At 45.0% G+C, this 56888-nt stretch carries 54 protein-coding genes, 1 pseudogene and 1 riboswitch; of the genes and pseudogenes, 11 read left to right on the top strand and 44 right to left on the bottom strand.

The window, feature by feature from the left end:
- Window positions 1-22 precede the first annotated feature (22 nt).
- The 7 genes from WKT17_RS13265 to WKT17_RS13235 form a co-directional block, all read right to left on the bottom strand.
- Window positions 23-724, bottom strand: coding sequence for a ClpP family protease (locus WKT17_RS13265; RefSeq protein ID WP_173749578.1), 702 nt, complete (start codon window positions 722-724; stop codon window positions 23-25).
- A gap of 54 nt (window positions 725-778) precedes the next feature.
- A complete protein-coding gene (locus WKT17_RS13260) occupies window positions 779-1507 on the bottom strand; it encodes a YebC/PmpR family DNA-binding transcriptional regulator (RefSeq protein WP_173749579.1) in 729 nt (242 codons plus the stop codon).
- Window positions 1477-2868, bottom strand: coding sequence for a hemolysin family protein (locus WKT17_RS13255; protein WP_173749580.1), 1392 nt, complete (start codon window positions 2866-2868; stop codon window positions 1477-1479). The genes WKT17_RS13260 and WKT17_RS13255 overlap by 31 nt, the downstream gene beginning before the upstream one ends.
- 123 nt (window positions 2869-2991) lie before the next feature.
- On the bottom strand, window positions 2992-3381 hold the full coding sequence (locus WKT17_RS13250) for a type II toxin-antitoxin system PemK/MazF family toxin (RefSeq protein ID WP_180211134.1): 390 nt from the start codon (window positions 3379-3381) through the stop codon (window positions 2992-2994).
- Between the two features lie 41 nt (window positions 3382-3422).
- Window positions 3423-4571: an alanine racemase gene (alr, locus tag WKT17_RS13245; RefSeq protein ID WP_173749581.1), complete on the bottom strand. Its 1149-nt coding sequence runs from the start codon at window positions 4569-4571 to the stop codon at window positions 3423-3425.
- Window positions 4572-4589: 18 nt separating this feature from the next.
- A complete protein-coding gene (locus WKT17_RS13240; RefSeq protein ID WP_291683245.1) occupies window positions 4590-6068 on the bottom strand; it encodes an NAD(P)H-hydrate dehydratase in 1479 nt (492 codons plus the stop codon).
- 83 nt (window positions 6069-6151) lie between these two features.
- On the bottom strand, window positions 6152-6799 hold the full coding sequence (locus tag WKT17_RS13235; RefSeq protein WP_173749583.1) for a redox-sensing transcriptional repressor Rex: 648 nt from the start codon (window positions 6797-6799) through the stop codon (window positions 6152-6154).
- A 164-nt stretch (window positions 6800-6963) separates the two neighbouring features.
- On the opposite strand from WKT17_RS13235, the gene abc-f reads away from it, so the two are divergent.
- Complete coding sequence (abc-f, locus tag WKT17_RS13230) at window positions 6964-8874, top strand: ribosomal protection-like ABC-F family protein (protein WP_173749584.1); 1911 nt, start codon at window positions 6964-6966, stop codon at window positions 8872-8874.
- Window positions 8875-8917: 43 nt separating this feature from the next.
- Here the strand turns inward: abc-f and WKT17_RS13225 are convergent, their stop codons facing one another.
- The 4 genes from WKT17_RS13225 to WKT17_RS13210 form a co-directional block, all read right to left on the bottom strand.
- Entirely contained in the window at window positions 8918-10126 is a 1209-nt protein-coding gene (locus WKT17_RS13225) for an NADP-dependent isocitrate dehydrogenase (RefSeq protein ID WP_173749585.1), read from the bottom strand.
- Window positions 10127-10147: 21 nt separating this feature from the next.
- Window positions 10148-10813, bottom strand: a complete 666-nt coding sequence (locus WKT17_RS13220) for a GntR family transcriptional regulator (protein WP_173749586.1) — start codon at window positions 10811-10813, stop codon at window positions 10148-10150.
- Window positions 10814-10832: 19 nt separating this feature from the next.
- Window positions 10833-12221: a 2-isopropylmalate synthase gene (locus tag WKT17_RS13215; RefSeq protein ID WP_291683244.1), complete on the bottom strand. Its 1389-nt coding sequence runs from the start codon at window positions 12219-12221 to the stop codon at window positions 10833-10835.
- A 94-nt stretch (window positions 12222-12315) separates the two neighbouring features.
- Entirely contained in the window at window positions 12316-13152 is an 837-nt protein-coding gene (locus tag WKT17_RS13210; RefSeq protein WP_173749588.1) for a S8 family peptidase, read from the bottom strand.
- A gap of 133 nt (window positions 13153-13285) precedes the next feature.
- On the opposite strand from WKT17_RS13210, the gene WKT17_RS13205 reads away from it, so the two are divergent.
- Window positions 13286-14980, top strand: a complete 1695-nt coding sequence (locus WKT17_RS13205; RefSeq protein ID WP_291683243.1) for a S8 family peptidase — start codon at window positions 13286-13288, stop codon at window positions 14978-14980.
- A 76-nt stretch (window positions 14981-15056) separates the two neighbouring features.
- Entirely contained in the window at window positions 15057-15290 is a 234-nt protein-coding gene (locus WKT17_RS13200; RefSeq protein WP_173749590.1) for a chorion class high-cysteine HCB protein 13, read from the top strand.
- Between the two features lie 327 nt (window positions 15291-15617).
- Here the strand turns inward: WKT17_RS13200 and WKT17_RS13195 are convergent, their stop codons facing one another.
- The 7 genes from WKT17_RS13195 to hemA are packed head-to-tail and all read right to left on the bottom strand — an operon-like array spanning window position 15618 to window position 23758.
- Window positions 15618-17330 carry a MutS-related protein gene (locus WKT17_RS13195; RefSeq protein ID WP_291683242.1) on the bottom strand — a complete coding sequence of 571 codons (1713 nt, stop codon included), beginning with the start codon at window positions 17328-17330 and terminating at the stop codon, window positions 15618-15620.
- Window positions 17331-17348: 18 nt separating this feature from the next.
- Window positions 17349-18623, bottom strand: coding sequence for a glutamate-1-semialdehyde 2,1-aminomutase (gene hemL / locus WKT17_RS13190; RefSeq protein ID WP_173749592.1), 1275 nt, complete (start codon window positions 18621-18623; stop codon window positions 17349-17351).
- Entirely contained in the window at window positions 18623-19609 is a 987-nt protein-coding gene (hemB, locus tag WKT17_RS13185; protein ID WP_291683241.1) for a porphobilinogen synthase, read from the bottom strand. The genes hemL and hemB overlap by 1 nt, the downstream gene beginning before the upstream one ends.
- 20 nt (window positions 19610-19629) lie before the next feature.
- Window positions 19630-21147 carry a uroporphyrinogen-III C-methyltransferase gene (gene cobA / locus WKT17_RS13180; protein WP_291683240.1) on the bottom strand — a complete coding sequence of 506 codons (1518 nt, stop codon included), beginning with the start codon at window positions 21145-21147 and terminating at the stop codon, window positions 19630-19632.
- Between the two features lie 13 nt (window positions 21148-21160).
- Window positions 21161-22051, bottom strand: coding sequence for a hydroxymethylbilane synthase (gene hemC / locus WKT17_RS13175; RefSeq protein WP_173749595.1), 891 nt, complete (start codon window positions 22049-22051; stop codon window positions 21161-21163).
- Window positions 22039-22539: a precorrin-2 dehydrogenase/sirohydrochlorin ferrochelatase family protein gene (locus WKT17_RS13170; RefSeq protein ID WP_291683239.1), complete on the bottom strand. Its 501-nt coding sequence runs from the start codon at window positions 22537-22539 to the stop codon at window positions 22039-22041. Before WKT17_RS13170 ends, hemC begins: the two co-directional genes overlap by 13 nt.
- The gene (gene hemA / locus WKT17_RS13165) at window positions 22529-23758 is read right to left on the bottom strand and encodes a glutamyl-tRNA reductase (RefSeq protein ID WP_173749597.1); all 1230 of its coding nucleotides are present in this window, start codon (window positions 23756-23758) and stop codon (window positions 22529-22531) included. Before hemA ends, WKT17_RS13170 begins: the two co-directional genes overlap by 11 nt.
- Before the next feature lie 156 nt (window positions 23759-23914).
- Window positions 23915-24095: riboswitch (cobalamin riboswitch) on the top strand.
- Window positions 24096-24245: 150 nt separating this feature from the next.
- Here hemA and WKT17_RS13160 point away from each other — a divergent pair.
- The 5 genes and pseudogenes from WKT17_RS13160 (at window position 24246) to WKT17_RS13140 (ending at window position 27755) form a co-directional block, all read left to right on the top strand.
- Entirely contained in the window at window positions 24246-24992 is a 747-nt protein-coding gene (locus WKT17_RS13160) for an energy-coupling factor ABC transporter permease (protein ID WP_173749598.1), read from the top strand.
- A 1-nt stretch (window position 24993) separates the two neighbouring features.
- Window positions 24994-25296 (top strand): energy-coupling factor ABC transporter substrate-binding protein, encoded by a 303-nt coding sequence (locus WKT17_RS13155; RefSeq protein WP_173749599.1) that lies wholly within the window; start codon window positions 24994-24996, stop codon window positions 25294-25296.
- A 24-nt stretch (window positions 25297-25320) separates the two neighbouring features.
- Entirely contained in the window at window positions 25321-26097 is a 777-nt protein-coding gene (gene cbiQ / locus WKT17_RS13150) for a cobalt ECF transporter T component CbiQ (RefSeq protein WP_173749600.1), read from the top strand.
- Window positions 26076-26696, top strand: a pseudogene (locus tag WKT17_RS13145) (energy-coupling factor ABC transporter ATP-binding protein); the annotation flags it as partial. The gene cbiQ and the pseudogene WKT17_RS13145, both read left to right, overlap by 22 nt.
- 270 nt (window positions 26697-26966) lie before the next feature.
- Window positions 26967-27755 carry a sirohydrochlorin cobaltochelatase gene (locus tag WKT17_RS13140; protein WP_291683247.1) on the top strand — a complete coding sequence of 263 codons (789 nt, stop codon included), beginning with the start codon at window positions 26967-26969 and terminating at the stop codon, window positions 27753-27755.
- A 63-nt stretch (window positions 27756-27818) separates the two neighbouring features.
- On the opposite strand, the gene WKT17_RS13135 is transcribed toward WKT17_RS13140, so the two are convergent.
- The 4 genes from WKT17_RS13135 to WKT17_RS13120 form a co-directional block, all read right to left on the bottom strand.
- Window positions 27819-28220, bottom strand: coding sequence for a DUF3221 domain-containing protein (locus tag WKT17_RS13135; RefSeq protein ID WP_291683238.1), 402 nt, complete (start codon window positions 28218-28220; stop codon window positions 27819-27821).
- Window positions 28221-28250: 30 nt separating this feature from the next.
- Window positions 28251-28934: an HAD family hydrolase gene (locus tag WKT17_RS13130; protein ID WP_291683237.1), complete on the bottom strand. Its 684-nt coding sequence runs from the start codon at window positions 28932-28934 to the stop codon at window positions 28251-28253.
- 208 nt (window positions 28935-29142) lie between these two features.
- Window positions 29143-31239 (bottom strand): immunoglobulin-like domain-containing protein, encoded by a 2097-nt coding sequence (locus tag WKT17_RS13125; RefSeq protein ID WP_291683236.1) that lies wholly within the window; start codon window positions 31237-31239, stop codon window positions 29143-29145.
- 162 nt (window positions 31240-31401) lie between these two features.
- Complete coding sequence (locus tag WKT17_RS13120) at window positions 31402-32226, bottom strand: MerR family transcriptional regulator (RefSeq protein ID WP_291683235.1); 825 nt, start codon at window positions 32224-32226, stop codon at window positions 31402-31404.
- Between the two features lie 89 nt (window positions 32227-32315).
- On the opposite strand from WKT17_RS13120, the gene WKT17_RS13115 reads away from it, so the two are divergent.
- Complete coding sequence (locus WKT17_RS13115) at window positions 32316-32960, top strand: GNAT family N-acetyltransferase (protein WP_173749607.1); 645 nt, start codon at window positions 32316-32318, stop codon at window positions 32958-32960.
- Window positions 32961-33029: 69 nt separating this feature from the next.
- On the opposite strand, the gene WKT17_RS13110 is transcribed toward WKT17_RS13115, so the two are convergent.
- The 19 genes from WKT17_RS13110 to spoIVA form a co-directional block, all read right to left on the bottom strand.
- Entirely contained in the window at window positions 33030-34433 is a 1404-nt protein-coding gene (locus WKT17_RS13110) for an NADase-type glycan-binding domain-containing protein (protein WP_291683234.1), read from the bottom strand.
- A 21-nt stretch (window positions 34434-34454) separates the two neighbouring features.
- Complete coding sequence (locus WKT17_RS13105) at window positions 34455-35105, bottom strand: precorrin-8X methylmutase (RefSeq protein WP_173749609.1); 651 nt, start codon at window positions 35103-35105, stop codon at window positions 34455-34457.
- A gap of 13 nt (window positions 35106-35118) precedes the next feature.
- A complete protein-coding gene (locus tag WKT17_RS13100) occupies window positions 35119-36627 on the bottom strand; it encodes a cobyric acid synthase (RefSeq protein WP_173749610.1) in 1509 nt (502 codons plus the stop codon).
- Complete coding sequence (locus tag WKT17_RS13095; protein ID WP_291683233.1) at window positions 36609-37691, bottom strand: pyridoxal phosphate-dependent aminotransferase; 1083 nt, start codon at window positions 37689-37691, stop codon at window positions 36609-36611. The genes WKT17_RS13100 and WKT17_RS13095 overlap by 19 nt, the downstream gene beginning before the upstream one ends.
- An 11-nt stretch (window positions 37692-37702) precedes the next feature.
- Window positions 37703-38683, bottom strand: a complete 981-nt coding sequence (gene cbiB, locus WKT17_RS13090; RefSeq protein ID WP_173749612.1) for an adenosylcobinamide-phosphate synthase CbiB — start codon at window positions 38681-38683, stop codon at window positions 37703-37705.
- A complete protein-coding gene (locus WKT17_RS13085; RefSeq protein WP_173749613.1) occupies window positions 38676-39281 on the bottom strand; it encodes a histidine phosphatase family protein in 606 nt (201 codons plus the stop codon). Before WKT17_RS13085 ends, cbiB begins: the two co-directional genes overlap by 8 nt.
- Window positions 39274-39660 carry a bifunctional adenosylcobinamide kinase/adenosylcobinamide-phosphate guanylyltransferase gene (locus tag WKT17_RS13080; protein ID WP_173749614.1) on the bottom strand — a complete coding sequence of 129 codons (387 nt, stop codon included), beginning with the start codon at window positions 39658-39660 and terminating at the stop codon, window positions 39274-39276. The genes WKT17_RS13085 and WKT17_RS13080 overlap by 8 nt, the downstream gene beginning before the upstream one ends.
- 22 nt (window positions 39661-39682) lie before the next feature.
- Window positions 39683-40456, bottom strand: a complete 774-nt coding sequence (locus WKT17_RS13075) for an adenosylcobinamide-GDP ribazoletransferase (protein WP_173749615.1) — start codon at window positions 40454-40456, stop codon at window positions 39683-39685.
- Complete coding sequence (locus WKT17_RS13070; protein WP_291683232.1) at window positions 40457-41005, bottom strand: bifunctional adenosylcobinamide kinase/adenosylcobinamide-phosphate guanylyltransferase; 549 nt, start codon at window positions 41003-41005, stop codon at window positions 40457-40459. It abuts the gene before it with no gap.
- A 13-nt stretch (window positions 41006-41018) separates the two neighbouring features.
- Window positions 41019-42068 (bottom strand): nicotinate-nucleotide--dimethylbenzimidazole phosphoribosyltransferase, encoded by a 1050-nt coding sequence (gene cobT / locus WKT17_RS13065; RefSeq protein ID WP_291683231.1) that lies wholly within the window; start codon window positions 42066-42068, stop codon window positions 41019-41021.
- Window position 42069: 1 nt separating this feature from the next.
- Window positions 42070-43467: a cobyrinate a,c-diamide synthase gene (locus WKT17_RS13060; RefSeq protein ID WP_291683230.1), complete on the bottom strand. Its 1398-nt coding sequence runs from the start codon at window positions 43465-43467 to the stop codon at window positions 42070-42072.
- 14 nt (window positions 43468-43481) lie between these two features.
- Window positions 43482-45461, bottom strand: coding sequence for a precorrin-6A reductase (gene cobK / locus WKT17_RS13055; RefSeq protein ID WP_291683229.1), 1980 nt, complete (start codon window positions 45459-45461; stop codon window positions 43482-43484).
- Complete coding sequence (cobJ, locus tag WKT17_RS13050) at window positions 45454-46185, bottom strand: precorrin-3B C(17)-methyltransferase (protein WP_173749620.1); 732 nt, start codon at window positions 46183-46185, stop codon at window positions 45454-45456. Before cobJ ends, cobK begins: the two co-directional genes overlap by 8 nt.
- Window positions 46178-47296, bottom strand: a complete 1119-nt coding sequence (locus tag WKT17_RS13045; RefSeq protein WP_173749621.1) for a cobalt-precorrin 5A hydrolase — start codon at window positions 47294-47296, stop codon at window positions 46178-46180. The genes cobJ and WKT17_RS13045 overlap by 8 nt, the downstream gene beginning before the upstream one ends.
- Window positions 47297-47333: 37 nt before the next feature.
- Entirely contained in the window at window positions 47334-48098 is a 765-nt protein-coding gene (gene cobM, locus WKT17_RS13040; protein WP_173749622.1) for a precorrin-4 C(11)-methyltransferase, read from the bottom strand.
- 4 nt (window positions 48099-48102) lie between these two features.
- Window positions 48103-48798, bottom strand: a complete 696-nt coding sequence (gene cobI, locus WKT17_RS13035; protein ID WP_173749623.1) for a precorrin-2 C(20)-methyltransferase — start codon at window positions 48796-48798, stop codon at window positions 48103-48105.
- Complete coding sequence (cbiD, locus tag WKT17_RS13030) at window positions 48795-49991, bottom strand: cobalt-precorrin-5B (C(1))-methyltransferase CbiD (RefSeq protein WP_173749624.1); 1197 nt, start codon at window positions 49989-49991, stop codon at window positions 48795-48797. The genes cobI and cbiD overlap by 4 nt, the downstream gene beginning before the upstream one ends.
- A 250-nt stretch (window positions 49992-50241) precedes the next feature.
- Window positions 50242-50874 (bottom strand): DUF3786 domain-containing protein, encoded by a 633-nt coding sequence (locus WKT17_RS13025; protein ID WP_173749625.1) that lies wholly within the window; start codon window positions 50872-50874, stop codon window positions 50242-50244.
- A gap of 138 nt (window positions 50875-51012) precedes the next feature.
- Window positions 51013-52482: a stage IV sporulation protein A gene (spoIVA, locus tag WKT17_RS13020; protein WP_291683227.1), complete on the bottom strand. Its 1470-nt coding sequence runs from the start codon at window positions 52480-52482 to the stop codon at window positions 51013-51015.
- Window positions 52483-52646: 164 nt separating this feature from the next.
- Here spoIVA and WKT17_RS13015 point away from each other — a divergent pair, with 164 nt between their 5' ends.
- Together WKT17_RS13015 and WKT17_RS13010 are read left to right on the top strand one after the other, a co-directional pair.
- Window positions 52647-54152, top strand: coding sequence for a putative DNA modification/repair radical SAM protein (locus WKT17_RS13015; RefSeq protein ID WP_291683226.1), 1506 nt, complete (start codon window positions 52647-52649; stop codon window positions 54150-54152).
- A gap of 17 nt (window positions 54153-54169) precedes the next feature.
- Window positions 54170-54931, top strand: a complete 762-nt coding sequence (locus WKT17_RS13010) for a TIGR03915 family putative DNA repair protein (protein ID WP_173750316.1) — start codon at window positions 54170-54172, stop codon at window positions 54929-54931.
- A 97-nt stretch (window positions 54932-55028) separates the two neighbouring features.
- Here the strand turns inward: WKT17_RS13010 and WKT17_RS13005 are convergent, their stop codons facing one another.
- The 3 genes from WKT17_RS13005 to WKT17_RS12995 form a co-directional block, all read right to left on the bottom strand.
- Window positions 55029-55880: a bifunctional 5,10-methylenetetrahydrofolate dehydrogenase/5,10-methenyltetrahydrofolate cyclohydrolase gene (locus tag WKT17_RS13005; RefSeq protein WP_173750315.1), complete on the bottom strand. Its 852-nt coding sequence runs from the start codon at window positions 55878-55880 to the stop codon at window positions 55029-55031.
- Window positions 55881-55914: 34 nt separating this feature from the next.
- A complete protein-coding gene (locus WKT17_RS13000; protein ID WP_111919864.1) occupies window positions 55915-56544 on the bottom strand; it encodes a cyclodeaminase/cyclohydrolase family protein in 630 nt (209 codons plus the stop codon).
- Window positions 56545-56579: 35 nt separating this feature from the next.
- On the bottom strand, window positions 56580-56888 hold a 309-nt coding region (locus tag WKT17_RS12995; RefSeq protein ID WP_340273158.1), incomplete at its 5' end, for a formate--tetrahydrofolate ligase.

The following is a 56888-nucleotide window of genomic DNA, read 5'->3' as shown; positions in this document are numbered from 1 at the left end:
TAAAATCTTCGGAGTTTTCTGATTAAGAAATTTGTCTTTTACGTTCAATCATTTCATACAGCTTTTTCAAGGCCTCCCGAATCCCTCCGGTCTCATCAATCAATCCTTCTTTCACTGCATCTTCTCCCTCCAGCATGGTTCCCACATCTTTCACAAGCTGGGACGTATTCAGCATTAGTTCTTCTATACGCTCCTGCTTCATTTTTGAGTGGGCCGCAATAAATCCTGTGATACGGTCCTGTATCTTTTCCATGTTCCGGTAAGTCTGCATTACACCGATAAACATACCGCTGCTGCGCACCGGATGAATCACCATGGTGGCGCTTGGCACAATAAAGGAATAGTCCGCAGAAACAGCCATGGGAACCCCGATGGAATGGCCGCCTCCCAGAACCAGGGAAACCGTAGGTTTGCTTAAGGAAGCAATCATCTCCGCAATGGCAAGTCCTGCTTCCACATCTCCGCCTACCGTGTTCAAAAGGATTAAGAGGCCGTCTGTTTCCTGACTGTCCTCTATCATGGCCAGTTTTGGCAAAACGTGCTCATACTTTGTGGTTTTGCTGTTATTAGGGAGACATTCATGCCCTTCCACCTCTCCGATAATGGACAAAAGCTGAATATGATACTGCTTCTGATTCTCATCCAGAAGGACTTCTCCCAGGTTTTCTATCTGCTCATTTTGCTTTTCTGCGGTTTCCAGCTTTTCTTTTTTCTCCTCAGACATTAAGAATACCTCCAGTTTTCTTTTCTGGAGGTATTATGTGTATCTTGTTAAATTTTATTCTTCCCAGTTGTGCCACACGTCGGTCACATCGTCATCGTCATCAAGCAAATCCAGGGTTTTCTGCAGATTCTTTACATCCTGTTCGTCAGACAGTGTGACATAATTCTGAGGAATCATGGCAACCTGTGCTTCCAGCATAGGAATTCCTTCTTTTTCCAGGGCTTCTCTTACTGTGCTGAATTCATCCGGGTCTGTCAGCACTTCAAAGCTGTCTTCCTCTTCTGCAAAATCTTCCGCACCGGCGTCCAGAGCAATCATCATCAGGTCGTCTGCGTCCATTTCGCATTCTTCTTTATCAATGATAATCTGACCTTTTTTGTCAAACATAAAAGATACAGAGCCGGGGGTTCCGATATTTCCGCTGCCCTTTGTGAAAGCGCTTCTTACATTTCCGGCTGTACGGTTTTTATTGTCAGTCAGTGTCTGTACAATAATAGCCACACCGCTTGGGCCGTAACCTTCGTATGTAAGCACTTCAAAGTTATCCGCATTAGCGTCTCCGGCTGCCTTTTTAATTCCTCGTTCAATGGTATCGTTTGGCATATTGTTGGCTTTTGCCTTTGCGATAACATCACGCAGCTTGCTGTTGTTGGCCGGGTCCGGGCCGCCCTCTTTTACGGCAACCACGATTTCTCTTCCGATAACAGTAAAGATTTTACCCTTTTTGGCATCATTTTTTTCTTTCTTATGCTTTATGTTTGCAAATTTTGAATGTCCTGACATTTCTTTTCTCCTTTTTCTTCTTCGGGCAGCTTTTCCACCCGAACTTTTTGTATTGTATTATTTTCTACCCCAAGGATAGTAAATAAATATCCGTTTGTTCTGATTTCCTTGTCCTCGGCCATATTGGGTACGTGTCCCAGCACAGAGGTCAGAAAGCCGTTTAAGGTATCAAACTCTTCCTCATCAAAATCGGAATCCAGCACCTCATCTACCTGTTCCAAGGGTGTGCGTCCCTCCATAACGAGAGAATCATCGGTCTGCACCTGGATAAAATGTTCTTCTTCATCATATTCATCCAGAATGTTTCCCACGATTTCCTCCAGAATGTCTTCCATGGTAACAATACCGGAGGTTTGTCCATATTCATCCACAACTATCACCATGTGCATTTTTTTTGCCTGCATACGCTGGAATAAATCACTGATATTTCTGGTTTCCGGAATATACGCAGCCTCCCGAATGAGATTGGGGATGGTACAGATTGGCATAGACTCACAATGCCCCAGAGTCACCTGCTTCATAGCGTCCTTTAAATGCAGGATTCCCACAATATCGTCAATGTCCTCCCGGTATACGGGATACCGGGAATTGCTGTTTTCCAGCATATAAAGCAGAGCGTCTTTTAACAGAACATTCTCCTCTATGGCATGGATATTCTTTCGATGGGTCATAATATCCTGAGCCTCCGTTTCAGAAAACTCCATGATATTCTGAATCATTTCCGCTTCGCTCTCTTCGATGATGCCCTGTTCGTGGGCGTCATCTACCATGGAAATAATCTCTTCCTCGGTCACATCATCCTCCTGCTTATGCGGATCCACACCGAAAAGGCGCACAATCACGTTGGACAATTTCATAATCAGAAAAGTCACAGGTTTAAAAAGCGTCACCAGAAATTTTACAATTCCGGCTGTTCGGTATACCCAGGCGTCGGGATTGCTGTTAAATACTTTCTTGGCAGAAATCACACCAAAAGACAACAGCACAATCAGAGAAAAAATCACAACCAGAATCAGCGCCGTATCTTTCAAAATCCAGTTCGGCACACCCGCTCCCCAAAAAGCCTCCAGTTCCGTAAGCCATCGAAACACATAAGGGGTAATAGAATGGATAGCTGTATATCCCGTCATAATACTGAGCAGCGTTGCAATGGTGAGTATGGTATGGATAATCGGGCTGGGATTTTCCATAATTTTTAAAATCCACTGTGCTTTTTTGTCTCCCTCTTCTTTGGTCCGCTTTTCCAATTCATTTTCACTGATTTTCTGTACTGCCGCACCAAAGCCGTACAGGATTCCGTTTATCATAATAAATAAAATAAAAACTGTAAGAGCCCATATAGGGCTGCCCCCATCGTCCATAAATCTCTTTCATTCCTTCTTTCTTCTTCCGTTTTCTCACGGATGTTTTAACCGTGCCATGAATAAAATACCATTTTCCCTTTCGTTAGTCAAGATTTCCGCACATAAAAACCAGGGGTCCGGCTATGTAGGAAGCTCCAGGCTGATACAGAGAGCATGATTTACTTTCTGCAAAATCTCCGCATCCAGGTGGCATACCTTATCTTTTAACCGCCTTTTGTCAATGGTTCTAAGCTGCTCCAGCAGGATAACGGAATCTTTGACAATGGCATAGGAAGCTGCGTCAATTTCAATATGCGTAGGCAGCTTGGCCTTGTTCATTCTGGAAGTAATCGCCGCACATATAACCGTGGGGCTGTGTTTATTTCCGATATCATTCTGTATAATCAGAACCGGTCTGATTCCGCCCTGTTCGCTGCCTACTACAGGCCGCAGGTCGGCATAATAAATATCTCCGCGTTTGATAACCACACATTTCACACTCCGATTTGTTTTCTCATATCTGCTTATCATTCTTCCCAGTTTCTTTGTGTGTATTCATGTATTATCTAAACTTATTCCTGTACCTGTCCGTTTTTATAATAAACTCTCGGAACACGTTTGCTGATACAGCAGGCAAATTCATAGTTGAATCTGCCGGAAAGGTTCCCCAGTTCTTCCATGGTAATACAATCCTCTCCGTCTTTTCCCAGAAGGGTTACCTCATCCAGTTCTTCTGCCTCCGGAATATGGGTTACATCCACCATAAACTGGTCCATACAGACTCTGCCCAAAATAGGCGCCCGTCTGCCCCGGATAAGGACACTGCCTTTGTTTGACAGGCCTCTGGAATATCCGTCTGCATATCCTACGGGAATGGTTGCCACTTTTGTGGGCTCTGTTGTGGTAAAAGTACCGCCATAACTGATTTCTACTCCCGGTTCTACGGTTTTTATGTATGCAATATGGCTTTTTAACTCCATGACCGCTTTTAAAGGCACCGGCTCTTTCTCTACTTCCTCAGAAGGATACAGGCCATAGAGGATGACTCCGGCCCGGACCGCGTCCAGATTTGCGTCCGGCATCCGGATAATGCCTGCACTGTTGGAACAGTGGCGCAGAGGAAACGTGACTCCGGCCTTTTCAAGTCCTGTCAGAAATGCCAGAAACTTTTCCAACTGGCGGGCTGCCGGAGAAACGTCGTTTTCATCTGCCCTGGCAAAATGAGTAAAAATTCCCTCTGCTTCAAGTCCGGGAAGTTTGGAAATCTTTACAATCTCCGGAATGTCCTCCTGCGGACTGCGATACCCGATACGAGTCATGCCGGTATCAATTTTAATATGTATTTTCAAAGTTTTTCCGGCTTTTTTTGCAGCCTGTGACAGTTTTTCGGCCATAGACAGCTTAAATACTGTGGGACGGAAGTCCTCCTGTACAATCCGGTCGTAATCTTCTTCGTAAGTATAGCCTAAAATAAGAATGGGCTTTTGAATCCCTGCCCGGCGCAGCTCCATACCCTCGTCCACAGTCGCAACCGCAATTCCCCAGATATAGGGATAAGATTCGATTTCTTTTGCCAGGGGTATGGCACCGTGCCCATAGCCATCCGCTTTCAGCACAGCTATAATCTGTGTGTCTTTTTGCAGGTTTTTCTTTATGTTTTCCAGATTATATGCAATGGCGTCCAGGTTGATGTTTGCCTGGATTCTTTTCTGTATCTTCATAATTGTCCTTCTTTCCTGTTAAAGTTCCTTCAGAATCTCTCCTGCAGCTTCTAAAATATCACCCGCCAGCATAGCGGCTCTGCCCTTTTTCTCTGCTGCCAAATCTCCTGCCTTTCCATGGAGATAAACACCTGTGCAGGCTGCCTCCCATGGAGAAAGTCCCTGAGCCAGAAGCCCCAGAATCAGTCCGGTGAGCACATCTCCGCTTCCGGCTGTCGCCATACCGTCATTGCCGCACAGATTGATACAGGTTTCCTCTGTTCCCCGGCTGATAATCGTTCTGGCATCTTTGCACACCAGCAGGACACCCAGTTTCTTTGCCGTTTCTTTGGTAATCGTCAGAGGATTTTTCTTCCATTCTTTTACAGAGATTCCCGTCATGCGGGCAAATTCTCCCAGATGAGGGGTCAGTATCACCGGAGCTTTACAGCTTTTTAAAAGCTTTTCCTTACCCTTTAGCAGATTCAGGCCATCTGCGTCAATAACCAGCGGTTTGTCTGCGTATTTCAAAAGAGTCTCTAAAAGTCTTTCCGCCTGAGGAGAAGTACCAAGACCGGGACCAATGCCGGCCACATCAGCCCAGCATAGGTTTTCTCTCACCAGGTTTTCCATATCCGCAGCGTCCTCATAAAGTGCCAGCATGGCTTCAGGGAAGCAAGTAAACAACCCCCTGTTTTCTTTTGGCGTACAGAGTTTCAGCATACCTGCGCCGCTTCGCAGAGCAGCCTGTCCGCTAAGATACGCTGCGCCGAAAATTTCCCGGCTGCCTGCGGCCAGAAAGACCTTGCCGAAGCTGCCCTTATTGCCGTCCGGTTTTCTGGTGAGTTTTTTAAGTTCCCTGTCCGTACAGGCAAAAAGCTCTGGAGACCTTTTGTCTTTGCGGTAAATGCCCACATCTGCCGTAAGCAGTTTTCCGGCATAGGCTGCACCGGGATACAGGCAGAGCCCTGCTTTCTTATAGGCAAAGGTAACGGTAAGGTCTGCCCTGACGGCACAGCCCCATACCGCTCCTGTATCTGCGTCAATACCGGAAGGGATGTCCACGGCTGCGATTTTCCCTGAAAAATCCTGTAGTTTTTCTATGGTTTCCCGGTAAAGACCCGAAACTTCCCTGGAAAGCCCTACACCCAAAAGAGCATCCACGATAGTAGTATATTCATGTACACAGAAAGTCTTGACAAAGGAAATTCCATAATTTCTGCCAATTTCTATCTGCGTTTTCATTTCTTTTGTAAAATGTTCCGGATTTCCCAAAATACAGACATGTACCTGATATCCTGCCAGAAACAAAAGCCGGGCAATGACCACACCGTCCGCCCCGTTATTTCCGGAACCGCACAGCACCAGCACTTTTGAAAGGGGAAGCCCCTCTTTTTTCATACTCTCAAAGACCTGCAGTCCCGCCCGCTCCATAAGTACCAGAGAAGGTACTCCCATGGTTTCTATGGTGTAGGCATCCAGTTCCTTCATCTGCTTTCCGGTTACAATCTCCTCCATGTTTCACCCGTCCTTTTTCCTTGCGTAAAGCGAAAAGGCTGCCGCAAAATCTCTTTTACATTTTACAGCAGCTTTTTACGTTGTTATTTTTTTGGATGTTCGTTTTCATAACAATTCAGATTATAAGACAGACGCATTAAACTTTCGGAAAGATGTACATTTTCTACGATAACATCCTCTGGTACATCCAAATCCAGATGTGCAAAATTCCAGATAGCCCGAATTCCGTTTTTTACCAGTAAATCAGCTGTCTCTGCCGCGTTGTTTTTCGGCAGGGTCAGCGTGGCTATATCCACATTCTGCTCTTTTAAAAACTCTGGAAGCTCGTCCATCATACGGATTTCATTTCCTCTGATGGAAATTCCTTTCAGTACCGGATTCACATCAAAGATACCTACAATTTTAAAGCCTCTTTTTTCAAATTTTACATAGTTGGCAAGTGCCTGTCCAAGATTACCGGCACCAATGATAATCATGTGGTACGTCTTGTCCAGTCCCAAAATTTTTCCGATTTCATCATATAAATAGGGAACATTATATCCATAGCCCTGTTGCCCGAAGCCGCCGAAATTATTCAAATCCTGACGAATCTGAGACGCGGTTACCCGCATCTTTTCGCTTAACTCATTGGAGGATATTCGTTCTACGCCTTCTTCTATAAGCTCACCTAAGTATCTGTAATATCGGGGTAGTCTTTTAATTACTGCCTTTGAAATGGATTTTCCCTCCATAACAACCCTCCTGTATTCAAAATACATATTTCTACGCTCCATTATAGTGTATTGTTAAATTAAAGTCAATTAATTTTCGTTTCTCTGTTGTCAAACCTGTATTTTTCGATATAATAAATAGGACAGCTTTCGTAGCTGTACGGAGTTTAAAGGAGATAATTATCATGATACTTGCATGTCAGAATATAGAAAAATCTTTTGATGGCGTTACCCTGCTGGCAGACGCCAGCTTCCATATTGAAGAGCGGGAAAAAGCCGCTTTGGTGGGCATTAACGGGGCAGGAAAATCCACGCTTTTTAAAATCATTGTGGGGGAACTTCCCCCGGACAGCGGGCAGGTTATTTTAGCCAAAGGGAAAACCATGGGCTATCTGGCTCAGCACCAGGAGCTGACCAGCGACTTGTCTATTTATGACGCTCTTTTGCAGGTAAAGCAGCACATTCTGGATATGGAGGTGCGTATGCGTCAGCTGGAGAAAGAGATGAAATACACCCAGGGAGAAGAATTGAACAAGATTATGGAGGCCTATTCCCGTCTGACCCATGAGTTTGAACTGGAAAACGGGTATGCCTACAAAAGTGAACTGACCGGAGTCTTAAAGGGACTTGGCTTTGCAGAGGAAGATTTCGGCAAAATGATTTCCACACTTTCCGGGGGACAGAAAACCCGTGTGGCCCTTGGCCGTCTTCTTTTATCCAAGCCGGATATCATCCTTCTGGACGAGCCTACCAACCATTTGGACATGGATTCCATTGCGTGGCTGGAAACCTATCTTTTGAACTATCCGGGGGCTGTCTTTATTGTATCCCATGACCGCTATTTCCTGGATAAGGTCGCCACGAAAATTGTGGAAATTGACAATACAAAAGTTACGTCTTTTACAGGAAACTACAGCGCCTACAGTGAAAAAAAGGCTATGCTTCGAAGAGCCGCGTATCAGGCTTACTTAAACCAGCAGCAGGAAATCAAACACCAGGAAGCCGTCATTGCCAAATTAAAGTCTTTTAACCGGGAAAAATCCATACGGCGGGCAGAAAGCCGGGAAAAAATGCTGGATAAAATAGAAGTATTGGAAAAGCCTGTGGAAGTGGACGATTCCATGCGGATTACTTTAAAGCCTCGGGTGATAAGCGGCAACGATGTGCTGACTGTAGAACACCTTACCAAGTCCTTTCCCTCTCTCCCGCTTTTTGAGGATTTAAACTTTCAGATTAAGCGGGGTGAGCGGGTGGCTATTATCGGAAGCAACGGGACGGGAAAAACCACGATTTTAAAAATTTTAAATCAGGTGATTCCTGCGGACAACGGCAGCTTCCGCCTGGGCAGCAAAGTACATATCGGATACTACGACCAGGAACACCATGTACTCCACATGGAGAAAACCATTTTTGAGGAAATTTCCGATGATTATCCAAAGCTGACGAATACGGAAATCCGCAACCTGCTGGCCGCCTTTCTCTTTACCGGAGATGATGTGTTTAAGCCGATTTCTGCTTTAAGCGGCGGGGAACGGGGGCGTGTGTCTTTAGCCAAACTTATGCTTTCCCAGGCCAACTTCCTGATTCTGGATGAGCCTACCAACCATCTGGATATTACTTCCAAAGAAATCCTGGAGGAAGCCTTAAATAACTATGAAGGTACCGTGCTCTATGTGTCCCATGACCGTTATTTTATCAATAAAACAGCCACCAGGATTCTGGACTTGACCAATCACAAACTGGTAAACTATATCGGCAATTACGATTATTATCTGGAAAAAAAGGAAGAACTGACTGACATCTATGCCCCCGAAGTCCGGGAAGAAGTTTACACAGAAACCGTATCTGCCACGAAAATGGATTGGAAGCAGCAAAAAGAGGAGCAGGCCCGTCTTCGGAAACGGGAAAATGATTTAAAGAAAACGGAAAAGGCCATTGAAGAACTGGAGCAAAGAGACAGTGAAATTGATGAGGAAATGGCAAATCCGGAGGTGGCCACTAATGTGGCAGAATGTGTCCGCCTTTCCAAAGAAAAGGCAGAAATTGCCGAAAAACTGGAAAAGCTGTATGAAAAATGGGAAGAGCTGGCTGAATAAGCGGCTCTTCCCATTTTTCAAAATTTTTCGTAAAGAGGCAGATTTAAAGTGCAGCTTCCAGCTCTTTTCGGATTTCACAGATAAAGTCCCGGCTGTTCAAAACCGTAGGGGCAGGAATACTGGTAATCAGCGCCAAATCTTTGGTCATTCTTCCGCTTTCAATGACGTTTACTGTAGCTGCTTCCAGTTTGTCTGCAAAATGCTGCAGTTTCGTGTTGTCATCCAGTTCTCCTCTTTTTCTAAGAGCTCCGCTCCAGGCAAAAATCGTTGCCACCGAGTTGGTAGAGGTTTCTTCCCCTTTTAAGTGTCTGTAATAATGGCGCTGTACTGTGCCGTGCGCTGCCTCATATTCAAAATATCCCTTGGGCGATACCAGCACAGAAGTCATCATAGCCAGAGAACCAAAGGCAGAGGAAACCATGTCACTCATAACATCTCCGTCATAATTTTTGCAGGCCCAGATAAAACCGCCTTCTGCTTTCATCACTCTGGCTACTGCGTCGTCTATGAGGGTATAGAAATAAGTCAGTCCTGTTTTTTCAAAGGCTTCTTTATATTCAGTATCATAGATTTCCTGGAAAATATCTTTAAAGGTGTGGTCATACTGTTTGGAAATGGTATCCTTAGTGGCAAACCACAAATCCTGCTGAGTATCCAGGGCATAAGAGAAACAACTTCTGGCAAAACTTTCGATAGACTCGTCCAGATTGTGCATACCCTGCAGCACACCTGCGCCCTTAAATTCGTGAATCATCTGCCGGGTTTCGGTGCCGTCCTGAGCAGTAAAGACCAGTTCTGCCTTGCCGGGGCCCGGTATCCGCATTTCTGTATTCTTGTACACATCCCCATAGGCATGTCTGGCCAGGGTAATAGGCTTCTTCCAGTTTTTCACACAGGGTTCAATGCCTTTTACAACGATGGGCGCGCGGAACACAGTGCCGTCCAGCATAGAACGAATGGTTCCGTTGGGACTTTTGTACATTTCTTTTAAGTGATATTCTTCCATACGGGCTGCATTAGGGGTAATCGTCGCGCATTTTACCCCAACCTTGTATTTTTTCACTGCGTTTGCTGCGTCTACTGTTACCGCGTCATTGGTTTCATTGCGGTATGTAAGGCCCAAGTCATAATACTCGGTTTTCAAATCCACAAAAGGCTCCAGTAATTCCTCTTTGATGATTTTCCAGAGGATTCGGGTCATTTCATCTCCATCCATTTCTACCAAAGGTGTGGTCATTGCTATTTTTCCCATAGTGGTTACGCTCCTTTTCTCTTATTTGATTTCTTCCCTTAAAACTTTTTCCATATCAAAATTCTTCAGGTTTTCCATGGTGTTGCGGATATGCAGATAAGCAGCCTCCTCGGCCCTTTTTGTATCTTTTGTCCGAATGGCTTCTAAAATGGTTTTGTGTTCGCTGTTTGAAGGGCGGGCGCGCATACGGAACTTCACAGAAGCCATTCGGACTCTCTGCAGATATTCGTGAAAATCGGAAAGGGTATGCGCCAGAATCCGGCTTCCTGATGCCTGATATAAAAGCTGATGAAACCTGCCGTCCTGCTGGCAGACCTGTTCGTAATTGCCCTTGTCTGCGTGGAAATCTGATAGATATACCGCCTCTTCCATTTCTTCCAACTGTTCTTTGGTAATGTTCTCTGCCGCCATGGCTGCACACAGTCCTTCCAGCTTTGCCCGGATTTGATACATATCCATAACGTCTTTTGAGGAAATTCCGGTGACAAAGGCTCCTTTATTTGGTATCAGCTGTACCAGTCCTTCCAGTTCCAGCTGGCGGATAGCCTCCCGGACAGGCGTACGGCTGACCCCCAGTTCCTTTCCAATGGTACATTCCACCAGCTCGTCGCCCTTTTTATACCTGCCTTTTAAAATATCCTCCCGGATTTTGTCAAATACTTTTCCTCTTAAAGATATTGCTGCCATATTGCTTTACACCTTCTTATCACAGTTCCATCTGCAGACAGTTGCAGCTTTCGGCGATCACTGCCAGAAGTTCTTCGTCTGTAAGAACTGTGACTCTTCCTTCTTCATATTGTTTATCCACCCAGGCCTTTACCATCACAGCCAGTTCACTGTTTTTGTCAATCTGCTTTTCTCCGGTCAGGTGGAAATGGTTGTTTATCCAGTGGGCAATGCCAGCCAGGCCGGAAGTATTGGAAACAGCTACCTGAGGTGCTTTCTTTAAAAATTTCTCTGTATCAAAGATATTATAAATCTCTTCATTTTTCAAGAGGCCATCTGCATGAATTCCGGCTCTCGTCACATTAAAGGAAGAACCTACAAAAGGTGTCTGAGGCGGAATGTGGTATCCCAATTCCTTTTCGTAATATTCAGCCAGTTCGGTAATGACGGTGGTGTCCATGCCGTCTAAAGTACCTTTTAACTGGGCATACTCAAAAACCATGGCCTCAAGCGGCGTATTTCCTGTCCGCTCCCCGATGCCAAAAAGAGAACAGTTTACTCCGCTGGCGCCGTACAGCCAGGCTGTAGTGGAATTGCTCACGGCTTTGTAAAAGTCATTGTGCCCATGAAACTCAATGAGTTCCGAAGGAAAACCGGCATGCGTCATAATTCCGTAAATGATACCGGGAATAGAACGCGGTATCACAGCGCCGGGATAATTGACCCCGTAGCCCATGGTATCACAGCAGCGAACCTTAATGGGAATGGAATATTCTTCCATAAGTCTCGTCAGCTCCATGCAGAAAGGAATTACATAGCCGTAGATATCAGCCCTCGTAATATCTTCCAGGTGGCATCTGGGGCTGATACCGATTTCCAGACAGTCCCGGATAACACTGAGGTAATGTTCCATGGCCTCTCGCCGTGTCATTTTCATTTTGTAAAAAATATGGTAGTCTGAACAGCTCACCAGAATTCCACATTCCTTTAATCCCAGTTCTTTTACCAGTTCAAAATCCTTTTTACTGGCCCGAATCCAGCCGGTAATTTCCGGGAATGAATACCCTTTTTCCATACATTTATCTACCGCGTCCCGGTCTTTTTTACTGTAAAGAAAAAATTCACTCTGGCGGATTTTTCCGTTCGGACCGCCCAGACGATGAAGATACTCGTAAATGCGCACAATCTGCTCTGCGGTATAGGGAGCTCTGGACTGCTGACCGTCCCGGAAGGTCGTATCTGTAATCCAGATATCATCCGGCATATGATGGGGAACAATACGGTCATTGAACGCAATTTTGGGAACTTCAGAATAGGGAAACAGGTTATGGAACACATTGGGAGTTTCTACATCCACCAGGGGATACATGTGTTCTTCCAGTTCCAGTAAATTTGTGTGATAATTCATTCTGACAGCTCTGTTTATCATGGTACTCACTCCTTGTTTATCGACTTAATACTATGCATTAATAAAGCATTTGTATCATTGTATACAATCACAATCGGAATGTCAAGTCTGTTTTTCATTTTCCCTCCAGAAAATTTTTCAGTCGGAAAAGTCCCCATCCCTGCAGGTTGTGAGGGTAGCCCAAATCTATGGCAGTGCTTCTGAGCCGTTTTTTGATGTCCAGATTGGTAGATTCCGGGTGCAGTTCCAAAAAGAGGGCAATCCCGCCGGAAACCAGAGGCGTGGACATGGAGGTGCCACTTTTTACTGTATAGGGAAAGGCTGCAGGGAAATTAGCACAAGAGGTTACTGCATTGCCTGGCGCTACAATATCCGGTTTGCTTACACAGTCTTTGGTAGGTCCCCGTCCGGAAAGTCCCAGATTATGGACTATCATATCCGAGGAGCCTACCGTAATAATCTTCCGGCTGCAGCCGGGGGCGGTGACACTGCCCTGCCCCGGTCCCTGATTTCCTGCTGCTGCCACCACAATCAATCCCGCGTCCCAAGCCTCCTCCACAGCCTCAATCAGTTGTTCATGCCCCTCCCTGCTGGTAGTTCCCACAGAAATATTTACAATGCGGATATGATATTTTTCACGGTATTTTAAAATCCACTGCATGGCTTCGATAACGGTTTCCTGACTTCCGTTTCCATTTTTATCCAGTACCTTTAGAGGAATCAGACCGCAGCCGGGGGCTGCGCCGCGGAATTTTCCGTTGGACGCTCTCCCGCTGCCGCCCAGAATCCCCAGTACATGTGTGCCGTGTCCATTATCATCATAGGGAAGAGAACGGCCATGGACGAAATCCTCAAAAGCCAGAATCCGGCTGTCAAAATCCCTGTGAGGGCAGGCGCCGGTATCCAGCACTGCTGCCGTTACACCCCTTCCGGTAGGAAGCACATATGCCATTTTCTTTCACCTGCCTTTTTCCTTTTTATTATCTTATTCTATGTCGGTAAACCAGTGATACTGTGCACAGATTCCAGTCAAGTTTTTCTTTTCTTTTTCATAGATTTAAGAAAAACGAATTTCAGGAGTTTTTATGCCTTCTGTAAAAGAGATGATTCTGTCAGAGGAATATGCAGACCTGATTTTGCCGGTGTATACGGGGTTTCTGGAAGACTATAAGGAATATGGGGCAAGAATCTTCAACGAATATTACGGCATCATCCACTACCCTCTGGCTGAAGAATTTTTTCAGAATTATTATGATTACGGCTTCTTTTATAATACGGTTCCCAAATTGTTTACACTTCTAAACAGCGTGTCTCTGGATGCTTCCGGTATTACTGCAGTACAAAATCAGCCGGTACTGAATCTGAAAGGCCGGGATGTGCTGCTGGGTTTTATCGACACCGGGATATCCTACACGCATAAGGCCTTTCGCCAAAAAGACGGCTCCAGCCGGATTTACGGTATCTGGGATCAGACCATCCAAAGCGGTACGCCGCCTTATGATTTGCAGTACGGAAGCGGTTACACCAGAGAAGATATTGAACAGGCCCTGAAAGCTCAGAACCCTTTCCAGATTGTACCAAGCCAGGATGAAAACGGACATGGAACCCAACTGGCAGGTATTGCAGCCGGCAGTGAACTGGCAGAAGACGATTTTATCGGCGCGGCTCCGGAAGCCATGATTGCCATGGTGAAGTTAAAAGAAGCGAAGAATTATTTAAAAGAACTGTTCTATGTTACAGGAGAGGCACCGGCCTACCAGTCCTCGGATATTATGATGGGTATCCGCTATCTGGTGCGGCTGGCAGACGAACTGAAAAAACCGGTGGTTATCTGCATTGGAGTGGGGTCCAATCAAGGTTCCCATTCCGGCACCTCTCCGCTGGATTTCATGCTGTCCATTACAGACAATTACCGTGGACTTCATGCAGTAGTGGCAGCAGGAAACGAGGCTGGGAAGGGCCATCATTACTACGGTACTGCCGTAAGCTCTGACCAATTCGACGCTGTTGAGATTCTGGTGGAACCGGATACCCAGGGATTCTGTGTAGAATTGTGGGGACAGCCGCCGGAATTATATGCAGTTGGCTTTGAATCACCCCTTGGCGAAGTCATACCCAAAATCCCTCCCCGTATCAGCTACAGTGAAAAGATTTCTTTTATTCTGGAAGAAACCAGGATTTTTGTCACCTCTGAGATTGTACAGACGCTTTCCGGACAGCAGCTGATTTTTATTCGGTTTTCCAATCCTACCCCCGGCCCCTGGAAAATCCGTGTCTACACCAGCAGCTTCAACAGCGGAGATTACCATATGTGGCTGCCCATTACCGGCTTTTCCAATCCCGATGTGAAATTTCTGCGTCCCAATCCGGATACCACTCTTACTGTCCCTGCTGCAGCCTCTTCCGTGATTACCACAGCGGCTTACAACGCCTACAACAACAGCCTGCTTTTAAATTCCAGCAGAGGCTTTACCCGTACCGGACAGATTAAACCGGATATCACAGCCCCCGGCGTAAATATTCTGGCTCCTGCTCCGAAAGACCGCTACTCCACCATCACCGGAACCTCTGCTGCTGCTGCCATCACAGCCGGAGGCTGTGCCCTGCTTATCGAATGGGGCATGGGACGGACGCCGCCCAGAATTTTCAACAACTCAGAACTAAAGGCCCTGCTCATACGAGGCGCCGGACGAACCGGCGACAAACTCTACCCCAACCGGGAATGGGGATATGGAACTTTAAATATCTATCAGGTGTTCTCCTCCTTTATTCTTTCCTGAAAATAAAATTTTTCAGCACCATTTTTTATTCCCGGCATAGTATGAAATTGTAAACAAAATATTTGGAGGAACAAACATGAGTGATTTGGCTGCTACAAACTGTGGCTGCGGATGTGATGACAACTGCGGAGGTAATATGACAGGAAGAGGTTTCGGAGACTGTAACTGTATCGTTTGGATTCTGATTCTGCTGGCTTTCTGCGGCAACGGTTTCAACAATGACGGATGTGGCTGCGGCAATGGCGACAACAGCTGTCTGCTTCTGCTTATCCTGCTTCTGTGCTGCGGCAACGGACACGGATTCTGCTAAAAGCCCGGCAGTATTTGTCCGAACCTGACAAAACAGAAAACGGGGATGCCTTTTGGCATCCCCGTAAGAGAGTATGTAATGCGTAACATACAAGACACATCTGCCGCTGCAGAGGAGAAGAATGGAACCGTCTTTTGTACATTCCGGCTTTTCTTTCTTCCTTCAGCGAATGTGAAATCTTGAAGTTACAGCTTAATGCTGATAACGAAATTGAGAAAAGTCGACATGATTTAGAAGGCTGTAAGGCCTTTCGACACTTCTATTATGACAATATTTGTGCTCTGTGTCAAGAAAAATTGTCAGAATTCGTGTTTTATTTTCTTTTATTTATCGACATTTATCAACCGAATCTTCGATGTTCTCCCATACTCCTTCCTGCTCAAAATGTTCCACCGCACGGCGGGCCCTTTGGGTCAGTTTCCGGTCATATTTCATCATATCCAGAAGGCGAATGGCATTTCGGGTGGTCACACGCCCTTCTTTCAGAAGATAGTTAAAGACCACGTCATCTTCTCCCACTTCTTCCTCAAAATGATAGTTTTTATAGCGGTTTTGCAGTATGTAAGACAATTCAATATCATGGGTAGCTGCAAAAGACAGCACATGGCTTCTGCAAATACTCCACAGAATTTCAGAGGAGGCGGCAATGCGCTCTATGGTATTGGTTCCCCGCAGCACCTCGTCAATGATACAGAGCAGATTTCCGTCCCGGTCCGCCTCATCCAGAATCCGCTTCAAAGAACGGATTTCCACGATGAAATAGCTCTCTCCGCTTTCCAAATCGTCCCGCAGCGCCATAGAAGTCATCACCTTAAAATATGGGGCACGGTAAGAAGAAGCTGTGCAGGTGTAAACCGTCTGAGCCAGAATGGCATTAATGGCAACATTTTTCAAAAACGTAGACTTTCCGGAAGCGTTGGAGCCTGTGACTAAAATTCCGCCCTGGGCAGAAATACTGTTGGATACCGGATGGGAAATCAAAGGATGATACAAATCTTCTGTTTCCATTCGGGCCCTGTCCTCGGAAAGAAACTGGGGCAGGCTGTAATAAGGCAGAATTTCCCGGAAAGACGCAATGGAAATCATACTTTCCAGATATCCGAACAGAGAAATCAGTCCTTCGATTTCTGTCATATGCTCCTGCATGCTGTGCATCATATCGTGAAATTTAATCAAGTCGATATGGGTCATCATGCGGATATAGTCCATAAAAAGTCCTCCTAATCCGCCTCCTGCCGTACTGCTGCGCTCCGTTACCCAAAATGCTCCCTTTCGAAAGCCGGAAAGCTGCTTTTTATACTGTTTTCCCTGCTCCTCATACTCTTTTAGCTGGTGAATCCCTGCTTTTTCCAGCTTCTTCTGGGCCTCAAGAAGCTGAAGTACACAGCCGAAACTGGTGAGATAAGCGTCAATTTCTCCCTTTTTGCCCCAATAAGTTCCGATATTTACAAGGCAGACAAGCAGAAAAACCAGCACCCCCGGATTCGGCTTTAAGACAAAAAACAGCAGCGACAGCAAAAATGCCCCCAAGCAGAGCACCTGTCCCGTTTTTCCCTGAACCGTAACTTCTCTTGTCACATGAACAGCTTCAAAAATCCCCACATTTCCCGGTCTTCGGATACTGGCCAAAAGCATTTGCAGCTTCTGCCGTTCTTCCTGATGACTGCGGAAAAACTCTATGAGCCGCTGCCTTTCCTTTAACTCTTTTTCCTCAAAAACCGGTTTCCGCAAAAGATCATAGAGACATTCCGCCCCTACAGGGGAACAGCTCTGATTGATGAGTATAAAGATACGGTCCATATCCAGGTCATTCCAGGTAATGTCATCAATGTAAAAGCCGTTTTTTTCACGCTGTCGGAAGAACTGGGCAATATGCTCCAGTTCCTCGTAGGTGTATTCCTTTGGAGGAATTTGTCCCCAGGAATTTTTTATCCGCGCTAAAAACCTCTTTTGGTTGGAACGATTCTGCACGAGAATCAATATCGATGCAGCCAGAAAAAACAGCAGCAGAAAAACAAGGTTTGAAAGATTGCTATCCATAGGGCTTTGCCTGCCTCCTTATGCGAAATACTGCTGCAAAAGCTGCAGGGTTTCCTGAATGTCTGTCTCCGTATGGGCATCTGAAAGGAACATGGCTTCAAACTGAGATGGCGCCATATGTACCCCGTGGTTTAACATATACTGGAAATAATCGGAAAAGGCTTTGGTATCTGAGGCTTTTGCAGAAGCATAATCCGTTACCGGCTCTTTGGCAAAGAAGATACAGCCCAGGGAGGACACGGAATTCACCTGGTATGGCACATTCTTTTCACGGAAAATGTTTCGGATACCGTCAAAAAGCAATTCTCCTTTCTGATGCAGGCGTTTATAAATATCCTGGTCGTCCCAGAGGATTTTTAACTGGACAAGTCCCGCTGCCATAGCAATGGGGTTTCCGCTTAAAGTCCCTGCCTGATATACCGGGCCTGCCGGCGCCACCATTTCCATAATCTCTTTTCTTCCGCCGTAAGCCCCTACAGGCATACCTGCACCGATAATCTTACCGTAAGTCACCAGGTCCGGGGTAATTCCGAAATATCCGGCTGCTCCGGCAAAGCTGAGACGGAATCCCGTAATAACCTCATCGAAGATCAGCAGTGCCCCGTGCTTGTCGCACAAATCCCGCAGACCCTGCAAAAAGCCTTCCTTTGGAGGAACTACACCCATGTTGGCCCCTACCGGCTCTACAATCACAGCCGCTACCTGATCCTTGCTTTCCACCAAAAGCTGCTCTACACTGTTTAAATCATTGTAAACCGCAATCATGGTGTCCTGGGTGCAGCCCTTTGGCACACCGGCGCTGTCCGGTACTCCACTGGTCATCACACCGCTTCCGGCACTTACCAGCATAGCGTCTGTATGCCCATGATAACAGCCGGCAAATTTAATGATTTTGGATTTTCCCGTATAGCCTCTTGCCACGCGCAGAGCGCTCATGACTGCCTCAGTGCCGGAGTTTACCATGCGAATCATCTCTACATGAGGAATTCTCTCACAGATAAATTCCGCCATTTCCACTTCTTTTTCCGTAGCACAGCCAAAACTCAGACCGTTTTCACTGGCGCGGATAACCGCTTCCTTAATCTGCTCATTGTTGTGTCCTAAAATCATAGGTCCCCAGGAATCAATGTAGTCAATGTATTCGTTTCCGTCCACATCAAAAATTTTACAGCCCACTGCTCCCTGAATAAAGCGTGGGGCTTCCGTTACAGAGCCATAGGCCCGTACCGGGCTGTTGACGCCCCCCGGAATTCTCTTTACTGCTCTTTGAAATAATTCTTCTGATTTTGTCATTATCCGATTCTTCCTTCCTCTATAAATCTGGCAATTTCTTTTGCAAAATAAGTGAGATAAATGTCTGTGCCTGCCCGGTATGCACTGGCTGCCATCTCACAGATAATCCGGTCTTCCTCAATGTAGCCAAGTTTTGCCCCGGCTTTTACCATGGCATATTCTCCGCTGACTGAGTAAGCAGCCACCGGAATCTGGGTCCGGTCCTTTACCTCCCGTACCATATCCAGATAAGACATGGCAGGCTTCACCATAAGAATATCCGCGCCCTCTTCCACATCCAGAAGGGCTTCTTTCAGCCCCTCTCTGCGGTTATGAAAATCCATCTGGTAGCTTTTCCTGTCTCCAAAAGACGGCGCAGAACCTGCCGCGTCACGGAAAGGACCGTAAAAAGCAGAGGCGTATTTCACCGCATAAGACATAATGGGAATTTCCTTGTGTCCATTCCTGTCCAAAAGACTGCGGATAGCCCGTACTCTTCCATCCATCATATCAGAGGGCGCCACCATATCCGCGCCTGCCTGTACATGGGAAAGGGCGGTTTTTGCCAGAAGTTCCAGAGTTTTATCATTTTCTACTTCATGTCCGCAGAGGACGCCGCAGTGTCCGTGAGAAGTGTATTCGCACATACACACATCGGTAATCAGGTACATATCGCCCTGAAATTCTGCTTTTGCCTTCTCTAAAGCCTTCTGCACAATACCATCGCTGGCATATGCCTGGCTTCCCACCTCATCCTTTACATCAGGAATACCAAAAAACATTACCTTATTGACTCCTGCGTCCAAAAGCTCCTCCAAAGCCTTCGAAAGCCGGTCAACGCTGTAACGGTACTGACCCGGCATAGTGGCAATTTCTTCCTTGATTCCCGTGCCTTCTTTTACAAAAATCGGATAAATCAGAGAACTTTTGTCTATTCGTGTCTCTCTGACCATTTTCCGCATAATTTCGCTGCCTCTTAATCTTCTTGGCCTGATGTTCATATCCATAATTTCCAACTCCTTCTGCCTTACTTGCGGGCTGTTTTTCCTTTTAATTGTATTACCAGAGTAAGAAGGCTGTCAATAGACGCTTCCCGGGCCATATACGTTTCCATGCCAAGATCCGCTGCCTCAGCCTGGGTCTGTCTGCCAATGCAGGCTGCCCGCACTTTGGTATAATCCAGTCCCGGTGTGGCTTCTCTAAAGCCCCGCACCGTAGACGCGCTGGTAAAGACCGCACAGTCAATGCTTCCTGTTTCAAATTCTTTTTTGCGGTCAAGCAAATCTCTGGTCTCATAGAACGTATCGTAAATGGAAATGTCATCTACCAGAATCCCCGGCTTTTTGGCAAGCTCTGCAAGGATTTCCTGATTGCACATTTTTGCACGGGGAAGCAGAATTTTCTCCGTTCCCTCACAAAGCTCACAGAGCCCCCTTCCAAGAGCCTCTCCGTCGAAAACCTCCGGCATATAATCAGCAAAAAAGCCCTTTTCTTCTAAAGCTTTTTTCGTCCCTTTTCCAATGGCGGCAACTTTCAAGTGCGCCAGTTTCCGAATGTCAGTGGCGGATTTTAACAATTCCTCAAAGAAAATCCGCACTCCGGTAGGGCTGGTAAATACAACCCACTGGTAAGTATCCACTGCTTTTAGGGCTTTATAAAGCAGCGTCTGGTCTTTTAAAGGTTCTGTGCGGATAGCCGGAAGTTCCAGAACTTCCGCCCCCAAAAGCCGCAGCCTGGAAGCCATAGAGGAAATCAAATCTCTTGGCCTTGTAACCATAACCTTATACCCGGAAAGAGGCAGCTTTTCATGCCAGGCAAACTCTTTGGCCAGAGCACAGACCTTTCCCACTACAATAATAGCAGGGGTCTCAATGCCCTGTTTCTTAACTTCTTCCTCCAATGTGGAAACCGTTGCCACAATTCTTTTCTGACCTGCTGTAGTTCCTTTCTGCAAAATCGCCGCAGGCATATCCTGATCCATACCTGCCTGCAAAAGGGACTGGCAGATATCAGAAAGCGCGCTGACTCCCATTAAAAAGACCAGAGTTCCCTTTGTCCGTACCAGTGCGTCAAAATCAATATCATAAGCCGCTCCCTGCTTCTTATGTCCCGTAATAATGTGCACCGAAGAGGTAAAGTCCCGGTGTGTCACAGGAATTCCATTGTAAGCCGGCACGGCAATGGGAGAAGTCACACCCGGAACTACTTCGTAGGGAATCCCCTCTTTCACCAGCAGTTCCAGTTCTTCCCCGCCCCGTCCGAAAAGGAAGGGATCTCCGCCTTTTAAGCGCACCACACGGTGTCCTTTCTTTGCTTCTTCTACCAATACCTGATTAATCTGTTCCTGGGGCATAGTGTGATGAGAAGCCCGTTTTCCCACATTGATACAGCGGGCGCTCTCCGGTATCCGGGAGAGAATTTCCTGTCCCACCAGACTGTCGTAAACCACCACCTCTGCCTGCTGCAGTGTTTCCATTCCTTTTATGGTAAAGAGCCCCGCATCTCCCGGTCCCGCTCCTACCAGCCAGACTTTTCCTGTACTCATGTTATCTGCTCCTTTATTCTTGATTTTTGCATGTATCACGCAGTTTTTGTGCAAGAGAAATACCCAGCGTTTCCCCTTCTTCTGCCGGACCGGTTATCATGCCTTTTTCATATTTTCCGGTTTCTTCATCATAATACAAGCCCCGAAGGACGATTTCCTTCTCACGGACTACGGCATGGGCTGCTACAGGAGAGGAACAGCCGCCGTCTAAATGCCGGACAAAGGCTCGTTCTGCCACTGCCGCATAGAATCCCTCCAAGTCGGAAAATTCCTTCAGATAATCCCCAGGCTCTCCTGCCCGTCCCTGCACTGCCAGAATTCCCTGTCCTGCAGCGGGAATCATCTCTTCCGGCTGAAAATACCGGGAAATCCGTGCTTCAAGCCCAAGCCGTTTCAGTCCTGCCGCAGCCAGTATGAGAGCGCTGTACTCCCCGCTGTCCAGTTTTTTCAAACGGGTCTGGACATTGCCTCTTACGCTTTTGCACTCCATATCCGGATACAGTTCTTTTAACTGCAAAATTCTCCGGAGACTGGAACAGCCAATGGGTTTCGTCTTATCCAGCGTATGTACCCCTTGGGGAAGTACCAGCACATCCCTTGGGTCTTCTCTTTTGGAAAAAGCCAGAAGCGGCAGTTCTTTTGGTACTTCCATGGGCATATCTTTTAAGCTATGCACGGAAATGTCCGTTTTTCTGTCTAAAAGAGCTTTGTCCAATTCTTTTACAAAGAGTCCTTTCCCGCCGATTTTATCCAGGGTTCTGTCCAGAATCTTATCCCCCGTGGTTTTCATGGTGTAAATCTCCACCTCTATGTCTTCGTGGCTGTCCTCAATGGCCTTTTTCACCATTTCGCTCTGCACCACTGCCAGTTTGCTCTCCCGGCTTCCAATGATTATTTTTCGCATTTTTCTTCTTCCTTTCGGATTTGTTCCAGGGCTTTCCGGGTTTTTTCGCGGACCTCTTTTACCTTTTTGTGGTCTTTTCCGCTGCCGTTAAAGCCCAGCACCACGCCTTCATATTCCAGAATACCCGGAAAATGAAAATCACATTTTTGCTGATTGCTGGCCGTATTCACCGGAATCCCCAGACATTTGCAGGCGCTGTAAATGTCCTCATTGACTTTTGTATCATCTGTGGCAGCCAGCACCACATCTGCTGCATACAAATCTTCCCGGTCATAAGGTTTTTCTTTATATACCAGCTTTCCTTCCTCAAAAAGCTGTGCAATCCTCTCTGTACAGGCCGGAGCAATGACGATAAGCTCCCCTGCAAAAGACAGCAGCGTCTCTGCTCTCCTTGTGGCAATCTTCCCCGCGCCAAACACTACGACTCTCTTTGTGCTCAGGTCTATAAACACAGGAAAAAATTTTTTATTTTCCTTTTCAGTTTTCATACAGTTTTTCCAGTCCTTCCACGCAGTTTAAAAATTCCTTTTCTTCCAGAGAATCCTTCAGCCCGAACATCATTTTGTTAACCACCTTTGCCGCAGCTGTATCAATGGCCTGCAGCAGATTTTCCCGGTCTTTTTCTTCCATGGGAGTTTTCCGCAGAATTTTCAGTATCCGGAGATTTAAATCCTGCACCGCCTCTGCCTTAATGTCCTGGATTCTGGGAATTAAGTCTCTGCCGCCATACCAGTTGTAAAAATCCTCCATCTGTTCCTGCAAAATTTCCCCGGCTTTTTCCAGACTCTGCTGCAGCTTCGGAGAAACCGCATCAATCTTAAAGCTGTCTATGTCGTACAGGGTAATACCGGAAAGTTCTCCGGCAGAGGGTTCAATATCCCTTGGTACGGCCAAATCAATCAATACCAGATGTTCCACGGGCGGGACGGTTTCCAGAAGCTCCCTGGTCAGTGTATAGTTAGGACTGGCCGTAGCGCTGACAACCAAATCGCACTGAGGCAGAAATTCTCCCCGGTCACCGTAATTAATCCGCTCACAGCCCTTAGGGATATTGACAATGCCGCTTCGATACTGGCGCACCGTAACCGTCACCTCTGCACCTGCTTCTCTAAGAGCCAGCGCCGCCACCTTGCCCATTTCTCCGTTTCCGATAACCATGCAGGTTTTGCCAAACAAGGAAAAGCCCTTTTCCTCCAGGCAGTGAATGGCTTGATGAATCACGGAACTGTTGCCCCTGGAAAAGATGACTTTTGTCTTTACCTTCTTGGCTGCCGTCACCGCCATGCGAAACAGTACCTCCAGCACATTGTCCGTGCAGTAGGCTTCCCTGGACAAACTCAGAGCATCCTTTACCTGGGTAATGATCTGGTCTTCTGCCAGAATCTGGGATTTCAGACCGCTGGTAAGATAAAAAAGATGTTCTACTGCTTCCTCTTCTGTCCTTTCCGCAAAATACTGTGCATATTCTGCCGGTTCTTTCCCTTTTTCCCGGCACAAAAATTCATAGAGAGAACCCTGCCAGTCTTCCGTGGTGCTTGCCCAAATTTCCATTCGGTTGCAGGTAGACAAAATAATACAGCCTGCAATGCCCGGTTCTTCCTTTAAATGTTCCATTGCAGCTACAGCGTTTTTCTTGGTAAAAGAAAATTGTGCGCGGATGTCCACGGCTGCTCTGCTGTAGTCAATGCCAATCATGGAAATACTCATTGTTTTTTAATCTCCCATATCTTTTGTTGCTTTTCTTAAAAATCTTTTTTCATCTTAGCATAGAATTCTTTTGGGTGCAACTTAAGTATTTTGTGATTTTTGTACAATTTCATTTGACAAAACATTGACAAAATTTCCCTATATGCTACAATGGAACAAGAATTGAATGTATAACGGTGCCTGCTATGCAGGAGAATAGGAAAGTTAAGTGAAAATCTTACACGGTCACGCCGCTGTAATGGAGGAGCTGTATTTTAATATGCCACTGTTGTAATGGGAAGGCAAAATGCAGCAAAGATACCTGAGTCAGAAGACCTGCCTTATACATGCGATTTACACAGGTTACGAACGATGGCCTTGTGTAAGAACAGGTTGGCTCATAGCATATCTATTCACCTTGCTATAACCTCTTGTTCTTCTGATGCCTGTCGGTCCCTGCCGTACAGGTTTTTTATTTTATTCATGCAAATCAGAAGGGAGAAGAAAAATGAGTAAAAATCAAAAACGTATTCTGGTACTGGCAAGCGCCTTTGCGCTTACCTTCGGCATTGTCCCAACCGTCAGTGCCATGCACATTATGGAAGGTTACCTTCCGGGAGGATTCTGCATCGCATGGGGTGTCCTGTGCGTACCGTTTCTCATTGCAGGATTCATGTCTATCAAAAAAACTTTAAACGAACACCGAAATCTGGTCACCCTGCTGGCTATGTCCGGCGCCTTTGTCTTTGTAATTTCTTCCTTGAAGATTCCTTCCGTAACCGGAAGCTGTTCTCACATGACAGGCACCGGGCTTGGAGCAATTCTGTTTGGCCCGTCTGCCGTTTCCATTCTGGGGCTGATTGTTCTCCTGTTCCAGGCTATTTTACTGGCACACGGCGGACTGACTACGATTGGAGCAAACACATTCTCCATGGCAATCGCAGGACCTTTTGTATCTTATGGTCTTTATGTTGTGCTGAAAAAGGCCAATGTGGATAAAAAAGTCTGTGTATTTTTGGCCGCATTTTTAGGTGACTTATTTACATACTGCGTGACTGCGGTACAGATGGCTCTTGCCCATCATGCGGATACCACCTTTGGCGCTGCAGTAGGCAAATTCCTGCTGGTATTTGCACCTACACAGGTTCCTCTGGCTCTTATTGAAGGCGTCATCACGGTATTGATTATCATGGGTCTGGAAACCTATGCTAAACCGGAACTTCGTGCGATTGGTTATTTAAAGGAGGGAAAATAAGATGAAGAAAAAAGTCATTCTGGCCATTCTCGTTATTTTCTTAATTGCATTTGTTCCGCTGTTTGTCTTAAAAGACGCGGAATTCGGCGGTTCCGACGATGCCGGAAGCACCGTGGTAGAGGAAGTGGATTCCTCCTATGAACCCTGGGCAACCCCCATTTTTGAAAAGCTCATTGGCGGAGAACTTCCCGGCGAAGTGGAAAGCCTGCTCTTCTGTCTCCAGACCGGTATTGGCGTAGGCGTCATTGCCTTTTTTATGGGACGTTTTGTAGAGCGTAAAAAATGGATGAAAGATGAAAACTAAAGTTCTCTGGCGAAAGGAGTTTCTATGATAGTCATTGATAAGCTGTGTTACAATTCCCGGCTTAGATATGAAAATGCCAGTGAGAAATTTGCCTTTGCAGTGATTACACTGTGTATCTGTGTAATGAGTCGTTCGACTGCGGTGGCAGGTATCGTATTAGCTGTGACAGGGATTCTTACCGTTTGGAAAGGGGGAGTCCCTGTTTTGCGTTATCTTAAGTTTCTCACCGTACCTCTGGCATTTTTGTTTTTAAGTACCATAGCCATTATGTTCAATTTAAAACAGGTTCCCATGGATTTCTTTGCCATTCCCCTTGGAAACTGGTATCTGACGGCAAGCTACCATTCCTTTTTTTATGCGGTACAGCTGATTCTCACCGCTCTTTCCGCGGTTTCCTGCCTGTACTTTTTGTCCTTTACCACCCCAATGCCCGATATTCTGGAGGTTTTGCGGAAACTGCACTGTCCCCGTCTGCTGATTGAACTGATGCTGCTGATTTATCGGTTTATCTTCGTACTGCTGGATGTGGCTTCTGCCATTTCCACTTCCCAAAACTGCAGACTGGGAAATAAGGATTACCGGACGTCTCTGAAATCCTTCGGTATGCTGGGATCTGTGCTGATGATACGGGCGGTACAACGTTCCAACCGGCTCTACGACGCTATGGAAGCCCGCTGCTATGACGGCACCATACGGGTTCTGTCGGAAAACCGGCCTCCCAGGAAACGAATCATTGCTGCCATTGTGGCATTCGATACCGCCTTATTTATTTTTGCTGTATGGAGGAGATTTTTTTCATGAATTCAGATATGATATTAAAAGCCGATAATCTGCATTTTTCCTATGATGATGACAACTCCCACTCTTTAAACGGACTTTCCCTGGAAATCCGAAGGGGACAGAAAGTGGCCTTTATGGGAGCCAATGGCAGCGGAAAGTCTACGTTTTTCCTCTGCTGCACGGGAATCCATAAACCCCAGTCGGGAAAACTGTATTTTAACGGAGAAGAAGTGAACTATAACAAAAAGGGACTATTACATCTGCGCAGCAAAGTGGGCATTGTGTTTCAGGACCCGGACAACCAGCTTTTCTCTGCCAGCGTGTACCAGGAAATTTCTTTTGGAATTTTAAACCTGGGGATTTCCGAAGACCAGGCAAAAAAAGAAGTGGAGGAAGTCATTGATTATCTGGAAATCACTCCTTTTCGCCACAAACCCACCCATGCTTTAAGCGGAGGACAGAAAAAGCAGGTTTCCATTGCCGACATTCTGGTTATGCACCCGGACATTATTATTTTAGACGAACCTGCGGCAGCTTTAGACCCCAAACACACCACTATGGTCAACCACATTGTAGACCGCATGACAGAAAACGGCATTACGGTACTCATGGCCACTCATGACGTCAATTATGCCTATGAATGGGCGGACGAAGTCATGCTCTTTCACGAAGGCAGGGTGCTGATGCACGGCAGCCCCGCCGAAGTTTTCGGAAACCGGGCAGCTTTAAGGCAGACCAATCTGGAGCCCCCGGCGGTTCTGGAGCTTTTCGAAAGCCTGTGCAAAAAAGGGATTTTGAAATCCTCTCTTCCGCTGCCGAAAAATCTGAAGGCACTGGAACAATATATTGCAGAAGTAAATTTGAATCCACACTACGGAGGTAAGAAAATCATGTCAAACGAAACCAGAAAGGCCATTCTGGCAGTAAGTTTCGGCACCAGCCATAACGATACCAGGGAAGTCACCATCGACGCTATTGAACGGGATATGCAGCAGGCCTTCCCCCATTACCCTCTGTATCGGGCCTGGACCAGCAAGATGATTATCAAAAAAGTAAACAAGCGCGATAATATTCATATCAACACGGTAAAAGAAGCCATGGAACAAATGCGGGCAGACGGTATCACCGACGTGCTGGTGCAGCCCACCCATGTTATCAATGGAATTGAAAATGATTTGATGAAAGAAGACGCTTTGTCTTATCAGGAATATTTTCATTCTATTTCCTTCGGGGATCCCCTTCTTACCAGCGAGCAGGACAATCTGAGCGTCATCCAGGCTGTGGCTGAAGAATTTTCCCACCTGAAGAAAGAAGAAGTTCTGGTGCTTATGGGACACGGCACAACCCATTATGCCAACTCCATCTATGCGGCTTTGGACTATACCTTTAAAGATAAGGGATATGAAAACATCTTCCTGGGAACAGTGGAGGCCTATCCTACCATGGAAAGTCTTCTGCGTATGGTAAAGGCATATGAACCTTCTAAAGTGGTTCTGGCTCCCTTTATGATTGTGGCAGGCGACCATGCGAAAAACGATATGGCAGGGGATGACCCGGAATCCTGGTACAGTCAGTTTAAAGCTGCCGGATACGAAGTAGAGCCGGTAGTCAAAGGACTGGGGGAATATTCGGGAATCCGGAAACTTCTGGTCGAACACTTACAGGTCTTAGAAGCCTGACAGCCAAAAAAGCTTGTGTATTCTTTCTGGCAGACGGATGCACAGGCTTTTTCTGTTCTGGTTTTATTTCTCATCCTCCAGTAATTGTATTTGCGTCACATGAGTAATTTTTGCAGGTGCTGTTTCCTGAATTCCTCCGGTAAAAGTGATGGAAACAGTATCACCTATGTCCAAATCTTCCGCAGAGATTTCTGTATATCTCCACGTCATTTTTGTCTCCTCATCAATGGAAAAAACAAAATCTCCACGAAAATTTATATCATTTATTTCCAGCCCTGTTACTCGCAGAAAATTATTTTTTCTGTCCGAAATCTCAGCATAGAACGTTTCTGCCGTACCCTCATCTGCTAAATTTTTTATCTGTTTTCTTGTGCTTTCATTTCCAATGAAAAAAGAAATACCAGCAAGTATCACTGTATATAAAACGAAAACAACAACGAATAAAAGTTTCCTTTTTCGTTTCATAAAGCCAATCCTCCTATTCATATCTGGATCTTATTTTTTCTGTCCAGAAATCCACTGGGCCACCTGGGTCAGTGATTCCATTTTCCCGTACAGATAGGAACTTACCGGGGTATCATCCGTGAGAATATCCGGAATCATAATGACTTTCGTGCCTGCTTGGCTGGCAGAACGGATTCCATTATAAGAATCCTCCAAGGCCAGTACTTCCTCCGGCCATAGCTGCAGCTTCTCGCAGGTAAGCTGGTATATACGGGGATTAGGTTTCCCCTCTTTTACCATGTCTCCTGTAACAATTTCCTGAAAGTAAGAGAAAATCCCCTGTCGTTTCAATTCCGGTATCGTGTGCTCTCTATGGGTAGAAGTTGCCACAGCCATGGGAATCTGCCTCTGCTTTAAAAGTTCCAGAAGCTCTTTCAGTCCTTTCTTTTGCGGAATCCCATGTTCCCGTTCACAGGTATGATAAACCTCATGATAACGGTCTGTAAACTGCTGCAGCGGAAAATCCTCCCCGTATTTTTCCAGAAAATATTGATTTCTCTGGGTCCGGCTCATGCCCAAAGTGTGCAAAATATTGCTGCCAAAATTGGAGTATCCCAGTTCTCCTCCTGTGACTTCCCAACTATATTGAATCATTCGTTCCGTATCCAGCATCAGGCCATCCATATCAAAGATAACGCCTTTTACCGGAAAAAGCGGTGGTATATTCCAATTCATGCGGTTATTCCTCCTGTCTGAAATTCTTTACAACTGAGAATTTTTAAATTCCTATATCATAGATTTGTATCATTCATAAATAATAGCATGATACTTCAATATTGTCATTTCTTTTCTGCTTTTAAAGCGGTGAGAGATGCGATACTTTTCAGCAACAAAAAGAGGCTGCCCAAAGGCGGCCTCTTTTTGTAAAGTATTTAAAATTCCTTTATTTTTTCCTTCTGCCCTTTCCTTTTAAAACGGCAATCAGTCCGGAAGAACCGGCTAACATGGAAGTCAGCAGACCCAGGTTTGCCATATCACCTGTTTTCGGTGACTTTTTCGTAGTTGCACTTGTTTTTGTAGTTTTTTTCACAGTCACGGTAATGGTCTTTTCTGTGGAAGCTCCATTTTTATCTGTTACTTTATAAGTAACATGATAGGTTCCCGCTTTTGACGTGTTCACATCATTTGCTATAATGTTGTCTTTTGTCAAGGTGATTTTTCCGTCCTCTTTGTCTTCTGCTGTAACACCGGACAGAGGATTATAGCTGTCCCCTACCTTCAGCGTTATATCTTTGGCTGTAATGGTAGGCGGGGTATTTTCTTTTACTGTTACTGTAATGGTCTTTTCTGTAGAAACTCCATTTTTATCTGTTACTTTATAAGTAACGTGATAGGTTCCCGCCTTTTTGGTATCTACATCATTTGCTGCAATGTTATCTTTTGTCAGAATGAGGTTTCCATCTTCCTTATCTGTAGCTGTCACATTGGTCAATGGGTCAAAAGTATCTCCAACCATCAGCGTAATATCTCCGGCTGTAATCACTGGCGGTGTATTCACGGCCTGAGTGGACCAGCCTGCATAAAGTGTAATATCTGCTGTCACCGGCGCAGAGAAATCATATAAAGTGGTACATTCTTTATCCGTGTACCAACCGGTAAAAATATAACCTTCTTTCACAGGAACCGTTGGTTCCGCAGCCTTCTCTCCATTGCTGAGCATCTGGTCGTCCACCAAAGTACCGCCCATGCTGTCAAATTTTACAACACAGTCATCCACGGCCGTGATATCTGTATAAAAGGTCCATTTTGTTGAATTTATCTGACCGTCAAATCCGGCCTCTAATACCGTGGCTTTATCTTGTGCCGGAATCGTTAAAACATGTGTCTCTGAATCAAAGCAGGCATGTCCTTCTTTCTCCAGAACCTTAATAAAAGCAGGCGAGATGACCTGATTCAAATCTACCGATTTGCTTCCATCCGAATTTACGATGAAATAACCATTCAAATCAATAATCAGGTTTCCTGTATGTTCAGGCACTACATGACAACCAATATACTTCGTCATGCCAGCAGATATATAAACGGTTTCCTGATTCTGTGAATGATATCCTCTTTCCAGATTGTCACATCCTCTGAAATCCAGAGTTTTTAATGGAGGATTATTGTCGTAAGTCACGGATGTCAAACTTTTCATATCAGACACATCCAGGGAAGTCAATTGATTGTCGGAACAATTCAAAACCTCCAAAGCCGGTGTATTCAAGGAAAGAGTTTGCAGTTCATTATTATAGCACTCTATACTTCTCACCTTTGAACCATCCACACTCAGAGAAGTCAGTTTATTCCCCTGACACTTCAAGAGTTCCAAAGCCGGGGCGTCAATACTCAAAGTCGTCAGCCCATTGTTGCTACAACTCAGGCTTTTAAGCGCCGGTAAAGAAATTTTCAATGACGATAACTGGGAATTATAAGCCATGTGTATCGTATCCATTTTATTCAAACCGATTAAATCTAAATTGGTTATCTTGGTGTTCGCAATATATATACTTGTCAGTTCGGTAAAATACTGAATTCCCTGCAATGAAGTTATTTTCGGATTATTAATACTAAGCCGATCTATTTTACTTATTTCCTCTGGAGTTAAGACACCGTCCTCACCATAAGATTTTTTCTCCAGTTCTGCCCGAAAAACTGCATCCGGAAAATTCGTTTCATCAATTTTAATTCCTACTGGCTGAGTTTCCTCTGTTTTTTCCTCTGTTGGAGTTTCTTCTTTTGAGTTCTCAGGCTGCTGCGCTTCTGATTCTTCTTTTACCTTTTCCTGTTTCGGAGTGGTTTCTGTCTCAGTTTCCGATTTTACTTCTTTTTTTGTGTCTTCCCCAACTTTTGTTTCTGCCTGTGTTTCTTTTGTAGAAAGTTCTTGCTGTACCACTTCCGTATGAACCTGTGCGGCAGATACAGAAGTCGGAATTCCTGTCAAAATTGTTGTTGCCCCAATTACAATTGCAGAACTCGTTGCTGCTGCTTTCTTAAAATTCATAGGCACCTTCTCCTTTTTCTAATTTTTATAGAAAGATTATAACTCCATATCCCTAAATAAGAAAGCAAAATGTCGGATAAATCGCTATTTTATGGTTGATATCCGGCAATTTAACCATATATGCGGTAAAGTAATTCACAAAATATGAAAGACCACAGTACACTATTCCGTTTGAACTGGTATTTCAATCTGCGTAATATAATCATCAAAAGTGTCAATGACAAGCTCATTGAGGCCTTTTTCATAAGCAAAGCCGGAAAATTGTAAATAATGCTGCTCTGCATAGGAAAGAATTTCTTCATATCGGGTTGGAATTTTACTCCAATCTCCTTTACAAAAAGCCCTTAGATATTTCCCCTTGGGCTGTATGTGAAGTCCCTGTTTATGCGTTGGTTCTGGTAATTCAATATACAAAAAGGAATAGTCATTGAGATTGCCATTGTATAGATTTTTGACGGATAACATAGCTCCATAGGAAGCGTCATGTAAACGATGTAATTGATACTTTTTCGTTTCATCTACGACCATTTCTATTTCCTTTTCAAATGATGTAACCGTTGTGGTAGGGACAGTTACGAAATAATGTGCTTTTGTCTTTTCAACAATTTCGAAGCCGGACATATCTAACGTGCGGATATGCGTCATATTTTGCTTTTTCTCATTCATAACGGCTCGGATAGCTTTAAGATGAGATATGGTGTTGTCCAGCTCTGTTATTTTATCAGTCAACAGACTTTCTAAAGAAAACGCACACCGGTTATTCAAAAAGTGTTGTATTTCTGAGATTGACACATTTAATTCCCGCAGCATAAGAATGGTTTCCAGTAGGGAACTCTGCTGATATGTATAATACCGATAGCCATTCGGTTTTATCACAGCAGGTTTTAATATGCCGACTTTATCATACCACATGAGCGTTTTTTTGTTGATTTCGTGCAGTTTTGCAAATTGTCCGATTGTAAATAATTTATTTGTATCAAAAAACATAGAAAATCCCCCTTGACTGTACTGTTACTGTACGGTTTATTATATGCCATGAGAAGTAGCAAAGCAAGAAATGGAGGAAACAAGCAAAAATGAATGAACAGATTATCCTAAGAGAGTATCAGAAAACAGACCATCAGGCGCTGGAAAATATAGTGCGGGAAGCATGGAAGTATGACCGCTTTTGTTCTCCTAAGACAGCGGCAAAAATGGCAAAAGTTTATTTGAGCAGTTGTCTCACCAATCAGACCTTTACAAAAGTTGCAGAAATAAACGGTGAGCCAGTTGGTATTATCATGGGGAAAGATATTGAAAACCATAAATGCCGGCTTTCTTTGCGTATGAAATGGCTAAAATCTATCGTTTCGCTTTACATATCCAAAGAGGGACGAGAAATCTCAAAAATATTTGCGGCTGTGCAAGGAATCGATAAAGCATTGCTTTCTGCCTGTAAAGAGAAGTACAAAGGTGAGCTGGCGTTCTTTGCAATCAGTGAAAAATGTCGTGGCAAAGGATTGGGAAAAAAATTATTTCAAACTGTTGTTGACTACATGAAGTCGCAAGATATTTCCAACTTTTACCTGTTCACAGATACCAGTTGCAATTATCCATTTTATGAACACATGGGATTGACAAGACGGTGTGAGAAAAAGCAAATCATAGACATAAAAGGCGAAAAAGGGGATATGACGTTCTTTATTTATGATTATCAGATAGGAGAAAAGAAAGTCCAGTAAGTAGCAATCAAGGAGCGACAGCCTCAAGTGTTGTCGCCCCTTATAATCACGTTTGTTTCTTTCTATTATTTATTCATATAATTCAATTTCTGAAATACAGGTATCCTGCCATCTGGAGCCCTCATACACGGATTTAATATACAGAGAAACAAAGGATGCGTCTACAGGTTCATCAAAAGAAAGGCAGAATTTTTTCTTTTCGTCGGAAAACTTCACATCTTTCTTCTGTGTTTCTCCCACCTGTATCGTCAATTCTTTCGGTCTGGAATTATAATCCCAGAGTTCATCACTCCGCCAGTTTCCCAGATACAAAACTATATACCGTATTTTGTGGTTTCCATCCAACGTCAGTTTGATTCCCTTTCCCTCGCCTGAACCGTCTTCATTTTCCTGCCAGGAAGAGGCTGTGTCTCCATCAATGGCGCTTTTAGCACTGTAATCGTAAGAATCCGACTGTTTTACGGAATTTTCTTCTGTGGATGTGGGCTGAATTTTCTTATACTTGGAAAAATCCACATCTTCTGCAGAAACCAGCTTGAAATACTCTTCTTTTTTCGTCTCTTTCTTATCCTCAGCTGCTGCAGGTTCTTCTGATGCTTTTTGAGTGTTTTCTTCTGATGCTTCTTTCTGCTTTGTATTTTCTGTATTTGCCGCAGAATCCAACTGCTGATAATATTCTTTTTCCTGCTGCTCCATTTCTTTCATTTTACGCAGACTAAGGAAAATGCCCGCTGTCAGACACAAAAGCAAAAACAGAACCGCCAAAAGAATCCTGCGTCTTCTGGCTTTCTTGCCCTCCGGCGTCAGATTTCGCTTTTCCTTTTCGTCCTCTTCATCCTCTTCTTCATCGTCCTCTTCTGCAAAAAAGTTTTCTTCCTCTTCTTCATTGCTGACGGTTTCAGCAACAGATTCCAGTTCACTGTGAGCCTGGCTCTCCTCCAGAAGTGCCTTTTCCGGCAGCGTTTCCACGGTTTCCGCCTCCAGGACTTCCGGCGTTTCTGTCATAACTTCTGTATGCACTGTGGGTTCTTCCGGTTCAGCCATATCCTCCGTATTTTCCGGCGCCTCGTTTTCTGTCTCGGTTACCGGCTCTATAAACTTTTCGGAGCTCTCATTGCTGTCTGTTTCCACAGCCCCATCTTCCGTTTTTTCTTCAGGAGCTGCCGCCTCTGTTTCTTTTTTTTCTTTGCGTCTGCCCCAGAACCCCTTTTTGCCGCTCTCCGGCTTTTCTGCTGCTTCATCCGAGTTTTCCGCAGATGTTTCCTCTTTTTTTAAGGCTTGCTCCGGCTGCTTTTTTTGCTCCTGAGATTTTCCTTCTTTTTCCCCTTTCAGAATCTGTTCCAGTTCCTCGTCCGATTTATAATAGGCCCAGACATCCGCCTCATCCATATATTCCGGAAATACGGCCTGTCCGCACCGGTCACAGTATAAATCCGCATCTGAAAGTTCTTTCCCGCATCTTTCACACTTCATAATGGTCCTTTCCCGGAAACCTTATTTCCAGTAATCTCTTTCATTGTCAATCATGTACAGTAATGCATTACAGATACATGCCGCAATGTTGCTGCCTCCCTTTCTGCCTCTGGCCACAATATAAGGAACCTCTGTATCCATAATCATTTCTTTTGATTGTACCACATTTACGAAGCCTACAGGAACCCCTATAATCAAATATGGAGAAATTTTTTTCTCTTCTATCAGTTCATATAGCCGAACCAATGCTGTAGGTGCGTTTCCAATGGCGAAAATCAACGGTTTTCCCATAGAAGCTGCTTTATCCATACTGGCAGTGGCTCTGGTGCTTCCCTGTTCTTTTGCCTGTTTTGCCACATCTTCATCCGACATAAAACAATATACTTCTCCGCCATATTTTGCCAGTGCTTTTTTATTGATACCGGCTTTTGCCATCTGGGTATCCGTTACAATACATGCTCCGTTTTTAATCGCCTCAAGGGCTTTTTCCACCGCATTTTCAGAAAAGCACAAGTTCTCTGCATAATCAAAATCTGCACTGGTGTGGATACATCTTTTTACAATCAATTCGGTTTCGGGAGTCAGCTTTTTCTCTCCCAGTTCTTCTGTAATAATTTCAAAACTTCTGGTTTCGATTTCTTTTGGTTTTACATTTTCCAGTTGCACTTTCATACTTGTCCGCCTTTCAAATTCCCTGTTCCAGAATCTCATATATTTTCTTCATATCCAAATGTTTCCGAAGTCCGTCTGCCAGTTTATCATACTGGGTTTCCTTAAACTGTGCAAAGTCCACGCTGGTCATCTGGGAAACATCCATTCCCTTGGCCTCCCCTAAGGCTTCCACAATTTTTTTCGCTACTTCTTCCTTATCAAAAATTCCATGCACATAAGAACCGTACACATTGCTGCAGGCCGCCCCGTCTGTTTTCGATTCCATTTTCACAGTATCTGTGATTTCTGTGAAAGGTTCTGCTCCTTCTGAAAGTATACTTTCTCCCATATGAATTTCGTATCCTTCCAGTTCCGTTCCCGTCAGAGTGTGGAGAATTCCCTTTACCTGTGGGAAACGGCCCTGCACTCTGGTTCTGGTCTTGGAGTCTCTGAAAATAGTATGCATAGGCAGAAGTCCCATACCTTTGATTTCGCCTCCGGCTTCTACATGGTCGGGGTCAGATAGAGACTCTCCCAACATCTGATATCCACCGCAAACACCGAAAATCACCTTGCCTTCCGCCGCTTTTTTCAGTACAGCTGCCTCCAGTCCGTTCTGACGCATCCAGAGTAAATCTTCCATGGTATTTTTCGTTCCGGGAAGAATAATCATGTCTGGATTTTTCAGTTCCTTTGCATGTTTGATATAGCGCACAGAGACGCCGGGGATTACCTCTAGGGCATTAAAATCCGTAAAATTAGAGATTCTCGGCACGCGTATCACTGCAATGTCAATAAGGTCCACTTCCTGGTTTCCTCCAAAACGCTCTGTCAGGCTGTCTTCATCCTCCACTTCCAGTTCCATATAAGGAGCCACGCCCACCACAGGAATTCCGGTTTTCTCCTCCAGAGCTGCCACACCGGGGTCTAAAATCGTTTTATCCCCGCGGAACTTGTTAATAATCATGCCTTTAACCATCTGCTGCTCGTCTTCCTCCAGCAGAAAAATAGTTCCCATAAGCTGTGCAAAAACACCGCCTCTGTCAATATCTCCTACCAAAAGAACCGGGGCTTTGGCCTGTCTGGCCATTCCCATATTTACAATATCTTCCTGTTTTAAATTGATTTCTGCCGGACTGCCCGCACCTTCAATAACAATAATATCATACTCTTCTTCCAGCTTATGATAAGCCTCCATTACCTTTGGCAGAAGCTGTTTTTTGTAAGCAAAATAGTCTCTGGCGCTCATGGTTCCCAGAACTTCCCCATTGACAATTACCTGGCTTCCAATGTCATTGGTTGGCTTTAAAAGAATGGGATTCATGAGCACAGAGGGTTTGATTTTTGCAGCCTCTGCCTGCATAACCTGCGCCCTTCCCATCTCTAAACCCTCCTCTGTAATGAAGGAATTAAGTGCCATATTCTGGGATTTAAAAGGTGCTACTTTATACCCGTCCTGTTTAAAAATTCTGCAGAGTCCCGCAGCCAGCAGGCTCTTCCCCGCATTGGACATTGTGCCCTGTATCATAATTGCTTTTGCCATAATCCCTCTTCCTTTCCACTTTGTCGCTGTATTGCATCTAACGCATCCAGCAGCTTTTTGTTTTCTTCTTTTGTCCGGACTGCAACCCGGTAGTATCCTTCCCCAAGTCCCACATAGTTGCTGCAGTCCCGAATAGAAATGCCCTGTTTTAAGCCGTCTTCTCTTAAGTTTTCCGGTCCCTGAAAGAAAATATAATTTGCCTTTGAACCGTAAATACGAAGTCCTCTGGCCTTTAACCCTTTTAATAAAATCTCTTTTTCTATCTGAATTTTTTTCAGTGTTTCCTCTGCATAATCCTTTTCTTTTAAGGCTGCTTCGCCTGCTGCCTGTGCCACAACAGACACATTCCAGGGCTGCATGACGCGGTGCATATGTTCCAGGACTTCTGTGTTACTGCAAAATCCGTATCCCAGTCTGAGGCCAGCCATGGCATATTTTTTTGTAAAGGCCTTCACGAGAAACAGGTTGGAATATTCATCTAAAAACGGCTTCATCGTATAGTTTTCCGGTTGCTCTGTGAAATCCACAAAACACTCATCCAATACCAGAAATGTGCCGCACTGCCTGCACTTTTCTGCAATCTTTTTTATATAATCCAAATCCTTTAAAACTCCTGTAGGATTATTGGGATTGCAGAAGAAAACCATATCTGTGTCTTCGGTAATCTCTTCTATAAAGTCCTGCCCCGGTACAAATTCTTCTTCTTCCCGCAGAAAGAAATGGCGAATTTCACACCCGGACGCCTGTAACGCCTGCTCGTATTCTGCGAAAGAAGGCGCTGGCAAAAGGGCCTTTTTCGGCTTTAATGCCAGTACCAGTCCGAAAATCAAATCCGCAGCTCCGTTGCCGCAGATAATCTGCTCCATAGGTGCCTGTTCTTTCAAAGACAGAGCCTTTCGCAGCGCGGTGCACTCTACATCCGGATAACAATCTGCTTTTTCTACGGCTTCTTTTGCCGCCTTTTTAACGCCCTCCGGCATTCCATACGGATTACAGTTTGCCGAAAAATCCAGCATATGGGGATACCGGTATACATCTCCCCCGTGAATATGTAAATTTGCCATAATGTTCTCCTTTAAAGCAGTCCCCAAATTCCCACTGCCAGCAAACGCAAAGCAGCAAACACGAAGGTTCCCAGTCCGGCGCTTACATACAGCAGACGGTTGGCGCGCGGAATATCTTCACATTCTACGGCACGCAGAGGGTCTCCAATGGTGGGTTTTTCGTAAAGTTTTCCGAAATAGTATGCGTTTCCCGCAAGCTGAATATCCAGTGCACCTGCCATAACAGCTTCCGTCTGGGCAGAGTTTGGACTGGCATGGTTATAACGGTCTCTCTGAAAAATTTTTTTTGCATTTTTCCCGTCCATACCTGTAATATAAGCCCCTGCAATCATCAGCCAGGCTGAGATTCTGGCCGGAATATAATTAGCAATATCATCCAGCTTTGCCGCATATCTGCCAAAATACAAATATTTTTCATTTTTGTATCCCACCATAGAATCCATGGTATTAATTCCCTTGTACAGAAACATCAGAGCCGGACCTCCCACTGCCATATAGAACAGAGGTGCAATAATGCCGTCTGAGGTATTTTCTGCAATGGTTTCTACAGTGGCTTTTGTCACGCCCTCTTCCGTAAGTTCTGCCGTATCTCTTCCTACAATCATGGAAACTGCGTATCTGGCTTTCGGTAAATCTTTCTTTTTCAGTTCCCTGTATACCCGCATACTCTCGTCCCTCAAAGACTTTGTGGCAAGAAGCTGATAACAGAAAAAAGTTTCCGCCAAAAAGCCCAGAACCACATGGATTTTATATGCGGCACATAAAAGCAAAAGCGGTATCAGACCACTGCCCGCACAAATCAGCATTACCAGTACCAGCCCGGCTTTTTGTTCCCCCTGTTTTGTGGCAGGAAATACTTTCCGCAGCCATTTTTCCAGAAGAGAAATACTGTTTCCGATGATACGCACGGGATGGTAAAGCCACCTGGGGTCTCCCAGCAGCAAATCTATTAAAAAGCCCAAAATCAGGGCCGCTGCAGTCCACTTAATCATTGCCAAAAGTTCCTTTCTTCACCAGGCTGACTGCCTGTTCTTTCTTCCATACTTCTTCCTCAATCGTCAATTCATAGTACTCGCCGTTTCCAATCTGCCACTGAAAATATGCTCCCTTTGGAGAAGCAAAAGCACAGAGAATACTCATGATGGTTCCTCCATGCACAACCATGGCAGCCTGCTGAATCCCTCTTTGCAGGGCCTGCTCCACACACTGGGCGAATCCTCTGGAGCAGCGTTTTTTAAAGCTTTCCTGCGACTCTCCTTTTGGAAAAGGCAGAGTCCCGTTACTGTCTATCCAGGCCTGATACTCCGGACAGTCAGACAGTTCTTCGTAGGATTTATTTTCAAATAATCCAAAGTCACATTCTTTTAAAAAGGCATTGCTTTCCATGGAAATTCCCGGATAAATGCACTGTGCAGTCTCCATGCAGCGTTTCATAGGACTTACATACACCAGCTCTGCTTTGGGATATTTCCTCTTTTGAAGAGACTCTCTTCCTTCCCGGCACAAAGGCTCATCTGTCCTTGACCCGATGTATCTTCCTTTGGTGTTTCCATAAGTTTTTCCATGACGTATCAGTATGATTTTAAGCATTTTTTATCACCATTCCCATACCGCAGACAACCCGGATAACCATCTGACTTTCTGCAGCTATTTTTGTACAGATTCTCCCGGTTGTTTCTCTGTAAGTCCGGTCAAAAGCCTCCATGGGAACTACCCCGTATCCCAGTTCATTGGAGATAAGAATCAGTTCAGGATTTTCCTGTAAAAGCCTTTCGGTAATCCCGTCAAAATCCCATCCCAGCTTCAGCCCTTTCTGAATCCATTCATGAAAATGGTAAAGACAGGGAACACGGAAAAGTTCTTCAAAATCAGCTTCTTTTCCATCTCTCATCTGGTCTTCCTGAAGAGAAAACTGCTGTTTTGCGTATTCTTTTTTTCCCTGAAATGCACCGCCTATGATTAATTTCATCCTCGTATCCTTTCCTTTTTCTCTATAAAAATCTGCTGATAATTTCTCCCGCAACGCAGAAGAATGCCATAACCAGCTCACTCATCTGCATATGAAAACCCGCCAAATCTCCTGTAATGCCGCCGAACTCTTTCATAGACATTTTGTAGTAATACAGATATTCCAAAGCAGCTCCAAGAACCGCGCAGCCTCCAATGAGAGGGTCATAAGCCAGCATTGAGACAACGCAGAGAATTCCGTAAATCGCACATACCATTTTCACACATTGTTTCTGTGCTCCATCGGAAAAAGCGGCTGCCAGCCCTGTGTTTTTTGCCATGGGAAATGCGGCTATGGAAAAGCCTCCCAAGGCTCTGGAAAGTACAAAGCCAATGCAGACCACCGGCAGACTTTTCAGCGTTATTTCACTGTACACACCCAGGTATAAAAGGAAATACACCACTGCTGTAATAATAGCAAATGCGCCTGCATGGGAGTCCTTCAAAATTTCCAGTTTTCGTTCTCTGGGCTGATAAGAATGAAGAGCGTCTGAGGTATCCAAAAGCCCATCCAGATGGATTCCCCCACTTACCGCTACCGGTATCAGAACCAGAACAGCCGCATAAAAAACATGGCTGCTGACAAGAACTTTCCCAAAGTACCCCCACAGCCAGGTAAGTCCCCCGATAATCACGCCAATCAGAGGAAAAAAGCACATAATGTAGCGCATATTTTCTTTTGTCCATTCACTTTTCGGCATGGGTATTTTGGAATACATCGAAAACGCAATCTTAAAACTGTTCCACAATCGTCCCATTTATCTGTCCTTCTTTTCTGTAAATTTTTCTGCATTTCCCTTAAAAAACAGAGGAATTCCATAAACCACCTCAACGGCACAGTCCGCCATACCGACAATTTTTTGATTGATTTCCCCCAGATAGCTCTCGTATCTCTGTGTTTCTGTATCATAGGAAATGCCGTCTGAAAATATCTCATTTGTCACAATTACCAGCTGTTTTGCCTGGGTCTGCAGGCTGCGTACTCCCTCTAAAATTTCTTCCACGGTATGCTCTCCTGCCCCGTCTTTTTGAAACATTTCATTAGCCGTCAGGTTTGACATACATTCCAGAAGCACGCAGCTTTTGGGTGGAATTTTCAGATTTTTCAATCCGGTATAGCACTCTATGGTAGAGAACTTTTTTTCTGCCCGCATCTGGCGGTGGCGGGCAATTCGCTGGTGGCTTTCCTCATCAAAAGGAAACATGGTGGCAATGTAAATCCTTTCCAGGTCTCCAAAATCCGTAACTATTTTTTCGGCATAGGCAGATTTCCCGCTGCCGCTGCCTCCTGTAATGACTGTAATCATATACTGTGCTCCATCAATCTAAAGGTTTGTAGGCCTCCATACCCCAGCCGCTGAAATCACTCATGCCATTGTACACAGCCAGTCCCGTATCCAGAAGGGGGAAGAGATTCAAAGCTCCGGTGCCTTCGCCCAGACACATATCGCAGTGCAGAGGTGCTTCCTTTCCAAGAGCTTCCAAAAGCAGGGAGCCTGCCGGTTCTTTGGATACATGGGAAGCCAGCATATATTCTTTTGCAAGAGGACAGATTGCTGCCGCTGCCAACGCTGCGGTAGCTGAAATTACACCGTCAATGATCACCGGCATCTGTAAGGCTGCACCGCCTAAAAACAGACCTGCAATGGCCGCAATATCAAAGCCGCCTACCTTTGACAGTACATCTAAGGCATCCTCTTTATCCGGCTTATGCAGGGCAATGGCGTCCTTGATAACCTGGATTTTTTTATGAAATCCCTGTGTGGAAAGTCCTGCGCCGCGTCCGGTCATAGTTTCCACCGGAAGGTCCAAAAGCACAGACGCAACAGCGCTGCTGGTGGTTGTATTTCCAATTCCCATCTCTCCTGTGGCAATGATATCATAACCTTTTTCTTTCATCATTTCCGCAATTTCGATACCTGTTTCCACAGCCTGGACAGCCTGTTCTCTGGTCATAGCAGGCTCTTTTGCCATATTTTTTGTGCCGTATGCGATTTTGCGGTTCAGGATACTAACCTCTGAAGCCACTCCCACATCTACAGGAAAAATATCACAGCCTACACTTTTACACATAATGCTGGAGGCCGCCTTTGTCTGAAGAAAATTCTCTGCCACCAGAGCTGTAATCTCCTGTCCGGTCTGGGTAACACCTTCCTCTACCACACCGTTATCTGCACACATGGGAACCAGCACTCTTCTGGGTTTCTGCACATCCGGGCTGCCTGTAATACCGGCAATCTGTACTACCATATCTTCCAGCTTTCCAAGACTGTGAAGGGGATGTGCAATGCTGTCCCAACGCTTTTGGGTATACGCTATAGCCTCTTGATTCAACGGCTTAATTTTTTCGATAGTCTCCTGTAAATTCATTTTATAAACCTTCTTTCTTATGTTTTCTGTAGGCTCTGCAGCAATCCGTAAAAGCCATAGGAAGCCGGGGATTTCCGTAATAATAAAAGTGGGGAAAGCCTGCCAGCATAGTATCTGTAACATGCAGGCAGTCCCAGCCTCTGCTGCTCTCCGGTTTTGCAGCATAACAGTCTGTACCGCAGTTTGTAGAATCAAAATAGTGAAATTCATGGGCCGGGCAGCTGCCTGTATCGGCTCCGAACAGCTTCCCGTTTTTGCTGTTCACCTGAATGTATCCGAAACGGGATAACCGGGGGGTGCGATAGGACTTTCCGGTTATGTGCCCAATACCCTTACAGAAATTTCCTTCCATATCTTCAAAAGTATCGTGCAGATACATAAAGCCTCCGCACTCTGCCAAAAGAGGCAGTCCCTGCTGCAGTTTTTTCCGGATTTCCAGCCGTAAAGTTTCGTTTTCTTCCAGTTTCTTTCCAAAAAGCTCCGGATAGCCGCCGCAGAGCAGCAGCCCGTCCAAATCATTTGGAAGATGCTCCTCATGCAAAGGAGAAAAATAACAGATTTTTGCTCCCATTTTTTCCAGAATCCGAAGATTGTCGGCATATAAAAAGCAGAACGCCTCATCTTTGGAAACCCCGATACACACCGGAGATTTCTCTTGTTTCATATTGGATGTTATTAAAAAATCCGGCGTTCTCACTTCCAAATCCGGGGCTGATTTCCCCAGTCGAAGCAGCCCGTCAAGTTCTACAGTATCTTCCAGAACAGCGGCAAGACGGTTCAGTTTTTCCCGAAGTTCCCCTATCTCATCCGGCAATACCAATCCCAAATGACGGCTCTTTAAATCACATTCTTCCACTGGGGGAATATAGCCGTACACCGAAATAGAAAGTTGGTCTTCTATGAGTTTTTTCACTCTGGGATACAGCATGGGGGACATCTGATTTAAAAGAACACCTTCTATCCCACTGTCCTTCTGATATTTTACAAACCCTTCGATATACGGCAGAATAGAAACACTCATGCCTTTGCAATTTACCAGTAATACGACAGGGGTCTTTGTCACCTTTGCCAAATCATAAGCGCTGGCTTTTGTGGTTGTGCCTCCCACTCCATCATAATATCCCATGACCCCTTCCATTACAGAAATCTCACATCCTCTGCTGTTTTCCTCCAGCAGATAGCGGGTGGTTTCCTCCTCTGTAAAAAAAGTATCCAGATTCGCTGAGGCAGTTCCTATCACTTTGGCATGGAACATGGGGTCAATATAATCCGGGCCGCACTTAAAAGAGGCCACAGAAAGCCCTCTGTTCTTAAAAGCCTGAAGAATTCCGCAGGTTACCAGTGTTTTTCCGCTGCCGCTGGCCCCTGCAGTGATTAAAAAACGAGGTATGTTCTTCATAAACGTTTCCTCTCTTATTCTGAAGCGCCAATTCCGGTACAGGAAATAATATAAATAGGATTTTCTCCCATCATCATATGGTAGCTGGCCACACTTTTTGCCTTGCTTGCCGCAATCTGTACAATCTCTGTATCCGTAAGCGGCAGCTCCTTTAAGCACTGTAAGGCTTCGGAAAGTGTCTCCAGTGCAATGCAGTTTATGACAATCCGCACACAAGGATTTTTTTTCAGAAGCAGACGGATAATCTCCTTCATATTTCCCGAAGAACCGCCGATAAACGCATGGGTACAAGGTTCCAAATCTTCCATGGCTTCCGGGGCCAGACCTTCTATAATTTCCAGATTTCCCACACCGAATTTTGCTTTGTTTTTCTTTAAAACCTCTACGGCAAGAGGTTTCTTTTCTATGGCGTAGACCTTTCCCGAAAAGGCCCGCACCGCCATTTCTATAGACACCGAACCAGTTCCTGCACCTATGTCATAGCAGACAGAATCTTCATATAAGCGCAGCTTGGAAAGCGATACAGTACGCACTTCTTCCTTTGTCATGGGAACCTTATCCCGCAAAAATGCACTGTCTGAAATGCCATGGGTAACAGGAAGTTTTTCATAATCGGAATTTTCCACATAGACTACGCTCAGAGAATCTGCTTCATATCCCAGGAAATCCTCCGGCCCTCCCTGTCTGATTTTTTCATCCTCATAGGACAGTCTTTCTCCGGTGTACATACGGACATTTTTCAGCCCCGACGCTATTAGCTTTTCTGCCAGTTCGGCAATCCCATCTGAGGTTCCCAGAATGGAAAATACCTTTTTGTGACGGCGGATAAGCCCCACAAGTTCTGTATGTTTTCCATGGACACTGGTAAGTATAGTATCGTCCCAGGTCTTTTGGATACGGCTCATGAAGTATACCGGAGAAGAAATTCCGCATATCACTTTTACCTGATTTCCCAACACCTGCAGAAGCTTTCTGGCGCCGCTGTAGAATCCGGTGTCTCCGGATAAGACAATGGCAATCTTCTCGTATTCGGGATGAAGACGGATATAATTTCCAATCTTTTCACTGTCATATTCCACATACACATCCTGTCCTCTTCCGACACAGGACTGCACCATACGTCTGGCTCCAATCAGCAAATCCGCTCCCCGGACAGCCTCTGCAGCTTCTCTGGTACGGCTTTTTTCACTTCCCATTCCAATCCCAACCAGAGTAATTTCTGCCTGAGAGGAAAGCGAAAATCTCTCACACAGCAGCCTTTTACACTGTATAAGAGAAATCCCTTCTTCTTTTAATGGTCTGCCAATCATCACCGGTATACAGCCGCAGCTTCTGGCAGCCTCTATCTTTTCCTGAAAGCCTCCGGTGCTGCCCGACATCTTCGTTACCAGATATTTACAGTCCAGCTGCCGAAGCATAGCTGCATTTAATTCCATAGAAAACGGTCCCTGCATACAGATAAGATTCCTGCCCTCAAAGCCTAGTGCTGCACACTGCTGCGCTACATTGGGAAGGGATAAAACCCGCAGAAATACCCGCTTTTTATAATCTGAAAGCGCCGTATATTTCTCCGCCTCTTTACTTCCTGTTGTCACCAGAATATTCCCTTTTGTATGTTCCAGAAGTGTAACGGCTTCCTCTACACTGCCCGCATAAAGGCTTTCTGTTTCCATGTTCTCTGCAGTATTTTCTCTTAGCACTCTCACATAAGGAGAGCCTGTTTGTTCACAGGCTTTTCTTATATTTTCTGTCACTTCTGCGGCATAGGGATGGGTGGCATCCAATACCAAAGGACTGCCCTTTTCCCTCATCAGCGATTCCATCTCCGGCTCTGAAAGGCGGTTATGGGAAACATCTAATGTATCGGAAGCGGGCAAAAGCTGCTCTCCATACTCCGTGGCTACGCAAATGAGCGCGGAAATCTTTCTTCGATTCAGAAATTCTGCTATCTGCCGGCCTTCTGTTGTCCCGGCAAAAATAATGACTTTACACATTTTTGTAGCCTCTCGGTGTTACCATTTTTCCATTGATTTCTTTTGTCTGGGAGTTTCCTACAAACACCGTGGTAAACATATCCACTCCGGTATTTTTCAGCTCTTCCAGTGTCATGACCTGCATACTTTCCCCTTCCCGTCCAATGTTTCCTACAATTCCGCAAACAGTATCGGGAGACTTATACTTCATCATTAATGTACAGGCTTTTTCCAGATAATCGTGCCGTTTTTTGCTGGAAGGATTGTACAGGCAAATCACAAAATCCGCCTGGGATGCTCCCAGCAGACGGGCCTCAATTTTCTCCCATGGAGTGAGCAAATCGCTTAAACTAATCAGGCAGAAATCATGAATCAGCGGCGCTCCAAGAACAGCCGCTCCCCCTGTAGCTGCAGTGACACCCGGAATAATTTCCAGTTCTACCTCCGGATATTTGACTCCCACTTCGTACATCAGACCGGACATGCCGTACACACCTGCATCTCCGCTGCAAATCATGGAAACCGTCTTTCCTTTCATGGCTTCTTCAAAGGCCAGAACACAGCGGTCTACCTCTTTTTTCATCGGTGTTGTCATAAATTCTTTTCCCGGAAAATGGTTTCTTACCAAGTCTACATACACGGTATATCCAATAATCACATCACTTTTCTGCAAAGCCTGTGAGGCTTCAATAGTCATTTTTTCATAGGCACCGGGCCCGATACCTACCACATATAATTTATTCAAAATTCACACTCCATTTCTTCATCGCAAGGGCTACAGTCACGCCGTCCTGTGCATATTTTCTCTGTATCAGTCTTCCTTTTCCCTCTCTGCTGCTGCCAAGAAGAGCCGCTCTTTCACACACATTATCCACACCTGTTGTCTCTTTTACAAAATCAGACTGGGCATATGTGCCTTCTACTTCCTGTAGTTCCTCGGCCGTGTAGGTAATAAAAGGAAGGTTTCGTTCCTGACAGTATTCCAAAATCCCCTGTTCTTCTTTCTTTAAATCAATGCTGGTTACCTGTTCCATAGCCACAGAAGGAATCAGCAGTTCGTCACAGGCTCTGCGGATTACATTTTCCACTGTTCCCTTTGGGGTTTCCTTTTTACAGCCTACTCCTGTGGTAACCACCCTGGGTATCAAATAAAGAGTGTGTACAAAAGGATGTTCCAAATAGCCAGAGGTAACGCAAATACCAAGCTCCGGCTTTTCTTCTTCCTCTTCTCCACACAGCTTCAGCTCTGCAGGAAGTTCCCCAATCCACGGAAAGTCACTGGCAAATCCCACCTGTTTTCCGGCCAGTACAGCGGCAGAAATTTCTTTTGCCAGCACCATATCTGAGATATAGCAACCATTCTTTTTTGCAAAGATATCCACTGCAAATTTATCATTTAAGTCCGTAGCCGTTGTGACTACCGGCTGGGCATGCACAATCTCACCAACCTCTTCTGCCAGTTCATTGGCTCCTCCCAGATGCCCGGACAAAAGGGAAATGGAAAAACGTCCCTGTTCGTCTACCACCACCACAGCCGGATCCATCTTTTTACTTTTTACAAAAGGAGCAATGCTGCGCACAGCTATGCCGCAGGCCCCCACAAACACAATGGCATCACTGTCCTGAAAACGCTGTCCGGTCCACTCGTGGATGGATTCATCCACCGGTTTTGCAAACTGTTTTACGTTTCTGAAATCTCTGGATTCTTCATCCAGCTGGGACTCATCCAGCACCTTTTTAGTATACTTGCTTTTCGTATAAGATGTCACTTCATAAGAACGTTCTTTTAATACCCAGTACAGCATTTCACTCAGCCGGTATCCGGACTGGCTGAAGCTGATAATTGATATTTTCATAATCTACCTCCATAGTTCTTGGGCAAGATTTTGTGTCTTATAACGGGGAATTTCCTTCTCTGAATTCTGTAGTAAATTCCGGGTCATACAGCTTGGAACGGTCATAAGAATGATGGGCCACCACATCGCCGATAATCATAAGAGCCGTCTTCGTAATATGATTTTCCCTGGCTGTCTGCGCAAGGGTGTCCACCGTGCACACGAAAGATTTTTCATCCTCCCAGGTGGCTTTATAGACAATAGCAGCCGGTGTATCCGGACGGTATCCTCCCTCTATCAGTCTCCTGGAGAGTTCTTCCAGCATACCCGTACTTAAAAATACAACCATGGTAGCCTGATGAGCAGCAAAGGATTCGATGCTCTCTTTTGGCGGTACCGGCGTCCTTCCAGCCATTCTTGTAATGATAACGCTCTGAGATACATTGGGAAGTGTATATTCCAAATCCAGGGCAGAAGCCGCACCGCAGAAAGAACTGACTCCCGGACAGTAATCATAGGAAATTCCTTTTTCATCCAAAACATCCATCTGCTCCCGAATAGCCCCGTAAAGACAGGGGTCTCCTGTGTGAAGACGCACAGTCATTTTCTCCTCTTTTTCTGCCTGAAACATAACCTCCAGCACTTCTTCCAGCGTCATTTTCGCGCTGTTATAAATTGCACAGCCCTCTTTTGCGTATTCCAAAAGCTGAGGATTTACCAGAGAACCGGCGTAAATGACCACATCTGCTTCCTCCAGAAATTTCTTTCCTCTAAGTGTAATCAAATCTGCAGCTCCACTTCCTGCACCCACAAAATGTATCATGTTTTCACCCCTTTTCCTTCACAATAATCAGTGAATAATAACCTGCCGCATCGGGTATTTCCTCTGCAGTCTCATATATTTTTTCTGTTTCCATTCCGCAGTTTTCAATCATAACCGCAGACTGTCCGCTGTTTAAAATACTCTCTTTTACCTGTTTTAATTTTCTGCCTGTTTTCATCAGAACTTTGGTTCCCGGAAGGGCCAGAATCTCATTCATTTCATCTGCTTTATAAGTAGCCGGAATCACATGAAGCGGCTCTGCCATTTCTACAAGACTCCTGTTTAATCTGGCTGCTACTGCGCAAAAAGAAGTGATTCCGCTGACAATTTCCACCTCATATCCCCGGCTTAGAATCCGTTTATGGACGTACATATAGGTGGAATAAACCGTAGGATCTCCCAGCGTCAGAAATGCAACCTGTTTTCCCTCTTTTAAGCAGGCTTCTATGTCATCAGCTGCTTTCTCATGGTTTGCTTCCAATACAGCTTTATCCTTTGTCATAGGCATAGCTATGGGAATCAACGGTTTGCTGTCCAGTTCTTTATATACACCTTTTACAATCTGATAAGCCACGCTTTCCTGCACCTCATTTCCGGGAACAGCAATGACGTCACTTTCCTGTATTATCCGCAGAGCCTTTATGGTTAATAATTCCGGGTCTCCGGGTCCTACGCCCAGTCCCAATAATTTTCCATTCATGTTTTTTTCTCCTTTTCTTCTGTCTTTTCTGTATAGCAGGGATACTGCCGCCGCAGCAGTTCAGCCAGAGTTTTGGCTTCTTTTGTCTCTCCCAGATATCCGAATTCATTGGAAAACAATACCGCTTCTGTCTGCAGTCTTCCATAGGTTCTATGATTCAGATAATAGCTGATTCGATCCATCAACTCTCCCATAACCGGCTCTAAAAGCCCTTCTTTTTGTATCACGGTAAGTCCTTCATCTGTGGTAATGGTATTCAGAATTTCTCTGGCCCCTTCCATGGAAATTCCGGCCCTTAGGGCGTTGGCGGCCAGTATTTCGGCTCTGCCATCCGCACAGCGGGAATGGGTATTCATAATTCCTGCTGCTACCTTCACAAACTTTCCGATATGAGAGATAAAAAGAATCCCTTTTACCCCCATATCCACAGCCATATCCAGAGTTTCTCCCACATAATTGCTGCATTTCATATTCTCTGAAAAAGGCAGATTCATATGTTCTTTTATGTATGCTACACCATAATTTCCCGGGGTCACTAAAAGATATTCGGCTCCGTTTTCTACCTTTTGCCGCATCTCCACTTCAATGCTTTTGATAAGGGCTGCTTCACTCATAGGTTCAACAATTCCAGAAGTTCCAAGTATAGAAATCCCCCCTTCAATCCCAAGCCGGGGATTAAAGGTTCTGGCAGCGGTCTGTTCTCCTTTTGGCACACTGATGGTTACCAGAAGACCGCCTTCGTAGTCTGCCTGGCTGCAGATTTCTTCCAAAGCCCTCTGTATCATGGCACGGGGAACTTTATTGATTGCTGCACTGCCTACTGGCTGTTCCAATCCTTTTTTCGTCACTCTTCCCACGCCAACGCCGCCGTCGATGATAATTTCTTTCCCGGAAATTTTCTCTACTTTGGCAAAAATTTTCAGCCCGTGGGTCACATCCGGGTCATCTCCTGCGTCTTTTTCTACAGCACAGGAAACCCAGTTTTCTCCCCTGGTAATATCCAGAATCTTCAGGGATAGAAGAATTCCTTTGGGCGTCATCAGGCTTTCTGTTTCTTTGTATTTGTTTAAAAGAAGCATAAACGCCGCTGCCTTTGCAGCCCCTGCTGCGCAGGAGCCGGTGGTATAGCCATAGCGCATTTTTTTATTGTTTTTAATACTGTAGTACCCTTCCAGTCCCGTGGTTCCTGTCATAGTTTCCTCACTTCATTCCTGCCGAAAAAAACCGCTGTCCTGTCAAGACAACGGCTTTTTCTATTCATTATTCCTGGAAGTATCCGGTTGCCGCAGAATGCTTCCACTCCTTGAACATTTCATGTATCTGGCTTTACAGTAACGGACTTGCACAGGAAATTCTCCTGTTTCCATGGAAATGTTCAGCTTTTTTTCTATTTATAACCGTATTCATTATATAATTTTCTACAATAAAAGTCAACGCAAACCATTATCTTTCTACCCAAAATCCACGTTCTCCTCCTGCGGCCTCTATCAGTTTCCTGGTACCGGTTTCGGCCAGTACCGGCACACTTTCCGGATGTGTCCAGTTTGCAATCTGGTCATCGAAAAGAATATTTGCGGAAGCCGGAAATTCCTCATCCCCATCCCAGAATATATAAGTCAGAGAAATTTTAGGGAAAGCCTGCAGCGTAAAGCTGACATCCCCAAACCGCTCCTGTTTTCCTTTTATGCTTAATCCCGCCCGAAGCAGTTCTTTCGTCTTTCCCGAAAAGTTTCGTACAAGAGGCAGCAGAGCTGATTTTTGGTAGGCTTTTTCAAAAACGGCTGCTTCTTTAATTTCACGGAAAGGAACCTGTTTTGTACTTTCCCTGGCATCTTTTTTATGATAATGCAGGTGCTGCATGATGGTCAGCCTGTCCTCTACAGGCACTGCAGAACCGTCTGCTTTTCCAATATTTCCGTCTTTCAAGGTAATGGTACACAATTCTCCAAAGAAGGGAATATAGAGATACTCTCTGTCTGTTTTCAACCCCAGAAAGTCTGCTGTTTCCCTTGGATTGTCCTGCAAAAACCACTCCTGGTACTGTCGGAAAACTTTCTCATAATTGGAATCTGCCATAGCCTTTTCTCCTCCTCATAAAGTATATTTTTCTTTATTTTATCATATCTTAAAGGTTTATGAAAGCTGCTGCGGCACTAAAAAACGGAGCTTATCCAATGGATACGCCCCATTTTTCAGTGCTGCAGTTCTCTGTTTTTAAATGATAATACACACCAGTCCGCCTTTGCTGTCATTGACGATTTTCTGCATGGTGTCCTGGAGTTTTACCTGACTCTCATCTCCAATCTGCACCAGTTTTGTGTGAATCCCATCCTCCACCAGCTGTCCGATGGATTTGCCGAAAATGTTCGTCTGCCAGATACTTTCCTTTCGCTCATCACTGGCCTTAATATAAGAAATCAAATCTTTTGCCTGTTCTTCACTGCCCACAATCGGCGCAATTTCTGTTTCAATATTGGCGCGAATCATATGTATGGAAGGGCTGATGGATTTGATTTTAACCCCATACTTACTGCCCTGTTTAATAACAACGGGTTCTTCCAGTTTTATCTCTTCTTTGTCCGGAGTTACCACACCGTATCCCTTACCGCGAACCGAGGAAATAGCGCCTTTTACTTTGACGTATTCCTCTTTCATTTTTGCCAGTTCCTGCATGGTATGAATCAATTCATATTCATCAGAAATATCCACGCCTGTCATCTCGCTTAGAATCTCATAGTACCAGGTTTCATCCATTTCTACCCGTACACAGATTCTTCCGCTGGACAGGTCTGTCTTCTCCGGAATCATATTTCTGATATACTCAGAAGCAACCGCAAAATGGTCTTTGGACGCGTCCTTTACATACTTCATATGACTCATAAGTTCTTGAATAGACCCAAGAAGATTTTCCTTTAAATAATGGTCAGCGGGCAGCATTTCCACCCATTTTGGAACATAAAATTCCATCTGCACAATGGGGAATTCATAAAGAAGTTTTTCCATAATTCTGGACACATCTTCTTTTCTCAACTGTTCACAATTTACACTTACAACTCCGGCCTGATATTTCTTTTTCAGTTCCTCTGCCAGGGCTAATGTTTCTTCTTTATAAGGCTTCTGGGAATTTAAAATAATCAAAAACGGCTTGCCTGTTTTCTTTAGTTCTGACACAGTTTTCTCTTCTGCCGTGATATAACTTTCCCGGGGAATTTCCCCAAAAGAGCCGTCACAGGTAACCACCAGGCCAATGTTGGAATGTTCTTCGATGACTTTTCTGGTGCCTGTCTCTGCCGCCTGGTGAAAGGGGATTTCATAACTGTACCAGGGCGTTTTTACCATACGTTCCTTTCCGTCTTCCATGTTTCCTGCCGCATTGGGAACCAAAAATCCCACACAGTCTATCAACCGTATTTTCGCCTGAAATTCCTCTCCCATTTGGATTGCTGCTGCTTCTTTTGGAATAAATTTAGGTTCTACGGTGGTAATCAGTTTACCGGAACCGCTTAGCGGAAGCTGGTCACGAATTTCATTTCTCAGGTTTTCCTCCATATTGGGAAGTGCAGCCAGTTCCATAAATCTTCGCACAAATGTGGATTTCCCCGTGCGCACCGGACCCACAACACCTATGTAAATTTCTCCGTTTGTACGAGCCTGTATATCCTTGTAAATATTATATGTATCCATAAAATACCCCTTTCATCGTATTGCTAGATTATATGACAGACCTTTCAAAAAAATTCCTCCCAATTTCACGAACATTTGTTCTTGACATTTTTTATATACCTGTTATAATAAAATCAGAATATATGTTCGATTCTATTTTATCATTTTTACAAAGAGGTGTTTACATGAAAGTGAATTTTTCTCTTTCCCTAGAAGAAAAACTGCAGATTTTATCAGATGCTGCCAAATATGATGTTGCCTGTACTTCCAGTGGTTCTGACCGGAGAGGGAAAAAAGGCAGTCTGGGGAACTCCTGTGCTGCAGGTATCTGTCACAGCTTTGCCGCAGACGGAAGGTGTATTTCTCTTTTGAAAGTCCTGCTCTCTAATGAGTGCGTCTATGACTGTAAATACTGTCTGAACCGCCGCTCCAACGATAAGGTGCGCACCACCTTTACCCCGGAGGAACTCTGCAGTATCACCATGGAATTTTACAAAAGAAATTATATTGAAGGACTGTTTCTGAGTTCCGGAGTCATCAAAAACCCTACCCATACCATGGAACTGATCTATCAGACTTTGTACCTTCTGCGTACAAAATACCATTTCAGGGGCTATATCCATGCCAAGGCTGTTCCTGGCGCGTCTCCGGAAATTATTGAGCAGACCGGATATCTGGCCGACCGTATGAGTATCAATATGGAACTCCCTACGGAGAAAAGCCTGCACACCCTGGCCCCCGGAAAAACACAGCAGTCCATTGTAAAACCTATGGCCCAGATACAGGGGAAAATTATAGATTACCGGCTTTCCCTGGGCAAAACTGCTTCTATGGAGCGCTTTGGACAAAACCAGTATCTCTCCAGTACAATTTTTACGGATACTGCCAGTACTTTGTCCGGTGCTTCCTCCTTGGCTCTGGAAAAAACTGCTTTTACACCCCGGATACAGAATTCCCGTTCTCTGTCAGTCCCTATAGATAAGCAAAAAAAACGGCCATTTGTACCTGCTGGACAGAGCACACAGATGATTATCGGAGCCACCGCTGAAAATGACTATGAACTTTTACAGGTAACCCAGCAGATGTATCAGAAATTTGATTTAAAGAGGGTCTTTTTCTCTGCCTATATTCCCCTTAACGAAGACTCTGCTCTGCCATCTCTGGACACAGCCCCTCCTCTGCTTCGGGAACATCGGCTTTATCAGGCGGACTGGCTGCTGCGCTATTATGGTTTTCATGCTGAGGATTTGCTCAGCCCCGCCAGGCCCAATTTTAACATCCTGCTTGACCCCAAGTGTGACTGGGCGCTGCGTCATCTGGAAATTTTTCCAGTAGAAGTTTCCCATGCTTCTTATGGCGACTTGTTAAAGGTTCCGGGAATCGGCAATAAATCTGCGTGGCGAATTGTTCAGGCCCGCCGCCAGGGCACTCTGGATTTTTCTGCGCTAAAGAAAATGGGGGTAGTTCTAAAGCGGGCACAATATTTCATCACCTGCCAGGGAAAAATGCTGTATCGAACTCCTATTGAAGAGGATTTTATTACCCGCCAACTGACCGGCACAGATAAAAAAACAGCCTGGGAAGCAGAACATCCTCAGACTTATGAACAGCTTTCCCTCTTTGACCACCATTTTCTGGAAGTCCCGCCTACCGTAGAAGACAGTTGTAAGACCTTTTGGGGTCAATTATAAGAAAAGGAGGCTCTTCCATGGTTGTTTTTACCTGTTATGACAATTTTGAATCCATGATGACCTGTATTTATGACGCTTGGGCAGCCCGGCTGGGACACTCCAATATCCGGCTTCAAACAGAACCTGTGGGCAACCTGGAACTGTTCTGTGAATACCGCCATATTGATACGGAAATGGAAAAAGTTCAGAAAGTTATCCGCTCAATCCACAAAAAAATCTCTTTTCAGGCGTATCAGTATGTATATGCTGCCTCCCTGTCTTCTCATGAGGAAAAGCTGGACAGAATTTACCGTTTTCTGGTGCTGGGCTTTGCCTGTGGAAACGCTGTGCTGGATATGCTCCATCAGCCGGAGGTACAGGCCATTTTTGAATTGCAGCGAAGTGTATATAATGAAACACACAAATTCCGAGAATTTGTTCGCTTTGACCGTCTGGAAAACCAGATTCTATTCTCTGTCATTGAACCGAAATCTCATGTGCTGACGCTCTTGGCTCCTCATTTTGAAGACCGTATGCCCTCAGAAGACTGGATAATTACAGATAAGAATCGCCTGCTTGCTGTAGTGCACCCTAAAAATCAAGAAGCCTTTTTAACTCCCATTACACCCCAAGAACTGGCTTACATGGAAAGTGTCCGAAACAAAAAGGATTCTTATACAAGATTGTGGAAAACGTTTTTCGATTCTGTCTCTATCAAAGAGCGGGCCAATGCCAAATGTCAGAGAAATTTCCTGCCCCTTTGGTATCGAAAAAACATGACAGAATTTACAGAAGAATAGTTCCGCCCTTTCATCCGAAATACATTGTAAAAGGCGGAACCCAAAACAGGTTCCGCCCATACCTCCAATATAGAATCTCTTCTGTACTGGGTTCTTTTTATGCAAATTTTCTCTTAGCAGCTTCTACCACATGGCCTACCAATACAGAAGTTGTAACGCTTCCTACACCGCCCGGCACAGGAGTGATAGCTTCTACGATTGGTTCTGCCTTTTCAAAATCCACATCTCCACAGAGTTTTCCTTCTGCATTGACATTGATACCCACATCAATAACAACCTGACCTTCTCTTAAATAAGTGTCATCTACTACACCTGCACGTCCTGCAGCAACAATGACGATATCTGCTTCTTTTACTACAGAAGGCATATCCACGGTTCTTGTATGACATACTGTAACAGTTGCATTTTTCTTAATCAGCATCATGGCAGCCGGTTTACCTACAACCAGACTGCGTCCGATAACAACTGCTTTCTTGCCTGTGCAGTCAATGTCGTAATAATCCAGAATTTCCATACAAGCCTGTGGTGTACATGGAGGGAAACCTACGTTCTTTCCGGTAAATACACCGGACATAGAGCCGTCTGTCATACAGTCTACATCCTTTTCAGGGTCCAGAGCATTTTCAATCACAGACTGATCCAGATGTTTTGGAAGCGGACGGAATAATAATACTCCGTGAATATTGTCATCTTTATTTACTTTGTCAATGGTTGCCAGAAGTTCCTCCTGTGTAACATCAGCCGGAAGTAAGATTTTCTCACATGCAACACCTAAAGTTTCACAGCGTTTGGTTGCTCCTCTTTCATAGGAAATATCGCTTTCATTCTCTCCTACACGAATAATTCCCAGAGTTGGTCTTACCCCTTTTGCTTCCAGTGCAGCAACATCTGCTTTGATTCTCTCATTTAATGCTGCTGTTACTTCTTTACCAAGTAATCTTTTTGCCATTTCCAGCATCCTCCTAATAGTTCTTTTTCTATGATTATTTTAATCTGGATAATACGCTTTCAAATGTTTCATCTGCAATCTTTGTATATTTTTCCAGCATAGCGTCTGCTTTTTTATTTAATTCTTCCGCATAAGCTCTGTCGGCCATGGATTTTGTATTGATGTAAACATTTAAGCTGGCTCCTTTTAAAGCAGCTTTACAGAAAGCAGCGCCTACCCCTGCATCACTGATAGCCAAAGTAGAACCCTTTGCTGCGAACTCTACAATAACTTCAATGGCTTCACAGCATTTTTCCATGATTTCCATAGGTACAGAACAGGCATCTTTTAACACGATTTCCATAACACGTGCTTTTTCTGCCTTTTCCTCTTCTGTATTTCTCGGCATACCGTATGCTTTGGAAAGAGGCTCGAATACTTCTGCGTCTCTCTCAATCAGGCGAAGAAAATCTTTCTGGAGTTCATCGCATTTTTTCTTTAACTCCCACATTTCTTCTTCTACCTCTGCATATTTCTTTTTGCCTACTGTAAGGCTTCCTACCATATTTCCAAGAGCAGTTCCTACTGCTCCTACTAAGGCAGAAGCGCCGCCGCCGCCGGGAACCGGGGCTTTAGAAGCCAGGACTTCTACGAATTCATTGCATGGCACTGTTGAAAATCCCATTGTTGTATCCTCCTTAAAACCGTATCTCTTTCTGCTTAGAACAAGCCGTGAATCTTTCCTGTCTCGTCTACATCAATCTTTTCAGCAGCCGGCACTTTCGGCAGACCCGGCATAGTCATGATTTCACCGGTTAATGCTACGATAAATCCTGCACCTGCGGAAATCTTTAAGTTTCTTACGGTTACTTCAAAGTCTGTAGGCGCACCCAGTTTGGTCTGGTCGTCTGTTAAGCTGTACTGTGTCTTAGCCACACAGATTGGGCAGTTTCCGTATCCTAAGGCTTCTAACTGTGCTGCCTGTTTCTGCGCATTGGCTGTCAGGACAACTTTCTTTCCGCCGTATAC

It is taken from the genome of Blautia sp. HCN-20427 (genome assembly GCF_037890365.1).
In the GTDB taxonomy this organism is placed as follows: Bacteria; Bacillota; Clostridia; order Lachnospirales; family Lachnospiraceae; genus Blautia.
The sequence above is the reverse complement of the archived record's forward strand: the minus strand, read 5'-3'. Positions and strand labels throughout refer to the sequence as shown.

What these genes read in the sequence shown, in the direction of transcription:
- WKT17_RS13265 (WP_173749578.1), bottom strand. Translation starts at nt 724, where the DNA reads ATGTCTGAGGAGAAAAAAGAAAAGCTGGAAACCGCAGAAAAGCAAAAT.
- WKT17_RS13260 (WP_173749579.1), bottom strand. Translation starts at nt 1,507, where the DNA reads ATGTCAGGACATTCAAAATTTGCAAACATAAAGCATAAGAAAGAAAAA.
- WKT17_RS13255 (WP_173749580.1), bottom strand. Translation starts at nt 2,868, where the DNA reads ATGGACGATGGGGGCAGCCCTATATGGGCTCTTACAGTTTTTATTTTA.
- WKT17_RS13250 (WP_180211134.1), bottom strand. Translation starts at nt 3,381, where the DNA reads ATGATAAGCAGATATGAGAAAACAAATCGGAGTGTGAAATGTGTGGTT.
- alr (WP_173749581.1), bottom strand. Translation starts at nt 4,571, where the DNA reads ATGAAGATACAGAAAAGAATCCAGGCAAACATCAACCTGGACGCCATT.
- WKT17_RS13240 (WP_291683245.1), bottom strand. Translation starts at nt 6,068, where the DNA reads ATGGAGGAGATTGTAACCGGAAAGCAGATGAAGGAACTGGATGCCTAC.
- WKT17_RS13235 (WP_173749583.1), bottom strand. Translation starts at nt 6,799, where the DNA reads ATGGAGGGAAAATCCATTTCAAAGGCAGTAATTAAAAGACTACCCCGA.
- abc-f (WP_173749584.1), top strand. Translation starts at nt 6,964, where the DNA reads ATGATACTTGCATGTCAGAATATAGAAAAATCTTTTGATGGCGTTACC.
- WKT17_RS13225 (WP_173749585.1), bottom strand. Translation starts at nt 10,126, where the DNA reads ATGGGAAAAATAGCAATGACCACACCTTTGGTAGAAATGGATGGAGAT.
- WKT17_RS13220 (WP_173749586.1), bottom strand. Translation starts at nt 10,813, where the DNA reads ATGGCAGCAATATCTTTAAGAGGAAAAGTATTTGACAAAATCCGGGAG.
- WKT17_RS13215 (WP_291683244.1), bottom strand. Translation starts at nt 12,221, where the DNA reads ATGATAAACAGAGCTGTCAGAATGAATTATCACACAAATTTACTGGAA.
- WKT17_RS13210 (WP_173749588.1), bottom strand. Translation starts at nt 13,152, where the DNA reads ATGGCATATGTGCTTCCTACCGGAAGGGGTGTAACGGCAGCAGTGCTG.
- WKT17_RS13205 (WP_291683243.1), top strand. Translation starts at nt 13,286, where the DNA reads ATGCCTTCTGTAAAAGAGATGATTCTGTCAGAGGAATATGCAGACCTG.
- WKT17_RS13200 (WP_173749590.1), top strand. Translation starts at nt 15,057, where the DNA reads ATGAGTGATTTGGCTGCTACAAACTGTGGCTGCGGATGTGATGACAAC.
- WKT17_RS13195 (WP_291683242.1), bottom strand. Translation starts at nt 17,330, where the DNA reads ATGGATAGCAATCTTTCAAACCTTGTTTTTCTGCTGCTGTTTTTTCTG.
- hemL (WP_173749592.1), bottom strand. Translation starts at nt 18,623, where the DNA reads ATGACAAAATCAGAAGAATTATTTCAAAGAGCAGTAAAGAGAATTCCG.
- hemB (WP_291683241.1), bottom strand. Translation starts at nt 19,609, where the DNA reads ATGGATATGAACATCAGGCCAAGAAGATTAAGAGGCAGCGAAATTATG.
- cobA (WP_291683240.1), bottom strand. Translation starts at nt 21,147, where the DNA reads ATGAGTACAGGAAAAGTCTGGCTGGTAGGAGCGGGACCGGGAGATGCG.
- hemC (WP_173749595.1), bottom strand. Translation starts at nt 22,051, where the DNA reads ATGCGAAAAATAATCATTGGAAGCCGGGAGAGCAAACTGGCAGTGGTG.
- WKT17_RS13170 (WP_291683239.1), bottom strand. Translation starts at nt 22,539, where the DNA reads ATGAAAACTGAAAAGGAAAATAAAAAATTTTTTCCTGTGTTTATAGAC.
- hemA (WP_173749597.1), bottom strand. Translation starts at nt 23,758, where the DNA reads ATGAGTATTTCCATGATTGGCATTGACTACAGCAGAGCAGCCGTGGAC.
- WKT17_RS13160 (WP_173749598.1), top strand. Translation starts at nt 24,246, where the DNA reads ATGAGTAAAAATCAAAAACGTATTCTGGTACTGGCAAGCGCCTTTGCG.
- WKT17_RS13155 (WP_173749599.1), top strand. Translation starts at nt 24,994, where the DNA reads ATGAAGAAAAAAGTCATTCTGGCCATTCTCGTTATTTTCTTAATTGCA.
- cbiQ (WP_173749600.1), top strand. Translation starts at nt 25,321, where the DNA reads ATGATAGTCATTGATAAGCTGTGTTACAATTCCCGGCTTAGATATGAA.
- WKT17_RS13140 (WP_291683247.1), top strand. Translation starts at nt 26,967, where the DNA reads ATGTCAAACGAAACCAGAAAGGCCATTCTGGCAGTAAGTTTCGGCACC.
- WKT17_RS13135 (WP_291683238.1), bottom strand. Translation starts at nt 28,220, where the DNA reads ATGAAACGAAAAAGGAAACTTTTATTCGTTGTTGTTTTCGTTTTATAT.
- WKT17_RS13130 (WP_291683237.1), bottom strand. Translation starts at nt 28,934, where the DNA reads ATGAATTGGAATATACCACCGCTTTTTCCGGTAAAAGGCGTTATCTTT.
- WKT17_RS13125 (WP_291683236.1), bottom strand. Translation starts at nt 31,239, where the DNA reads ATGAATTTTAAGAAAGCAGCAGCAACGAGTTCTGCAATTGTAATTGGG.
- WKT17_RS13120 (WP_291683235.1), bottom strand. Translation starts at nt 32,226, where the DNA reads ATGTTTTTTGATACAAATAAATTATTTACAATCGGACAATTTGCAAAA.
- WKT17_RS13115 (WP_173749607.1), top strand. Translation starts at nt 32,316, where the DNA reads ATGAATGAACAGATTATCCTAAGAGAGTATCAGAAAACAGACCATCAG.
- WKT17_RS13110 (WP_291683234.1), bottom strand. Translation starts at nt 34,433, where the DNA reads ATGAAGTGTGAAAGATGCGGGAAAGAACTTTCAGATGCGGATTTATAC.
- WKT17_RS13105 (WP_173749609.1), bottom strand. Translation starts at nt 35,105, where the DNA reads ATGAAAGTGCAACTGGAAAATGTAAAACCAAAAGAAATCGAAACCAGA.
- WKT17_RS13100 (WP_173749610.1), bottom strand. Translation starts at nt 36,627, where the DNA reads ATGGCAAAAGCAATTATGATACAGGGCACAATGTCCAATGCGGGGAAG.
- WKT17_RS13095 (WP_291683233.1), bottom strand. Translation starts at nt 37,691, where the DNA reads ATGGCAAATTTACATATTCACGGGGGAGATGTATACCGGTATCCCCAT.
- cbiB (WP_173749612.1), bottom strand. Translation starts at nt 38,683, where the DNA reads ATGATTAAGTGGACTGCAGCGGCCCTGATTTTGGGCTTTTTAATAGAT.
- WKT17_RS13085 (WP_173749613.1), bottom strand. Translation starts at nt 39,281, where the DNA reads ATGCTTAAAATCATACTGATACGTCATGGAAAAACTTATGGAAACACC.
- WKT17_RS13080 (WP_173749614.1), bottom strand. Translation starts at nt 39,660, where the DNA reads ATGAAATTAATCATAGGCGGTGCATTTCAGGGAAAAAAAGAATACGCA.
- WKT17_RS13075 (WP_173749615.1), bottom strand. Translation starts at nt 40,456, where the DNA reads ATGGGACGATTGTGGAACAGTTTTAAGATTGCGTTTTCGATGTATTCC.
- WKT17_RS13070 (WP_291683232.1), bottom strand. Translation starts at nt 41,005, where the DNA reads ATGATTACAGTCATTACAGGAGGCAGCGGCAGCGGGAAATCTGCCTAT.
- cobT (WP_291683231.1), bottom strand. Translation starts at nt 42,068, where the DNA reads ATGAATTTACAGGAGACTATCGAAAAAATTAAGCCGTTGAATCAAGAG.
- WKT17_RS13060 (WP_291683230.1), bottom strand. Translation starts at nt 43,467, where the DNA reads ATGAAGAACATACCTCGTTTTTTAATCACTGCAGGGGCCAGCGGCAGC.
- cobK (WP_291683229.1), bottom strand. Translation starts at nt 45,461, where the DNA reads ATGTGTAAAGTCATTATTTTTGCCGGGACAACAGAAGGCCGGCAGATA.
- WKT17_RS13045 (WP_173749621.1), bottom strand. Translation starts at nt 47,296, where the DNA reads ATGAAAATATCAATTATCAGCTTCAGCCAGTCCGGATACCGGCTGAGT.
- cobM (WP_173749622.1), bottom strand. Translation starts at nt 48,098, where the DNA reads ATGATACATTTTGTGGGTGCAGGAAGTGGAGCTGCAGATTTGATTACA.
- cobI (WP_173749623.1), bottom strand. Translation starts at nt 48,798, where the DNA reads ATGAATGGAAAATTATTGGGACTGGGCGTAGGACCCGGAGACCCGGAA.
- cbiD (WP_173749624.1), bottom strand. Translation starts at nt 49,991, where the DNA reads ATGACAGGAACCACGGGACTGGAAGGGTACTACAGTATTAAAAACAAT.
- WKT17_RS13025 (WP_173749625.1), bottom strand. Translation starts at nt 50,874, where the DNA reads ATGGCAGATTCCAATTATGAGAAAGTTTTCCGACAGTACCAGGAGTGG.
- spoIVA (WP_291683227.1), bottom strand. Translation starts at nt 52,482, where the DNA reads ATGGATACATATAATATTTACAAGGATATACAGGCTCGTACAAACGGA.
- WKT17_RS13015 (WP_291683226.1), top strand. Translation starts at nt 52,647, where the DNA reads ATGAAAGTGAATTTTTCTCTTTCCCTAGAAGAAAAACTGCAGATTTTA.
- WKT17_RS13010 (WP_173750316.1), top strand. Translation starts at nt 54,170, where the DNA reads ATGGTTGTTTTTACCTGTTATGACAATTTTGAATCCATGATGACCTGT.
- WKT17_RS13005 (WP_173750315.1), bottom strand. Translation starts at nt 55,880, where the DNA reads ATGGCAAAAAGATTACTTGGTAAAGAAGTAACAGCAGCATTAAATGAG.
- WKT17_RS13000 (WP_111919864.1), bottom strand. Translation starts at nt 56,544, where the DNA reads ATGGGATTTTCAACAGTGCCATGCAATGAATTCGTAGAAGTCCTGGCT.